Raw genomic sequence first — 40,885 nt, 5'->3', positions numbered from 1 at the left:
TGAAGTGGAAGTTCCGCGCCGTCACGGGCCGACTGGGCGGCGGCGGCCCGGGCGAGTTCCCCTACACGCACGGCGCCCAGTACAACCTGCCGTTCGCGAAGTCCAAGACCGCGGACTGGAAGAACGGTGCCGGCCCGTGGTTCGGCTCGTGGGGCGAGGTGGCGCGGGCCCTGGAACTGCCCACCGGGGCGCATCCCGGCGATCCGCTGGCCACGGGCTACCCCGAATCGCCCACGGGCTACTGGGGCAACCTCATGCCGGCGCTGTCCTACGCCGTGGACCAGGGCGCCGAGGGCGCCGCCGAGGCCTGGCGGCGCGTGAGCGCGGCGCGCAACTTCCCGGCGCTGGCGCGCCGCTTCGACGACCAGCCGGTGTGGGGCGTGGCGCCGCGCTGAGCGCCGCTCAGCCCTGCTTGGAGGCGGAAGCGACCCCTGTCGGCGGCACGGGCACCGCGGCCGGGGCGCGCGGCGCGGCGCGGGCAATGCGGCCGCCCGTCACCCATCCCAGGGCGCGCGGGCAGAGCCGGCTCAGCCCGCTGAACAGGAGATGGCAGAGCCCGACCGTCAGCGCGGGCGCCAGGAACCAGGCCAGTTCGAAAGGCACGAACGGCACCTTGCCCAGGACGGTGGCGATGGCCTTCAGCGGGAAGGCATGGAACAGGAAGATGAAGAAACTGGCCGCGGCCAGTTTCGGCGCCCAACGCTTCACGAAGGCGGAATTGGCCACCAGGCTGGTCGCGGGCCAAATCAGGAAGGGCGTGAATATCGTGAACCATTTCCGGTCCGCCACCCGGTTCACCAGCATGATGGCGCACAACAAGAACAGCAGAACCAGGCAAGGGCGGGCAAAACGGTCCAGGCGTTTGAGGTCCCATTGGCGCACGGCCGCCAGCGCGCCCAGCGCATAAGTCACCGGCATGTCGGGCCGGCCGACCAGGGGGCCATCAAAATCGAAAAAGAATATGACAAACCACAGCGCGAATCCCAAATAGGACGCGCGCGACAGCAGCAGCCGCAATACCGGCGTGAGCAGCAGCAGCACCAGGAGGTCGCGCAGGAAGTTCAGCGGATAGTCCCAGGGCGCACGTGTCAGCCCGAGCATGCCGTCCAGCGCCGTCCCCAGGTGGAACGGGTACACCTCGGACGGTGTGTGTGTAGCCACGGCGGCCACATACAAAAGGGCAAACGCGAAGGCGTTCCAGAACAGCATCGGAACGAAGATCGTCTTGCCCTTTTTGTTCAATATCTCGGTGTAGCTCCTGGTTTTTCCGGAAAACAACAGGTAGGCGGAAATGCAGGACAGGATGGGTACCGAGAGCCGGAACAGGACGCTCTGGAAAAACGTCCTGGTCCATTCGAAAGTGGTCGGGTGCGCTGCCAGCTCGGTGATGGGCACATAAGGCGGCGAGTGCAGCAGCACGATGCCGACGATCAGCACGTAGCGCAGCAGGTCGATGCGCAGCGATAAATCGTTGCCGGAAGACGTCGGGTATTTCATGGGCAGAGCATGCGGCTTGCTGAGGCGGTAAGTATTTTGGTCAGGCAAATGAAATAGGGCCGTATTTCATGATTTCTTCGCGCTGAGGCCTTTCCACAGGCCGAACAGCCGGCGCAGCTCGTCGAACAGCGGATGGCCGAACTGCGCGATGCCGGCCAGGAAGCCGGCGGCGGCACCGGCGCCGCCCAGCAGCAGCACTGTCCAGGTGTGCTCGGGGGCCCAGCCGTAGACCAGCACGGCCAGCAGCGGGCCGATGGACGCCGCCAGCGCCACCGCGGCGCTGCGGCGCAGCACCGCCGCCAGCTCCTTCCAGGCGAAGCCGACGACCTGCCGCGCCGAGCGCAGCCACCAGGCCGTGCCCAGGGCGGCGGACAGCAGCGCCGTGACCGCCACCGCCTGCAGCCCGAGGTACGCGCCCGCCAGCGCCAGCAGCATGGCGGCGGCGGCGCTGAGCATGCCCGCGCGCAGCACCTGGGCCGCCGCGCCCAGCCCGGTGAGCGCGGCCAGGCACAACGCCACGGGCGCGCTCACCGCCAGCGCCGCCGAGAGCCAGCTCACCAGCGGCGCCGAGGTGGTCCACTGCGCGCCGTACAGCACCCGGATCAGCGGCCCGGCCATGAGCGCCAGGAAGGCCGAGAAGGCCCAGCACAGCACCGTGATGTGGGCCATGCTCAGCAGGAAGGGCGCGCGCGCGTCCTGCGCCTCGCGCGAGCGCTTGGCGAAGTCGGTGGTGGCCACCTGGCTGGCCACGTCGAAGACCAGCCGGTGGAACAGCGACACCAGCCCGGCGGCGCGCGAGTAGAAGCCCGCGGCGGCGAGGCTTTGCAGGTTGCCCAGGAAGAACTCCGGCGCGCCCTTGCTCAGCGTGTCGGCCAGCGCCGACGTGGACACGCGCGCGCCGAAGGACAGCACGCGCGGCACCTCGCGCAGGCCCGGCATCCAGGGATGGCCCTTGGGGCGGAAGCACATCGCCACCAGCGCGTTGGCCACGGTGGCGGCGAGGTTGCCCCAGGCCAGGCTGATGGCGCCCCAGCCCTTCCAGGCCAGCCAGATCGCCACCACCGCGTTGGTGACGGTGTAGGCGAACTGCATCAGCGCCAGGGGCACGAAGCGCATCTCGCGCATCAGCCACACGTAGGTCACCGAGCCGAAGGGCGTGATCAGGAAGTTGCCCGCCAGCACGAACAGGATGTCGCGCACGCGCTCGTCCTTGTAGAAGTGCGCGGCCGGCACGGCCATGCCCGCCACCACCAGGCCCATCAGCACGCCCAGGCCCAGCTGCACCGCCCAGACCGCGCGCATGCGGTCCTCGGTCACTTCCTTTTCCTGCACCAGGTACTGGCCGGCGCCCATGCCGCGCATCATCGACATGACCGAGATCAGCACCATCGCCACCGAGAAGGCGCCGACCTCGCTGGGCGTGAGCAGCCGGGCCAGCACCATGGTCGAGACGATGGTGATGGACAGGCTCACGTAGCGGTCGATGCTGGTGATCAACAGCGATTTGCGGATCGACATGGGAATGGCGGGGAGGGCTGAAAGGACGGGAGGCGCGGCCGCGGCGGTACGGGCCTAGGGCTGCGGCACGGCCAGCGCGCGCGGCGGCGCCGGCGCGGCAGCGTCGGGCCCGGCCTGCGGCGCGGCCAGCGCGCTCACCCAGGACAAGGTGCGCTGCAGCAGCCACTGGCTGGCTTCGGTACCGGAGAAGGTGTGGTCGGCCGCGGGGCATTGCGCCTGTTCCAGCCCCGGATGCGCCAGGGCCTCGCGCCAGGCCGCGTCTTTGGCGGCGTGGTCCAGGAATTCCTTGGCGGTGTAGTCGTTGCCGCTGAGCAGCAGCAGCAGGGCGCCGTCGAAGCCCTGCCAGGCCTGGGCCATGCGCTGCTGGAACGACAGCGCCGCGCCGCGCGCCGCGCGCGGGCGGCCCAGCGCGCCGCGCAGGTTGCCCGCCAGGCCGCGCAGCGCCGCGGCACCGACGCCGCCGCGCAGCAGCTTGCGCCAGAACTCGCCCTGCAGCAGCCGCTGCGTGTAGTAGTGCTTGACGTGGGTGCGCGCCAGGCTCTGCGCCGAGCGCACCCAGGGATTGAGCAGGCACAGCCCGCGCACGCGCGCATCGCGCGTGGCGTGCAGGTACAGCAGCGCGGCGCTGGCGCCGTCGCACAGCCCCCACAGCAGCACGCGGCGCAGCTGCGGGCAGCGGGCCTGCAGCGCGTCGATGGCGGCGCCGATGTCGGGCGTGAGCTGCTCGAAGCCGGGAAAGTCGCCCTCGCTGTCGCCCATGCCGCGCAGGTCGAAGCGCAGCGCGGCGTGGCCGGCGCCGGCCAGCGCGCGCGACAGGCGCACGAACAGCCGGTGGCTGCCCGCGCGGTACTGCGGGCCGCCGGTGACGATCACCACGCCGGTGTCGACGGCGCCGACCTCGGGCAGGGCCAGCACGCCGATCAGCTGCCGGCCTTGGCAGTCGAACGCCAGGGCCTGCTCCTGCCAGGCGCCGTTCATTGGGGTACCTCGTCCAGCAGCGCCTGCAGCGAGGCCTGCAACAGCGCCGGCGCGGTTTCGGTTTCGGCCGTGACCCAGAACGCGGGGCCGGGCACGCGCTGCGCGAGCACGTTCCAGCCCGCGGCGCGCCAGGCGGTCAGCGTGGGGTGCGCCGCGGGCGCCACCTCGCCGGGCTCGGTGCCGCCGACCTCCAGCCACACCAGCCGCCCGGCCGGCGCAGGCGGCGCCAGCGTCGCGGCGTCCAGCCCGCGCGCCAGGGCCGGCGAGAGCACGTAGCCGGCGGCCTCCACCGGCGTGCCGGCGTCGAGCTGCGCGCGCAGCGACTTCATCAGGGTGGCGGCCTCGCCCTTGATGCACAGGGCCTGGGCCAGGCGCAGCCGCAGGAACTGCTGCAGCACGATGCGGCCGCTGGCCGGCGCTTGCCACAGCAGCAGCTGGGCGGGCGAGGGCAGCGCGCGCGCCACCTCGGCGGCCAGCAGCGCGCCGGCGCGCAGGCCCCACAGCCACAGCGGCGCCGCGCCGGGGCGCTGCTGCAGCCAGCGGCAGCCCTCCAGCGCGTCCTCGATCCAGCCCTGCCAGGAGGCCTCGGCGAACTCGCCGGCGCTGTCGCCGCAGCCGCGCAGGTCCGGCTGCAGCACCTCGCAACCCGCGGCGGCCAGCGCGCGCGCCTGCAGCGCGGCCATGCGCCGGCTGCGGTTCATCTCCTCGGCCAGCGGGTGCAGGTACAGCACCCGTGCCCGCGCCGCGCCGCCTTGGGGCGGGTGGTGCAGCCAGAAGCGCCGCTCCGGGCCGTGGCCCATGAAGCAGGGCCGTGCAGGCTCTGGGGGGAAGGAGGTCAAGGCGGCAGGGTGGGCCGGGTGGCGCAAGGGCAAGCGCGGCTCAGGCCGCGACGCTGCCCAGGCGCGCGGCGACGAAATCCGTCAGCGTGCCCACGGTGGCGAAGGTGGCGCCCTCGATGTCGTCGTCGGCCACCACCAGCCCGAAGCGCTCCTCCAGCCCGCCCAGCAGCGCCACCACGCCCATGGAATCGAGCTCGGGCAGGGCGCCCAGCAGCGGCGTGTCGCGGGTGAAGCCGGCGCTGCGCCCGTTCAGGCCGAGCAGCTCGTCGAGCAAGCCGAGCACTTGTTGTTCGGTGTCCATGCAAATGTCCTTCGACGCACGGCCCCGGGCGCCCGCGACGGGGGCCGAGGCCTGGAGTGGGAGTGGATCGCGCTCGGATTGGGCCGCCGCGGCAGGTGACTGCGGGCTGCGCAAGCGTTCCGTGGCGGCGCGGGCGCGGCACGGAAGCATTCGACATTCTATTTTGCATTGAGTCGGGCATATGAAAATCGGCCCGGCCGTTGGATACTTTCAAGTTTTTTTCTCGAAATGCTGGTGCCGCCGGCGCGTGAACGGGAGCCCGGCCGCGAGGCGCTGCGCGGAGCCCGGCACGCAGGCCCGGCACGGGCCGTCCCCTGCTGAAACGCGAAGTCTTGCGCATGCCCGATGCTGTCCTGTTGCCCGAATTGATCACCCGCGCCGCGCAGCGCGCGCCCGCCGCGCCGGCCCTGAGCTGCGGCGGCCAGGTGCTGGACTACGCCACGCTGCACGCCCAGGTGCAGGGCTTTGCCGCCGGGGTGCTGGCACTGGGCCTGCGGCGCGGCGAGCGCGTGGGCATCTGGCTGGAAAAGCGCTTCGAGACCGTGGTGGCGAGCTTCGGCGCGCCGGCGGCCGGCGGCGTGTTCGTGCCGCTGAACCCGCTGCTCAAGCCCGCGCAGGTGAGCTTCATCCTGGCCGACTGCAACGTGCGCGTGCTGGTGACCTCGCCGCAGCGGCTGCCGCTGCTGCTGCAGGCGCTGGCGGACTGCCCGGACCTGCGCCACGTCGTGCTCACCGGCGCCGTGCCGCCCGGCCTGGCGCTGCCGCCAGGCCTGACGCTCACCTCCTGGGACGCGCTGCTGCAGGCGAGTGCGCGCGCCGGCCACCGCGTCATCGACGCCGACATGGCCGCCATCCTCTACACCTCCGGCAGCACCGGCCGGCCCAAGGGCGTGGTGCTGTCGCACCGCAACCTGGTTGCCGGCGCGGCCAGCGTGGCCTCCTACCTGGACAACGGCCCGCACGACACGCTGCTGGCGGCGCTGCCGCTGTCCTTCGACGCCGGCTTCAGCCAGCTCACCACCGCCTTCCATGCCGGCGCGCGCGTGGAGCTGCTGAACTGGCTGCTGCCGCGCGACGTGCTCAAGTGCATGGCGCGCGAGCGCGTGACGGGCCTGACCGCCGTGCCGCCCCTCTACATCCAGCTCGCGGCGCTGGAGTGGCCCCAAGCCCTCGGCGCGCACCTGCGCTACTTCGCCAACACCGGCGGGCGCATGCCGCGCGAGACGCTGGCGCTGCTGCGCCAGCGGGTGCCGCATGCGAAGCCGTTCCTGATGTACGGGCTGACCGAGGCCTTCCGCTCCACCTACCTGCCGCCGGAGGAGGTGGAGCGCCGCCCCGACTCCATCGGCAAGGCCATTCCCAATGCCGAGATCCTGGTGCTGCGCGAGGACGGCAGCGAGTGCGCGCCGGGCGAGCCGGGCGAGCTGGTGCACCGCGGCGCGCTGGTCGGCCTGGGCTACTGGAACGACCCGGCCAAGACCGCCGAGCGCTACCGGCCGCTGCCCGCGGGCGTGGCGGGGCGCGAGGGCGGGCTGCCGCTGCCCGAAGTCGCCGTGTTCTCCGGCGACACGGTCACGCGCGACGCCGAGGGCTTCCTGTACTTCGTGGGCCGGCGCGACGAGATGATCAAGACCTCCGGCTACCGCGTCAGCCCGACCGAGGTGGAGGAGCTGCTCTACGCCACGCGCCGCGTGGGCGAGTGCGCCGCCTTCGGCGTGCCGCACCCGGTGCTGGGGCAGGCCATCCGCGTCATCGCCACCGCGGCGCCGGGCGCCGAGGGCGTGGACGTGGCGGCGCTGCTGGCCGAATGCCGGCAGCGCATGCCGGCGTACATGGTGCCCGCGGGCATCGACATCGTCCCCGCGCCGCTGCCGCGCAACGCCAACGGCAAGATCGACCGCAAGGCGCTGGCCACGGGCTGGGCGCAGCGGCAGGAGCAAGAGGGCTGATCCGCCGGGCCAGCCGATACGCACCACAAACCGTTCGCCCTGAGGTATCGAAGGGCGAATCCGACAGGCTGCAGCGCCCGCTCGTACTTCGATACCTCAGCACGAACGGGCTTTCGAGGTTCGAGAGCCTCATAAGAACCATGAAAACCCCCGTCCACGCCCCCATGTCGCAGTTCGCCCACCGTGACGGCGAGCTGCTGGTCAACGGCTGGCCGCTGCGCCGGCTGGCCGAGCGGGTGGGCCGCACCCCGTTCTATGCCTACGACCGCGGCCTGCTGCGCGCGCGCGCGGCCGAGCTGCGCGCGGCGCTGCCCGCGGCGGTGAAGCTGCACTACGCCATGAAGGCCAACCCCATGCCGGCGCTGGTGGCGCTGATGGCGCAGCTGGTGGACGGGATCGACGTGGCCTCCGCCGGCGAGCTGCAGGTGGCGCTGGACGCCGGCGCCGACCCGCGCGAGATCAGCTTCGCCGGCCCCGGCAAGCGCGAGGCCGAGCTGCGCCAGGCCGTGGCCGCGGGCGTGCTGGTCAACGTGGAGTCCGCGCGCGAGCTTCGACAGCTGGCCGGCATCACTCAGGCCCTGGGCCTGCCCGCGCGCGTGGCCGTGCGCGTCAACCCCGACTTCGAGTTGAAGGGCTCGGGGATGCGCATGGGCGGCGGTGCGAAACCCTTCGGCATCGACGCCGAGGTGGTGCCGGCGCTGCTGCGCGAGCTGCGCCCCGAGGGCTTGGCCTTCGAAGGTTTCCACCTCTTCGCCGGCTCGCAGAACCTCAAGGCCGAGGCCATCTGCGAGGCGCAGCGCCTGTCGTACGAGCTGGCGCTGCGGCTGGCGGAGCATGCGCCCGCGCCGGTGCGCAGCCTGAACCTGGGCGGCGGCTTCGGCATCCCGTACTTCCCCGGCGAGCAGCGGCTGGACATCGGCCCCATCGCCGACAACCTGCGGGCGCTGGCCGAGCGCGCGGCGCGCGAGCTGCCGCAGGCGGCGCTGGTGCTGGAGCTGGGCCGCTACCTGGTGGGCGAGGCCGGCATCTACGTGGCGCGGGTGCTGGAGCGCAAGGTCTCGCGCGGGCAGGTGTTCCTGGTCACCGACGGCGGGCTGCACCACCACCTGTCGGCCTCGGGCAACTTCGGTCAGGTGCTGCGCAAGAACTACCCGGTGGCCATCGGCACGCGCATGGACGCCCCGGCCACGGACAGCGTCTCGGTGGTGGGCCCGCTGTGCACGCCGCTGGACCTGCTGGCCGAGCGCATGGCGCTGCCCGAGGCGGGCGAAGGCGACCTGGTGGTGGTGTTCCAGTCCGGCGCCTACGGCGCCACGGCCAGCCCGCAGGGCTTCCTGGGGCATCCGGAATGCGTGGAGGTGCTGGTCTGAGGCGGCACGCGGGATTGTCAACATGGGGGCAACGATTTCCTCAATGTAGGGCCGAGATGCGGGTTCATGGCGAGCCTTCAGGAAACAATTCGGACGCAGCCTTCACCGTCGGTGGCTTGAGGCGTTCCCCGGCCCTCAGCGTCCTCATTCCGGCATGACGCCACCTTCGTCCTTGGCCGCCGGGCGCCATGACGGGCCGGCCGCCGGCCGGCCCGCGACGGCGCGCGCCCTTGCCGCCGCGCTGTCCCTCGCCAGCGCCGGCGCGGGCCTGTTCATCGCTGCCCACCATCCGTTGAGCCCCTGGGCCGCCTGCGTCCTGTTCGGGGCCTGGGCGGCGCTGAGCTGGCGCTTTCCGACCGCCTGGCTGGCGCTGCTGCCGGCGCTGCTGCCGGTGGCGAGCCTGGCGCCCTGGACCGGCTGGGTCGCGCTGGACGAGTTCGACCTGCTGGTGCTGGCCACGGCTGCCGGGGTGCATGCGCGGCGCGCGCGGATGGCCCCGGCCGGGGCCGCGCCGCTGCCGGCCGGCGTGCGCCGGGCCGCCTGGGCGCTGGCGGCGTGGACGCTGCTGGGCCTGCTGCGCGGCGCCTGGGATGCGGGCGGCCTGCCGGGCTGGTTCGATGCCTACCTGCAGCCGCTCAATGCGTGGCGCCTGGCCAAGCCGGCACTGTGGGCGCTGCTGCTGCTGCCCGCGCTGCACGAGGCGCTGCAGGCCGAGCCGCAGGGCGCGCTGCGACGGCTGCGGCTGGGCGTGCTGGGCGGGGTGGCGCTGTTCGTGGGCGCGGTGCTGTGGGAGCGCGCCAGCCACGCCGGCCTGATGGAGTTCAGCAGCAGCTACCGCACCACGGCGCTGTTCTGGGAGATGCACGTGGGCGGCGCGGCCATCGACGCCTACGTGGCGCTGGTCATGCCCTTCTGTGCCTGGGCGCTGTGGCGGCTGCGCCGGCCGGCGCCGTGGGGCATCGCGGCGCTGCTGGCCGCGGGCACCATCTACGCGGCGCTCACCACCTTCTCGCGCGGCGTGTACGGCGCCGTGGCCCTGCCGCTGCTGCTGCCGCTGGCCTGGCTGAGCCTGTGGCGCGCCGAGCCCGGCCGGCGCCGCGGCCTGCTGCAGGCGGGCGTGCTCATGGCGGGGGCGGTGCTGGGGCTGGTCTGGGCGGTGGAGGCTCTCGACGTCACGGGCGTGGCGCTGCTGCTGGGGCTGTGGATGCTGATGGCGCTGGCGGTGTGGCGCTTCACGCGCATCCGCTGGCGTGCCGCCGCGGGCCTGACGCTGGCCGTGGTGCTGCTGGCCGAGGTGGTGATGGTGCTGGGCGGCGGCAGCTTCATGCGCGAGCGCATGAATGCCAGCGGCATGGACCTGAAGGCGCGCATCGCCCACTGGGAGCGCGGGCTGGCGCTGCTGCGCACCCCCGCCGACACGCTGCTGGGCCTGGGGTTGGGCCGCCTGCCCGCGCACTACGTGCGCCCGCCGCAGCATCCGGCCTTCTCCGGCGGCGTGGCGCTGACGGACGAGGGCGTGCGGCTGGAGGCGCGCAGTCCGGGGCGGCGCAGCGACGGCGCCTACGGGCTGACGCAGCGCGTGGCCTCGCATCCCGGGCCGCACCGCATCGAGCTGCGCGTGCGCGCCATCAACGACCGGCCGGCCTGGCTGCTGGTGAAGCTGTGCGAGTCGCACCTGCTCTACGACAACCGCTGCCAGTGGGGGCAGCTGCGGGTGCGGCCGTCGGAGGAAGCGGTGTGGATGGAGCTGCCCCTGGGCGGGCCGCTGCTGCAGGAGCGCCCCCTGCCGCGCGCCCATGTGCTGATGCTGTCGGCGCGCAGCGGCACGGTGCAGGTCGAGGCGGTGCGGCTGTACGCGGGCGGCGCGCAGCTGCTGCGCAACGGCGACTTCACGGCCGGCCTGGCGCGCTGGTGGCCCGTGGCGCAGGGCTACTACCTGCCCTGGCACATCGACAACCTGTACCTGGAGCTGCTGATCGAGCGCGGCGTGCCGGGACTGGCGCTGTTCCTGGGGCTGGCCGCTGCGGCGCTGTGGCGGCTGGGGCGCCGCGTGCGCGGCCGTGGCCTGGACGCCGAGGCCGCCGTGTTCCTGGCGGCCTCGCTGTGCGGCGCGCTGCTGGTGGGCCTGATCAGCGGCGTGATGGACATGCCGCGCGTGGCCTGGCTGCTGTGGTCGCTGCTGTGGACGACGCTGTTGCTGCCGCGAGCCGCAGTCCCGGATGGGCCGACGCCGCGGGCTTGAGCCTCCGTCAGGCCGGTGGCCCGGGATTGTCCAGAAAAGCTGAAAAATCTCCCCACTCGGTGGGAGTTTTGTCCAGCTTTTCTGACCAATCCGGACCAGCGAGCAAGAAAGAGGGCGGCAGCCGGAGCTGCGCGGGACGGGAATAGCGGCAAAGGGGAGGAGGAGTAGTCACCCGGCCCGCGAGTCGCCCTGAAAGGGGTTCAAGCGCTGGCGCCATCCTCGGCGAGCGCCTTTGCCGGCATGTTGCTGGCGGAAGGTTAGGCGAGGCTTAGGGCGGCGCGGTGGGCCCGGATCTTCGCTGGCTCAGCCTCGGGGCACCGTGCCGCCGCGCCGGGCGCCGCTGCCGGCATGGGGCGGGGCGCCGCCGCGGTCGTCGCTCCAGGGCTCCCGCGCCTCGGGCTCCTCCGGCTCGTCGGCACCGGCGCGGCGGGACACCGCGGCCAGGGCGCCCAGCGCCAGGCCCAACGCGCCGCCGATCCAGAACGCCAGCAGCAACCACCACCACGACACCATGGCCCGCCTCCCGGGTGCGCCGTACTGCCGCAACGCCGGCCGGATGCCGCCACCCGAGCCGGGCTGCGCAGGCGCCCGCCGCATTCGGCGCACAACCCTGATGTTCGGGGGCAGCCGGAAGGCCCCGGTTACCGGATGTGCCCCGGCGCCGGCCCGGGCCGTGGGGCAGATGTGCCGGGGGACGGAGCGTGCCCGGGACGGCGCCGGAACCGCTAGCGCCCGGCTGCTGCCGGCCGCTCCCGCCACAGCAGCCGGGTCTTGGTCCAGGCATGGCGCAGCAGCATTCCCGGGGGCATGCGCAGGGCGTGGGCGCGCAGGTAGAGCAGGAAGAGGGCGGCGCCGGTGAGAGGCAGCCGGGTGTCGGGATGCGGGCAGCGCAGCGCACGCGCCCACAGCGCATCCATCAGCGGCTGCAGCGCCGGGCCCGGGGCGGCCTGCGCGGCGCCGCGCAGCGTCGCCTCCGGCACCGGCGTGTCCAGCAGGCGCCGGGCGGCGCGCAGGCCGTAGTGCAGCTCGCGGGCCAGGTCCAGCTCGCGCGCGCGCGCCAGCAGCGCCGGCCAGAAATCCCCTTCGGCGCCGAAGTGGCGCAGCAGGCTGTCGATGTCCGAGAGGTCACGCAGCCCGTGGCTGAACTCCTCGTTGCGTAGCAGGTGCGTCATGGCGTGCAGCACCATGTCGGCCGGAGCCAGCACCCGCACGCCCGCCAGCGCGGTGGGCCGCGCAGCGGCCAGCAGCTTGGCGGTGTCGGGATGCCGGCGCGCGGTGCGCGGCAGCAGGGCGTGGTGCACGTCCACCGTGGTGAAGCGGCGCTGGTGCGTCATGGGCGGCAGCTCGTGCATCCAGGCGCGGTAGTAGTGCTGGTCGTAGGCGCTGATGTCGGGGTCCAGCCGCCAGCCGTGCGCCTGGAGCTGGAACTCGACCTCGGCCAGCCGCGCCAGCGGCACCAGCACGTCGGTGTCCGAGAACAGCCGCCCTTGCGCCGCCGGCAATTCGGCCAGCACGTAGGCCGCGCCCTTGAGCAGCACCAGCGGCAGCGACAGCGGCGCCAGCGCGCGACGCAGGTGCCGGGCCTCGCGGCGGATCTCCTCGTGCTGGGCCCGCGCCAGCAGCAGCGCGGCTTCCAGGTGCGCGCGCGGCGCCTCGGGCACCGCTTCCAGCAGCCCCCGCGCCTGCAGCCGCTGCGCCAGGCGCCCGTGCAGCCCGGCACTGCGGGCCTGGCGCAGCAGCAGCTCCCAGCGCGGCAGCGGCAGTGCCGGCAGGGCCCCGGGCTGCGCCAGCGCCCAGGGCAACAGCCCGGCGTCGGGCACGAAGCGAGGCACCTCGTTCATGCCGCGCGCGCCTCGGCAGCCAGGGCATCGAACACCGCCACGGCCTCCTCCAGCCGGGCATAGCTGAAGCGGTGGCAGCCGCTGCGGTCCACCAGCTCCGACAGCGCGTCGAAACCGGCCAAGCCGTGGACGTTGTAGTTGAAGGCGTTCTCGATGAGCTGCATCAGCGCCTGCGCCTTGGGCAGCGGCTGCAGCTGCGCCGGCTGCCCGGCCGCGTAGCGCGGCAGCACGATCCAGCCCGGGCGCGCGGGCTCGCCGGCGCGCGCCACGCCCTCGGCCGGCGGCGCCATGTGCACCACGGTGCCCTTGCTGGTCTCGTGCACCGGCGGGCCGAAGCGGGCCGCGGGCGCGAAGCGGCGGATGACGTCGATGGAGGCGTTCTTGAGGCTCACCGGGCGCGGCAGCGGGTGGATCAGCCCGGTGGCGGGGTCGATGAGCGCGAGCTCGTCCGACAGCAGCCGCCAGCCGCTCAGGGCCAGCGCCGCGCACAGCGTGCTCTTGCCCGAGCCCGACGGCGCGGGCAGCACCAGCGCGCGGCCCCCGCGTTCCAGCACTGCCGCGTGCAGCGTGAGGAAGCGGTGGTACAGCCCGGTGATGCACCAGTTCAGGCCCCATTCCAAGATCGGGAAGCCCTGGTCGCCGGGCAGCGGCGTGAAGGGCGACTCGCCGTCGAGCTTGAACACCACCTGCGGCCGCCACCAGCGCCGCGGGCCGGCGGGGCGCTCGACGCTGACGTGGAAGTCGGCGAAAGCCTTGTCCTCCACCGCGTGCGCGGCGTAGTGCAGCTCGATGCCGCGCGCCACCGCCTCCAGCGGCGAGCGGATGCAGTTGAGCACCGGCCCGGTACGCAGCCGCAGGCCCGGGCCGCGCAGCCGCCGGCGCAGCGCGCGCGCGTCCAGCGCATCGACTCTCATGGGGCTGAAGGGGGTACTTCGTTCACCAGGTCCAGCTTGGCCAGGCCCTGCAGCACGGCGCGCAGCGCGCGCACGTCATCGTCCAGGGGCGGGGCGCCGTCCTCGCCCGGCAGGAGCTGCCGGGCCAGCGCCGCGGCATCCTGGGGCTCGGGGCTGTCCAGCAGCGCCAGCAGCACCTCGGCGGCGGCGGGAGAGAGCAGGTGCGTATTGCCCGAGGCGGTGTCGTAGACCGCCATCTCCTCGTCCCAGCGGCGCCAGTGCAGCGTGCCCGCGGGCACGGCATAGCGCGTGTGCATCGTGGGGGAAAAGGGCCGGATTACTGCTTCCAGGTGGTGGCCAGCCAGTCCAGCGTGCCGCTTTCGGTCAGGGGCGGGAGCTGCAGGTCCATGGGCCGGTAGAAGCCGCCGTTGTTGCGGATGTTGACCCAGACCTCCTTGACGGCGTCGCCGTCCTCGAAGGGCCGGGGCATGCCGCCGCGGTAGGCGCTGAGCCACACCGCCGCCACATGCGCTTCCAGCGAGGCGGGCTGCTGCAGGATCTCCAGCAGCGTGGCCTCGGCGGGGAAGCCCGAAAGCGGCTCGCTGCCGAGCTTCTCGGCGAAGGTGGCGGTCTGGCGGTCCACGCCCATGGGCCAGCTGGTGTTGTAGGCCCAGTCGGTGGGCGACAGCCCGCTGCACAGCGACGAGTCCATGCCCTTGGGCTGCCGGCTGGCGAAGGTGGCGGCGGAGACGAAGCTCGACGCCGTGACGCACATGCCCGCCGACACCGGCGCACTGGTGAGGGTCAGCACCACCGGGGCGGCCACGCCCAGGCTCCGGCGCAGCATGCGACGCCGCGATTCCAGGCTGCGGACGGCGTCCGAGCCTCCCGGCAGCGTCTCAGGCGCACTCCTGTGCTGGTCCATAACCTTCCCTTTGTCTGGCATTGTTCGCAACAAAAAGTGTAAATGCAGAAACGACCGATGCGCCGCCGGCCTTCTTGCGGCGCATCAGCTCCATGAGATTGACAGGCCCGTCCGGCCCCTTGCCCCGGCCCGGCAGCGGGTGCGGCGCGGCCGTGTGGCGGCCGCGCGGTGGTTGCGGAAGTGGAGGCCGGAAGCCGGAAGCCGGAGTATCTACGGCTTCCAGGTCAGGGCCAGCCAGTCGAGTGTGCCTTCCGGGGTCATGGCGGCCTGCTGAGCGTAGAGATAGCCGCTGCGGTAGTAGCCGCCGTTGGCGCGGATGTTGGCCCACAGGCCCAGCACGTTGGTGGGCGAGTCGAACGGTGCGGTCATGCCGCCGCGGTGGGCATTGAGCAGCGCGGCCGTGACATGGGCCTCCACCGAGTCGGACACCTCCAGCACTTCCAGCAGCGTGGTGTTCTCGTCGAAGCCGGGCGTCAGGGGCCTGCTGCCGAATTCCTGCTGGAAGGGGGTCTCGCTCTTGACGCCGCCGGGCCAGTACGCGGGGTTGCTGCCCCACTCGTCGGGCGAGGCGCCGGTGCAGCTGGCCGAGCCGGTCGGCGAGACCGGCTGGCGGCTGGCGAAGGTGGCGGCGGAGATGAAGGCGGAAGCGCTCAGGCACTGGCCGGCCGCCACCGGCACGCTGGTGAGCGTCAGCACCACCGGGGCCGACATGCCCAGGCTGCGGCGCAGCATGCGGCGGCGTGATTCGACGCTGCCGCGAATGGCGTCCGGGCCATGCTGAACCGTGTTTTTTCTTGCGCTTCCTTGGTCCATGCCAACCCTGCTGTTGCTCGAGAGTGCAGGGAAAAGTCTACGGGGCGGGTCCTGGTGGACATGCCGACCCAGGGTCGGGAAGCGTGATTTCCGGACGGCGCGCGGTGCTTTCTCAACCACCGGCGGCGCGCTGGGGGGCGCGGCGCCGCGCCGGCGCGGCGTAGCCCGGGCGCTCCGGTGTCCAGCCCTCGGCCGTGGGCTCCTCGGCCTGCGCCAGCCAGCCCTGCGGCGCCAGGCCGCGCGCCACCATGCGCCCGATCAGCGTCTGGCTGGCGTCGGCGTCCAGCCGCAGCACCAGGCGCTGCCAGCGGCGGTTGAGCGCCTCGTGCGACCAGGCGTCCTCCAGCGCCCAGCGGGTGCGCAGCGGGTCGTCGCGCACCTGCGCCGCCAGCAGGCGCGGAATGAGGGTGTGGATAAACAGGTTGTAGTCCTGGCGCAGCCCCAGCGCCTGGAACAGCGCCTCGATGCGCGACAGCCGCGGCGACCACTGCGGATGCGCCAGCTGCAGCGTCAGCAGCGCCTGCAGCCCCTGCACCGGGTTGGCCAGGCGCAGCCGCGGCGGCGGCAGCAGGTGCAGCGGCAGGCGCGCCGCCTCCTCGTGCGGCAGCGGCGTGACGAAGGACAGCAGCGTGGCCAGGCGCGCCCACTGCGCGGCGGTGAGCCCGTCCAGGCTGGCCAGGCCGCCGCGCGCCAGGCGCTGCTGCTGCGCCTGCACCTGCGGCAGGTCACGCGCGGCAGCCCGGGCCTGGCTGGCGGCGGCGCTCAGCATCACCAGGTTGCCGGCAGTGCAGCCCGCGGTGTCGAGCAGCTGGGCCACGCTCGCGTCGGTGGGGCGCTCCAGGCCCTGGGTCAGCGGCTCGCGGGTGACGGGGCAGTGGCCGACCTCGATCTGGCGCAGGAACTGCGGCGTGACCTGGCGCAGCTCGAAGTCGCTGCCGCGCTCCCAGGCCTGCAGGCGCAGCCGCAGCCAGTCGCGCACCGAGGGCGTGGCCGCGCGCGTGCGCCGGCCGAAGCGCGCCTGCCCCGCCTCCCAGCCCTGGCGCAGGGCGCTGCCGGGGCCCAGCCAGGCCGGCGGCGGTGCCAGGGCGTGGCGCGCGTGCTCCCAGCCGATGTCGAAGCCCACCGGGTCCTGCACCGGCGTGTCGAATTCAAGCCTCCCCTGGGTCATGTCGCGGCTCCTGGATAACTGTGTTCAGTTCCTGTGGATTCATACAGTATGCGCCTGATCTGGCTCACCCGGTGAGCCTGTGGACAATCCCTTGGGGATAATCCGCAAGCCCCCGTCCCGGCGGGAGCGGCGGTGGGGCGTTGTTACGATCGCCCGCGCCAGTGAGCCCCAGGGAGGGAGCCCGTGGACCGTACCGAACGCTTCTACAAGATCGAGATGCTCATCCGCAGCCGGGGCGGTGGCGGGAGCGTGAGCTTCGCGGAGCTGATGGCCGAGCTGGGCGTCTCGCGCGCCACGCTCAAGCGCGACCTGGAGTACCTGCGCTCGCGCATGAACGCACCCATCGTCTACGACCGCCCCAGCAACGGCTACCGTTTCGCGGCGCCGGCGGAGGCGCCCCGCAGCGCCAGCCCCGCCCATGAGCTGCCGGGGCTGTGGTTCAGCGAAGGCGAGATCCACGCGCTGCTGACCATGCACCAGCTCATCCAGGGCCTGGACGAGGGCGGCGTGCTGGCGCGCCACCTGCAGCCGCTGCTGGAGCGGCTGCACGGCATGCTGGGCACCAGCGAGAGCGAGTCGCGCGAGCTGATGCGGCGCGTGAAGATCGCCAGCCCCGCGCGGCGCCCGGTGACGCCGCGGCATTTCGAGCTCATCGGCAGCGCGCTGACGCGGCGCCAGCGCGTGCACATGAACTACTTCGTGCGCAGCCGCCAGGAGGACACCGAGCGCGTGGTCTCGCCGCAGCGCCTGGTGCACTACCGCAGCACCTGGTACCTGGACGCCTGGTGCCACCACAGCGAGCGCCTGCGCCGCTTCGCGCTGGACGCCGTGCGCCAGGTGCGGCTGCTGGAGCAGCGCGCGCGCGACGTGGGCCTGCGCACCGTGGAATCCGAGCTGGACGCGGGCTACGGCATCTTCGGCGGCGCCGGCAACGGCAAGCCGCAGTGGGCCACGCTGCGCTTCACGCCCGAGGCGGCGCAGTGGGTGCGGCACGAGCAGTGGCACCCGGCGCAGGAGGCCGTCCTGGAGCCCGACGGCGCGCTGACCCTGAAGCTGCCCTATGCCGAGGCCACCGAGCTCGTCATGGACGTGCTGCGCCATGGCGAGCAGGTGCGCGTGCTCAGGCCCGCCAGCCTGGCCGCGCTGGTGGCGCAGCGGCTCAAGGAGGCCGCCAGCCAGTATTCCGCCGCCTGATCGGACTCACCCGCCCGCGCGGCGGCCCGGCAGGCGGCTCATCCGAACCCTGAAGTCCCATTCCCGTTTCCCATGACCCGATTCCTGCACACCGCTGACTGGCAGATCGGCCGCCAGTACGGCCGCTTTGCGCCGGATGACGCCATCCCGCTGGCCGAAGCCCGTTTCCTGACCGTGGAGCGCATCGCCGCGCTGGCGCGCGAGCGCGGCGTGGACGCCGTGCTGGTGGCCGGCGACGTGTTCGATGCCCAGACCGTGTCCGAGCGCACGCTGCGCCGGCTCTTCAACGCGCTGGCCGCCTTCGCCGGTCCCTGGGTGCTCATCCCCGGCAACCACGACGCCGCGCTGGCCGAGAGCGTGTGGACGCGCGCGCGGCGTTTCAACTGCATCCCGCCCAACGTGCACCTGATCGACCGGCCCGGCGTGCAGGCCTTTCCCGACATCGGCCTGGCCGTGCTGGGCGCGCCGCTGACGCAGCGCCACACCCACAGCGACCTCACCGAGCCCTTCGACACCCTGGAGACGCCCCCGGGCCTGCTGCGCGTGGGCCTGGCGCACGGCAGCGTGCAGGGGCTGTTGGCGGAGGAGGTGGATTCGGCCAACCCCATCGCCCCGGACCGCGCCCGCCGCGCGCGGCTGGACTACCTGGCGCTGGGCGACTGGCACGGCCTGAAACAGATCGACGAGCGCACCTGGTACAGCGGCACGCCCGAGCCCGACCGTTTTAAAAGCAACGCGCCGGGGCATGTGCTCGAAGTCGAGATCACGGCGCCAGGAGCTTTGCCCATCGTCACGTCCCATGCCGTGGCCCGTTTCCGCTGGCACGAGCAGGCTGAAATGCTGTCGCTGCCCGGCGATGTGGATCGGCTGGGCGAGGCGCTGGCGGCGCTGGGCGCGCAGGACGTGCTGTCGCTGACGCTGTCGGGCCGGCTTGACCTGGCGGCGCACCAGCGGCTGCAGGCGCTGCTGGGCGAGGCCGCGGGGCGGCTGCGCAGCCTGCAGCTGGACGCCGAGGCGCTGCGGCTCGCGCCCACCGAGGAGGACGTGGAGGCACTGCGCGCCGACGGCTACCTGGGCGAGGTGCTGGGCGAGCTGCGCCGGCGCCAGGAGGGCGAGGACGAGGTGGCGCGCGAGGCACTGACGGTGCTGGCCGCGCTGCTGCGCGAGCGCCAGCAGGAGGTGAACGCATGAAGCTGCAGCGCCTGCGCATCGAGCAGTTCAAGCAGTTCCGCCAGCCGCTGGAACTGGTCAACCTGGAGCCGGGGCTCAACCTCTTCACCGGGCCCAACGAGTCGGGCAAGAGCACCATCGTGCGCGCCATCCGCGCCGCCTTCTTCGAGCGCTACCGCTCCAGCAGCGTCAAGGAGCTGCAGCCCTGGGGCGACGGCGGCGCCAGCCCCTGCGTGGAGCTGGACTTCGAGACCGGCGGCAGCCGCTACCGGCTGCACAAGCAGTTCCTGCAGCGCAAGCGCTGCCGGCTGCAGGTGGACGCCCTGGCGCTGGAGAACGACGACGCCGAGCAGCGCCTGTGCGAGCTGCTGGGTTTTCAATTGGCGCAGCGCGGCGAGAGCAAGCCGGAGCACTGGGGCATCCCGGGGCTGCTGTGGATCGAGCAGGGCGGCAGCCACCAGATCCGCGACGAAGTGCAGCACGCCACCGACCACCTGCGCACCGCGCTGCAGGGTTCCCTCGGCGAGGTCGCCAGCACCGCGGGCGACGACGTGCTCTCGCGCGTGCGCGAGCAGCGCAACGAGCTGCTGACCGAGAAGAAGGGCGAGCCGCGCGGCCCCTACCTGGACGCGCTCAGGCAGCGCGACGAGCTGCAGGCCGCGCTGCAGGACACGCAGCAGCGCCTGGCGCAGTACCGCGAGCAGGTGGACCGGCTGGGGCAGGTGCAGGCCGAGATCGCGCTGGACGAGGCCGAGCGACCCTGGGAGCCGTTTCAACGGCAGCGCCAGGAGGCGCAGCAGCAGCTGGACGCCTTGCAGCTGGCGGCCGAGCAGCTGCAGCGCCAGCGCGAGCAGCTGGCGCCGCTGGACCGCCAGATCGCGCTGCTGCAGCAGCAGATCGACGCCCACGCGCAGCAGCAGCGGGCGCTGGCCCAGCGCGAGCAGGCCCTGGGCGCGGCGCTGCAGGCGCAGGAGCTGGCGGCGCAGCGCCTGGAGCCGGCGCGCCGGCGCGCGCAGGACGCACGCCAGGCGCAGCTGGACGCGCAGGCGCTGCTGGAACGGGTGCGCGCGCAGCAGTGGCGCGCCTCGCTGCGGCGCGAACAGGACGCGGCGGCGCAGCGCGTGCGCACGCTCGATACCGCGCTGGCCGAGGCCCAGGCCCACGGCACGGAGCTGGCGCGGCTGCGCGAAGAGCTGCAGCGCCAGGCGCTGGACGCGGCGCAATTGAAGGAGCTGCGCGCGCTGGAGCAGCGCTGGCGCGAGCTGGAGCTGCGGCGCGAGGCAGCGGCCACGCAGCTGCGCTGGCATTTCAACCATGCCGGCGCCGCGCCGCGTCTGGACGGCGAGCCGCTGGAAGGCAAAGGCGGGCGCCTGCTGCTGCAGCCGGCGGTGCTGGAGCTGCCGGGATTCGGACAAGTCACCGTCACGCCCGGCGGCGCCGACCTGGAGAAGCTGGCGGCGCAGCTGGCGGACGCCATGGCCACGCTGGAGGCGCTGCGCCGGCGCCTGGGCGTCGAAACGCTCGCCGAGGCCGAGGCGCGCCACGAGCGGCAGCGGGTGCTGGCGGGCCGCATCGAGACGCTGCAGGCGCTGCTGGCGCAGCTCGCGCCGCGCGGCGTGCCGGCGCTACAGGCCGAGCGCGACGAATTGCAGGGGCGCATTGCCGCGCTGGAGGCGCAGATCGCGGCGCTGCCGGCCGCCGATGCCGACGCCAACCTGCCGCCCCTGGCGCAGGCCGAGCAGTCGCTCAAGGACGCGGCCCGGCAATGGGAGCAGGCCCAGGCGGCGGCGCAGCAGGCGCAGTCCGCGCTGGCGCAGGCCCAGGGCGCCGTGGAGCACGCGCAGCGCGAGCGCGAGGCGCTGCGCCTGGCGCTGGAGTCGGAAGAAGCGCGCCAGGCGCTGGAGCGGGCCCAGGCCGAGCGCCTGGCGCTGCTGCGCCAGCGCGAGGACCTGGAGAGCCTGCTGCGCGCCAAGCAGGCCGACATCGAGGCGGCACGGCCGGAGCTGCTCAAGCAGGACGTGCTGCGCCTGTCGCGCAGCGCCGAGGTGGCGTACCAGCAGTACCAGGAGCGCCGGCGCGAGCGCGAGGCGCTGCAGATCCGGCTGGACGAGGCCGGCGCCCAGGGGCTGGAGGACGCGCTGGCCACGCAGCGCGCCGCGCTGGAGCGCTCGCAGCGCCATTGCGGCGAACTGCAGCGCCGCGCCCAGGCGCTGGACCTGCTGCTGAACCTGCTGAACGAGAAGCGCCGGGCGCTGACGCAGCGGCTGCAGGCGCCGCTTCAAAAACACCTGAACCGCTACCTGGCGCTGCTGTTTCCGCGGGCGCGGGTCGAGCTGGACGAGACGCTGATGCCCGGGCCGCTGCGGCGCGAGGGCAACGGCTCACTCGACGGCGAGGGCGGCAGCTTCGAGCAGCTGAGCTTCGGCGCGCGCGAGCAGATGGGCCTGATCAGCCGCCTGGCCTACGCCGACCTGCTGAAGGAAGCCGGCCGGCCGACGCTGATCCTGCTCGACGACGCGCTGGTGCACAGCGACGCGGGGCGGCTGGCGGCCATGAAGCGCATCCTGTTCGACGCGGCCACCCGGCACCAGATCCTGGTTTTCAGCTGCCACCCGGAGGCTTGGCGGGACCTGGGCGTGGCGGCGCGGAGCATCGAGGCGCTGCGGCGGGGGAGCTGAAGATTGTCAATAAGCAGGTGACAGTGATGTCACTGAGCGGCCCTGAAGTGAGGAAGTCAACGCTTGGGAGGAAACGATCAACGCCGATGCCAGTACGGCTGCAGCAGCTTCGGCTGCGGCGAGCTGCTGCAAAGGCTGTGGCCCGAGGGGGAGTGAGAGGCCGGCCACCGCAAGAATCCGGAAGCCGTCAGCAAGCGTCAGGCCGCAGCCGGTGGATGCTTGACGCCGCACAAGCCGACACGCAGCGGCATCCTCCAGCATGGCGCCCCTTTGCAATGGGGCGGTGGACATGCCAGGTGGTGCGGTGGAGCAGGGAGTTTTCGCGGGGCGGTTGCCGTGGCAACCGCCTGGGCGGCGCCCAGGCCGCCGGCCCCGCGTCGCCTCACTTGGAGGTCGGCATCACGAACTCGGCGCCCTTGCCGATGCTGGCGGGCCAGCGCTGCATGATCGATTTCTGGCGCGTGTAGAAGCGCACGCCTTCCTCGCCGTAGGCGTGCATGTCGCCGAACAGGCTCTTCTTCCAGCCGCCGAAGCCCTGCCAGGCCATGGGCACGGGAATGGGCACGTTGATGCCCACCATGCCCACTTCCACGCGGCGGCCGAACTCGCGCGCCACGTGGCCGTCGCTGGTGAAGCAGGCCACGCCGTTGCCGAATTCGTGGGCGTTGACCAGCGCCACCGCCTCGGCGAAATCCTTGACCCGCACGCAGGCCAGCACGGGGCCGAAGATCTCTTCCTTGTAGATGCGCATGTCCGGCGTGACCTGGTCGAACAGCGTGCCGCCGGTGAAGAAGCCCGCCTCGTGCTCCGGCACGCTGAAGTTGCGCCCGTCAACCACCAGCGTGGCGCCTTCCTCCACGCCGGTGGCGATGTAGCCCTCGATGCGCTCCAGCGCCTGGCGCGTGACGATGGGGCCCATCTCGGCGTCGGGCTCCATGCCGTTCTTCACCTTCAGCGCCTTCGCGCGCTCGGCCAGCTTCGGGATGATCCGGTCGGCCACCTCGCCGACCAGCACCGCCACCGAGATCGCCATGCAGCGCTCGCCCGCGGAGCCGTAGGCCGCGCCGATGAGCGCGTCCACGGCCTGCTCGATGTCGGCGTCGGGCATCACCACCAGGTGGTTCTTGGCCCCGCCCAGCGCCTGCACGCGCTTGCCGTGGCGGGCGCCGGTCTCGTAGATGTACTGCGCGATGGGCGTGCTGCCCACGAAGCTCACGGCCTTGACGTCCGGGTGCTCCAGCAGCGCGTCCACCGCCGCCTTGCCGCCCTGCACGACGTTGAACACGCCGTCAGGCAAGCCCGCCTGGCGCAGCAGGTCCGCGATGAACAGCGACGCGGAAGGGTCGCGCTCGCTGGGCTTGAGGATGAACGGGTTGCCGCAGGCCAGCGCCACCGGGAACATCCAGCACGGGACCATGCAGGGGAAGTTGAAGGGCGTGATGCCGGCGACCACGCCCAGCGGCTGGCGCAGCGTCCAGTTGTCGATGCCGGTGGAGGCCTGGTCGCTGAAGTCGCCCTTGAGCAGCTGCGGGATGCCGCAGGAGAACTCCACGATCTCGATGCCGCGCGTGACCTCGCCCTGCGCGTCGCTGAACACCTTGCCGTGCTCGGCCGTGATCAGCGCCGCCAGCGTGTCGCGGTGCTCGTTCATCAGCGCCAGGAACTTGTTGAGCACGCGCGCGCGGCGCAGCGGGGGCGTGTCGGCCCAGGCCGGCGCGGCGGCCTTCGCGGCCGCCACGGCAGCCGCCACCTCGTCGGTGCCGCCCAGCAGCACCTGGCGCGCCACCGCGCCGGTGGCGGGGTTGAACACGTCCTGCGACGCGCCGCCCTCGTTCACGGCCCGGCCGTTGATCCAGTGGCCCACGGTGGCAGTGGTGACGTTCTTCAGCAGTTCGGAGGCACCCATGGCTGTGGTCTCGGTGTGTGTGTCGTTGAAGGGAATCAGCCTTCGAGTCTAGGAAGCGCCCGCCCTTGCCACAATCCCAGCTTGCTGACCACATCGTTCAGCAACTTGAACGATGGCGCCGTATCCGCAGCGCATGAAGGCATGAATGAGTGAACGACTGATCTCCCCCGTCCTGGCCGACCTGCACCTGCTCACCGTGCTGGCGGCCACGCGCAGCTACACCCAGGCCGCGCGGCGGCTGGGCATTTCCAAGGCCTCGGCCAGCATGCGCATCACCGAGCTGGAGCGCGCCGCGGGCGTGCCGCTGGTGCGGCGCAGCTCGCGCTCGGTGGCGCTGACCGAGGCCGGGCAGCAGCTGGTGGAGGACGTGGCGGACGCGTTCCTGCGCATCGAGCAGGGTTTCAACGGCGTGCGCGACGCGGTGGGCCAGCCGCGCGGGCTGGTGCGGGTGAGCGCGCCGGTGGCGCTGGGGCGGCAGGTGATCGCGCCGCTGCTCACCGGCTTTCTGGCGCAGTACCCGGACATCCGCCTGGAGCTAGAGCTCAACGACCGGCTGGTGAACCTGGCGCAGGAGGGTTTCGACCTGGCCATCCGCCACACCGAGACGCCGCCGGAGACGCACGTGGCCTGGGTGCTGTGCGAGACGCGCTCCTGGCTGGTGGCCACGGCGGCGTACCTGGAGCGGCATGGCACGCCCGCGCACCCGTCGGAGCTGGCCGGGCACCGCTGCCTGGCCTACCTGCGCGGCGGCAGCGCGCAGCGCTGGGACTTCGAGCGCACCCTGCCGCGCAAGCGCGGCGAGCGTGGCGAGCGCGTCAGCGTGCCCGTGGCCGGCCCCTTCAAGGCCAACAACAGCGAGCTGCTGCGCGAGGCGGTGCTCGGTGGCCTGGGCATCGGGCTGCTGCCGGATTTCAGTTGCGCCGCGGCGCTGCGCGCGGGCGAGCTCATCGCGCTGCTGCCCGACTGGAAGCCGGTGGGTTTCTTCGGCGAGCGCATCTATGCGTTGCGGCCCTTCGCCGCGGCGCAGGTGCCGCGCGCGGTGCAGTGCTTCGTCGATCACCTGCGCCAGCGGCTGGCCGGTGGCATGCCGGCGTGAGCCGCACACGCCGGGAAGGGTGTTCGAAGCTGCGACACTGGCGGGTTTCTCCCCGAGCCCTTGAAAAGATCATGTTCGACAGCAACGAAACCCTGGAGGCGGCGCTGGCGCGCAACGTGCGCGACGCGCTGATGGAAGACATCGGCCGGTGCGACTGGACCGCGCAGCTCGTGCCCGAGGGGCGCTGCGTGCAGGCGCAGGTGGTGGCCAAGGAGCCGGCGGTGATTGCCGGGCGGCCCTGGTTCGATGCCTGCTTCCACGCCCTGGACCCCGACGCGCGCCTGGCCTGGGCGGTGCAGGAGGGCGACCGCGTCGAGGCCGGCACGGTGCTGGTGCGCATCGAGGCCGATGCGCGCGCGCAGCTCTCGGCCGAGCGCCCGGCGCTGAACTTCCTGCAGACGCTCTGCGCCGTGGCCACCGTCACGCGCCAGTACGTGGACGCGATCCAGGGCGTCTCGCCCAACCCGCGCGGCTGCAAGGTGCTGGACACGCGCAAGACGCTGCCCGGGCTGCGCCAGGCGCAGAAGTACGCCGTGCGCGTGGGCGGCGGCACGAACCACCGCATGGCGCTGTGGGACGGCATCCTGATCAAGGAGAACCACATCGCCGCGGCCGGCGGCATCCGGCCGGCGCTGGAGGCGGCCTTCGCCCTGAACGCCGGCGTGGACGTGCAGATCGAGGTCGAGAGCCTGGACGAGCTGCAGCAGGCGCTGGATGCCGGCGCGCGCAACGTGCTGCTGGACGACTTCAGCTTCGAGGACATGGAGCGTGCCTGCGTGCTCAACGCCGGGCGCGCGGTGCTGGAGGTCTCCGGCGGCGTGGACCTGGACTCCATCCGCCGCATCGCCGCCACCGGCGTGGACCGCATCTCCAGCGGCAAGCTCACCAAGGACGTGCGCGCCATCGATTTGTCGATGCGGGTCGTGGGCTGAGCCGCGCGCCGATGCTTGCGCGCCGCCGCGCAAGCCAAAGCGCCTGCCTCAAGACGTTCACCGAGGGCGGACAGCCCTGCGCCGCGGCGCTGTCCGCGGCGGTTCATTGCCCTGGCGCAAGCCGCAAGCACGCAGGTCGGGTGATAATGAGAACAGCTCTCATTTGCGTAACTGCGCCGCGTGACCATGCTGCTCTCCGATCTGCCCAATGGTGTCAGCGCCACCGTGCAGCGCGTGCTGCCCGAAGCCCCGCCCCTGGACGCCGCAGCATTGCGCCGGCTGGGTGAGCTGGGCTTCCTGCCGGGCGAGCCGGTGCAGGTGCTGCGCCGCGGCCCGGGCGGGCGCGAGCCCATCGCGGTGACGGTGGGGCAGACCATGTTCGCGCTGCGGCTGGCCGAGGCGCGCGGCATCGAAGTCGTCCCCGACTGACCCGGAGCGCGCCGATGTCCGCCGCCGACCTGCCGTCCCCCGTCGCGCTGCCCAGCGTGGCGCTGGTGGGCAATCCCAACTGCGGCAAGACCGCGCTGTTCAACCTGCTCACCGGCGCGCGCCAGAAGGTCGCCAACTACGCCGGCGTCACCGTGGAGCGCAAGCTCGGCACCGCGAAGCTGCCCGGCGGCCACAGCGTGCAGGTGATCGACCTGCCCGGCGCCTACAGCCTGTGCCCGGCCACGCCCGACGAGGAGGTGACGCTGCAGGTGCTGCAAGGGCAGCGCGTGGGCGAGGCGGTGCCCGACTACATCGTGGCCGTGGCCGACGCCACCAACCTGCGCATGAACCTGCGCCTGGTGCTGGAGCTCAGGAGCCTGGGCCGGCCGATGATGCTGGCGCTCAACATGGCCGACGTGGCCCGCGCCCGCGGCATCCACATCGACACGCGGCGCCTGGCGGCCGAGCTGGGCTGTCCGGTGGTGGAAACCGTCGCGGTCAAGGGCAACGGCCACCAGGCGCTGGCCGAGCAGCTGGTGAAGCACCTGCGCTCGGACCCGCCCGACCCGCGGCTCAACGCACCGCACACCCTGTCGCTGCCCGACAGCGCCGCGCTGCAGCAGGAGGTGCGCCGCATCCTGGAAGCCGCGGCCCCCAGCGCGCTGCGCGTGAAACGCTTCCAGTACCGGCTCGATGCCTGGGTGATGCACCCGGTGTGGGGCCTGGCGATCCTGGCGGCGCTGCTGTTCGTGGTGTTCCAGGCCGTGTTCTCCTGGGCCAGCGTGCCCATGGACGCGATCGAGGCCGGCTTCGCGGCGCTGGGGGAGTGGACCACCGCGCACATGGCCGAGGGGCCGCTGCGCAGCCTGCTGGTGGACGGCGCCATCGCCGGCGCCGGCGGCGTGCTGGTGTTCCTGCCGCAGATCCTGATCCTGTTCTTCTTCATCCTGGTGCTGGAGGACTCGGGCTACCTGCCGCGCGCGGCCTTCCTGCTGGACAACGTGATGGGCCGCGTCGGCCTGTCCGGGCGCGCCTTCATTCCGCTGCTGTCGAGCTTCGCCTGCGCCGTGCCGGGCGTGATGGCCACGCGCACCATCACCCACTGGCGCGACCGCCTCGCCACCATCATGGTCGCGCCGCTGATGACCTGCTCGGCGCGGCTGCCGGTGTACGCGCTGCTCATCGGCGCCTTCATCCCGGAGCGCTCGGTGGGCCCCTTCAACCTCAAGGGCCTGACGCTGTTCGCGCTGTACGTGGCCGGCGTGGTGTCGGCCATGGCGGTGGCCTGGGTGTTCAAGCGCGTGTGGCACCGCAGCCGCTACCAGCCGCTGATGCTGGAGCTGCCGCCCTACCGCGTTCCGGGCCTGCGCAACCTGGGCCTGGGGCTGTGGGAGCGTGCCCGCATCTTCCTGCGCCGGGTGGGCACGATCATCTTCGCGCTGACGGTGCTGCTGTGGTTCCTCTCCAGCTTCCCGGCGCCGCCGGCCGGCTGGAGCGGCACGGCCATCGAGTACAGCTTCGCCGGCCGCCTGGGCCGGGTGCTGGAAGTGCTGTTCGCGCCGCTGGGCTTCAACTGGCAGATCTCGATCGCGCTGGTGCCGGGCCTGGCCGCGCGCGAGGTGGTGGTGAGCGCGCTGGGCACCGTCTATGCGCTCTCGGGCGAGGGCGTGGACCAGGCGCTGGCGCCGCTGATCGCGCACCAGTGGCCGCTGGCCACCTGCTTCTCGCTGCTGGCGTGGTTCGTGTTCGCGCCGCAGTGCATCTCGACGCTGGCCGCGGTCAAGCGCGAGACCAACGCCTGGCGCTATCCGATCGCCATGGCGGCCTACCTGTTCGTGCTGGCCTACCTGGCCGCGTTCGTGACCTACCGCGTGGCGGTGTTCCTGGGAGCGGGCTGATGCAGACGCTGATCGTGGCCGTGCTGGTGCTGTGGGCCAGCCTTTATGCCGCCTGGACCCTGATGCCCGCGCCCTGGCGCCGCGCGCTGCTGCGGCGGGCGCAGCACCACTTTCCGGGGCTGGCGCGCCGCGTGCCCGCGGCCGAAGGGGGCTGTGGCGGCTGCGGCGGCAGTTGCGGCCCGGGGCCGGGCAAGAAGCCGGCGGGCGTGGCCCAGCCGATCCAGTTGCACCTGCCGCGGCGGCGCTAATTGTCAACTTAGAGGCAAAAGAACCCTCCACAAGGGCTCTAAAGTGGGTTGGCTGTAAATCTGTGGTCAACAGTCCAGGCGGCGGCCGTGCCGCCCGGTGTTCTTGTTCCAGTTCTTTCTTCTTGTGAAATGGCCCGTTCGTCCTGAGGTATCGAAGGACGAATCCGTCAGGCTGGTACGGCGCCCACAAGACAGCTGGCTCGCCAAGACGTTCGCACTGAGGTATCGAGGTGCGAATCCGTGAGGCTCTCGCGGCCTGCCTCACAGCGAGGGCCGTTCACCCTTCGATACCTCAGGGCGAACGGAATACGTCACTGGCAGGAGCGAGCAGGAATCACTTGCTCGCCGCGCGCGCCTTCTCCAGCTCGGCCTGGAACTCCTTGACCAGCGGCTCGCCCACCTGCGCGGCGTACTTGGCCACCACCGGCTGCACCTTGTCGCGCATGCGCTGGAGTTCGGCCGGGGCCAGGTCGTTGATCTGCATGCCGTTCTTGATCAGCGCTTGGCGCGACTTCTCGCTCATCTCGCGCGCCACCTTGCGCTGGTAGTCGCGCGTCTCGACAGCCGCGTCCTGGATCACCTTCTTCTCGTCGGCGGAGAGGCCGTCCCAGAACTTCTTGCTCACCAGCAGCATCTGCGGGTTGTAGATGTGCCGCGTGTTGCTCATGTACTTCTGCACCTCGTAGAACTTGGAGGCCTCGGCGGTGGAGTAGGGGTTCTCCTGGCCGTCCACGGCCTTGGACTCCATGGCCGTGTACAGCTCGGGGAAGGGCATGGGCACGGCGTTGGCGCCCAGCGCGTTGAGCATGTCGATGTAGAGCGGGTTGAGGATGGTGCGGATCTTCAGCCCCTGGATGTCCTCCACCTTCTGGATCGGCCGCTTGCTGTTGGTGATGCTGCGGTAGCCCTGCTCCATGTAGGCCAGGCCCACCAGGCCCTTCTCGGGCATCTTGTCCATCAACTTCCTGCCCACCGGGCCGTCGAGCACGAAGTCGGCCTCGCGCTCGTTGGCGAAGGCGAAGGGGAAGTCCAGCAGCACGAACTCCTTGATCATGCCCACCAGCTGCGCCGGCGACATCATCGAGGCCTCCACCGTGCCGCCCTGCATCGCCGAGGCCACCTGCTGCTCCCCGCCCAGCGTCCCGCCCGGGAACACCTTGACTTTCATCTTCCCGCCGCTTTTCGCGCTCACCAGGTCGGCGAACTTCTTGGCGCCCAGCCCTTGCGGGTGGTCCAGCTGGTTGACGATGGGCAACTTGATGTTGCGGTCCTTGATGTCCGCCGCCAGCGCGGCCGTGCCGGTGCAGGCGAGGACGGCCGCAGCGACCGTGCCGATCAGCGAGCGCTTGAAGTGGTTGATGCTCATGGTTGTCTCCTGGGGTGCGGGCCGGCGCATCGCGGCCGGCACAAGGGAAAAAGAAAGCGGGATGCCTGGACAAGCGGCGGGCCAGGGTGAGGGCGGGCTCAGCCCACGCGCTCGATCTCGGCCAGCAGCGCGGCGCTCATGGCCTCCAGCGGCGCCTCGCGGCCGCCGGTGTAGAGCTCGACCTGGCCGCGGAACTGGTGCAGCAGCATGCGCGTGCCGTCCGAGGTGCGGCAGCCCAGCGCGTCGGCGTCGCGGATGAGGCGGCTGCGCACGGGAATGAAGGCCGCGTCCATCACGAACAGGTGCGGTGCGAGCTTGCCGGCGATGGGGTTCACGTCCGGCGCGCGGAAGCCCGCCGCGGTGGCGTTGACCACGCCGTCGAAGCGTTCGGCGTCGAAAGCCTCCAGCGTGCCGCCGCAGTCCAGTCCGAAATCCCGGGCCAGCGCCTCGCCGCGCGCCGCCGTGCGGTTGAACACCGTCACGCGTGCCCCGGCCTCGCGCAGCCCGTAGGCGATGGCGCGCGCCGCGCCGCCGGCGCCCAGCAGCGCGACGCGCTGGCCAGGCAGCGGGGTGATCTCCTGCAGCGCCCGCACCGCGCCGATGCAGTCGGTGTTGTAGCCGGTGAGCTTGCCGTCCACATGGTTGATGGTGTTGACGGCGCCGATGGCGCGCGCCGTCTCGTCCAGCGCATCCAGGTGCGGAATGACGGCCTGCTTGTGCGGCATCGACACGTTCATGCCGCGGATGCCCAGCGTGCGGATGGCCTGGACCGCGCCGGGCACGTCTTCCACGCCGAAGCAGACGAAGGTGTAGTCCAGGCCCAGCGCGGCATAGGCAGCGTTGTGCACCTTGACGTTGAAGCTGAAGGGCGAGCCCATGATCGAGCCGCACAGCGTCGGAATGGAACGGGGCATGGCAGCTCCTCTCAGCGGCGCCACAGGTAGGCGCTGGGCGGGTCCTCGCCGGCCAGCGCGGCCAGCAGGTTCTCGGTGGCGCGCTCGGCCATGGCGCGGCGCGTCTCGTGCGTGGCCGAGCCGATGTGCGGCAGCGGCGTCACGCGCGGGTGCGTGCGCAGCGGCGACTCCAGCGGCAGCGGCTCCTTGCCGAACACGTCCAGCGCTGCGGCGCGCAGCGTGCCCTGGTCCAGCGCCGCCAGCAGCGCGTCCTCCTGCACCAGCGCGCCGCGCGCGCCGTTGACGAAGATGGCGCCGGGCTTCATCAGGCCGAACTCGCGCGCGCCCATCAGGCCGCGCGTGGTCTCGGTGAGCGGCAGCGTCAGCGCCACGATGTCGGCCTGGCGCAGCACCTCGTCCATGGGCAGCCGCGTCACCAGCCCGGCCAGCGCCGGCACCTGCACCTCGAAGGGGTCGTGGTAGACGATCGGCATCTCGAAGCCCAGCGCCGCGCGCCGCGCCAGCGCCTGGCCGATGCGCCCGAACCCCAGGATGCCCAGCGTCTTGCCGTGCACGTCCCAGCCGAAGAGCTCCTCGCCGATGTTGCGGGTCCAGCGCCCCTCGCGCACCAGCGTGGACAGCTCCACCAGCCGGCGGCTGGCGCACAGGATCAGCGCAAAGAGGGTGTCGGCCGTGGTCTCGGTCAGCACGCCGGGCGTGTGGCACAGCCCGATGCCGCGGCGTCTCAGGTCCTCGACGTCGTAGTTGTCCACGCCCACCGAGATGCTGGAGATCACCTCCAGCGCCGGCGCGCGCTCCAGCAGCTCGGCCGTGAGCGGGAAGCTGGAGCCGATCAGCCCCTGCGCCCGCGGCAGCGCTTCCAGGAAGCGCGGCAGCTCCTCCTCGCGGCGCGGGTCGGCCACGGTCACCTCGTGGCGCGCGGCGATGCGCTCCAGCAGGTCCGGCGGCAGGGCGCGAAACACCAGTACGTTCTTGCGGCTCACAGTCCGGCCTCCTGCAGTTGGGCCCGGGTGGGCAGTCCTTCGGTGTCGCCCGTGACCTGCACGGCGCGCGCGCCGATCCAGGCGCCGCGGCGCGCGGCCTCGGCCACGGAGCGGCCTTCGAGCAGGGCACTGATCACGCCCACGGCAAAGCCGTCGCCGGCGCCCACGGTGTCCACCACTTTCGAGACCGGGAAGGCCGGGGCCTGGCCGCAGCCTTCGCGCTCGTCGTCGTAGTACGCGCCTTCCGGCCCCAGCTTCACGACCACGGTGCGCACGCCCTGTGAGCGATAGAAGCGGGCGATGCCCTGCGGGTCGCGGGTGCCGGTCAAGGTAAAACCTTCCTCGATGCCGGGCAGCACCAGCTCGCACTGCACGGCCAGCGCGTTGAGCGTGTCGCGCATCAGCGCCTGCGAGGCCCAGAGGGTGGGGCGCAGGTTGGGGTCGAAGGACAGGCGCCGGCCGGCCTCGCGCATCACCTGGATGGCGCGTCGCGTGGCCTCCAGCGTGCTGGGCGACAGGGCCGGGAACACGCCGGTGACGTGCAACTGGCGCGCGCCGCGCAGCCAGGCCTCGTCCAGGTGCCGCAGGCCCAGGCGGCTGGCGGCGGAGCCGGCGCGGTGGTACTCCACCGGCGGGTCGCTGCCGTCGTCCACGCGGCCCTTGAACTGGAAGCCGCTGCGCTCGCCGGCGGCCACTTCCACGTGCGAGCAGTCGATGCCCTCGCGCCGCATCTGGTCCAGCAGGTAGCGGCCCATGGAGTCCGCGCCCAGCCGGCTTTGCCAACCCACGCGCAGGCCCAGGCGGGCGAGGCCGATGGCGACATTGGTCTCGGCCCCGGCGGTGCGCTTGTGAAAATGCTGCACCTGCTCCAGCGGGCCGGGCTCGTCGGCCACCAGCATCAGCATGGCCTCGCCCAGGGTGACGACGTCGAGTTGGTCCTTCATCGCTGGGTCTCCAGTCGGCGCAGCAGGGCGACCTCGGCGCGCGTGACGGCCACCAGGTCGTCGCCCTGCAGCGGGTATTCGATGGCGCGTGGCACCGCAGCAGGCAGCGTGCGCAGCACGGCGCGCCAGGGCGCGGCGGACTCCATGAGCGGCACCGCCACCCACTTGGCCGGCAGGCGCTGCACGCCCTTGCAATGCACGTAGCCCACGCCGGTGCTGAAAGCCTGGGCGGCCTGCAGCGGGTCCTCGCCCTGCCAGTGCCAGTTGCCCATGTCGAAGGTCATGGGCAGGCGCAGCCCAGCGGCCTGCGCATCGGCGAAGAAGCGCCGCAGTGCGGGCAGCGTGCCGGCGCTCTCGGTCTGGTCGTTCTCGATCAACAACTCCACCCGCGTTTCCGCCAGCCGCCGCGTCAGCAGCGTCAGGCCCTCGGGGCCGGCGTAGCCGCCGATGGACATCTTCAGCCTCGGCGCGCCCAGCAGCGCGGTGTGCTGCAGCGCGCGCTCCAGCGCCTCCAGCGCCAGCGTGCCGTCCATATGCCACAGCCCTTCAGGGCTGGAATAGACCCGCGCCGCGCCGCGCGTCTGGGCCAGCGAGGCCAGCGCCGGCAGCTCGGCCGCCGGGTTCGACAGCAGCTCGCCGCGCACCTCGAAGCCGTCGGCCCCGGCCTCCAGCGCCAGCTCGGCATAGCGGCGCTGGCCGTCGCGGCGCACTTCGTCCGCGCCGAAGGCGGACAGGGAAATAAGAACGAGTGGGATCGACATGCGTGGGCAACCTTGAAACCGGTTTCTCAGAAGTTTAAGAAACCGGTTTCTGAAAGGTATGCGGACAAACCCGGAAGGGCGATGAAGCGGCGTGTCAGCCCGGCTGCGAGGACCCGCGCACCACCAGCCGCGCCGGCAGGCGGAAGCGGCGCGGCTCGCCGGGCTGGCCTTCCAGGCGCTCGACCAGGCAGCGCGCGGCCTGGCGGCCGATCTCGTCGGTCGGTTGCGCCAGGGTGGTGATGCCGGGGCCGACCAGCGGCGCCCAGTCGGTCTCGTCGAAGCTCACCAGCCCCAGCTCCAGGCCCAGCGTGAGCCCCAGGCGCCGTGCCGCGGCGGCCACGCGCAGGCCCACCGGGGCATTGACGGCCAGCACGGCCGGGCGGCGCGTGCCGGCCTCGGCCCGCAGCGCGCGCAGCGCCTGGTCCAGCGCCGCGTCGTCGTGGACGGCGCATTCCGCCGTGCGCCCGCGGCACTGGCCCGCATGCGTCTGCACGAAGGCATTGAAGGCGGCATGGCGCTCCTCGCGCGAGCTGGCGCCCTGCATCGGCTCGGTGACGAAGAGCAGGTCGTTCCAGCCCTGTTGCAGCAGGTGGTCGAGGGCCAGCGGCACGGCCTGGGCGTTGTCCAGGCCGACCAGGTCCAGCGGCGCGTCCAGCGCGCGGTCCACCAGCACGATGGGTTTGCCCCGCTCCAGCGCGTCATGCAGCACCTGCCGGTCGCGCCCCAGGGTGTGCAAGATAAAACCTTCGACCTGGTAGGAGGCCAGCGCCGCGATGGCCTCGCGCTCACGCGCCTCGTCGCCGCCGAGGTTGAAGAGCATGAGCATGTAGCCGGCCTCGCGACAGGCCTTCTCCGCGCCCTGCAGCACCGCCACCGAGAAGGGGTTGGCCACGTCGGCCACCACCAGCCCGATGAGGCGCGAACGGCCGCGCTTGAGCGCCTGCGCCATGGGGCTGGGCGCGTAGCCCAGGCGGTCGATGGCCTCCCGCACCCGCGCCGCCAGTTCCGGGCTCATCAGCGCGCCGCGCCCGTTGAGCACCCGCGACACCGTCGCCTTGGACACGCCGGCCTCGCGGGCGACGTCGTCGATGGTGAGGCGAGGGCGGGTGGTGGAGGTGGGCGGCGTGGACATGGGCGCGACTGTAGGGCCAGAGGAGGGAACCGGTTTCAGAGTCCCGGGCCGGCACTGAGGAACATCAGCGCGGCGCGAGCCCCGGACAGCAATGCGCCTCTCCGCTGCTCCCGGACGGCACAGCTCTGATTGTCCACTCGCCGGCAACATATCAGCCAATGAGTGGGCCTGATCGGGACAGCCGTCAACTGTCAGTAAACAATCCACCCAGGCTTGCGTGCCCCGGCTCCCGCCTTCAGTCCTGCACCGGCAACGCCTTCGGATTGCTCTCCGCCAGCCGCTGCAGCGCGACCATCTCCAGGTGGTGGCGCAGCCCCGGGTGCAGCGGCCGGCCCGGATCGGCCTCGCCGGCGCGGATGCGCTGCACCAGCAGGCGGTTGAGGCGGATCAGCTCCTCGTCCAGGCCGGCGGCGGGCACGCGGTTGATCGCCTCGTCCGCCGTTTCGCCTTCCAGCAGCCGGTGCAGCGACTGCCATTCCGCCGCGGCCGGCGCGTCGCCGGCGCGCAGCTGGCGCTCGGCGATGCCCATGGCGTTGGCGATCATCAGCGCCGCGTGCCGGTGCTCGGCCGGCAGCGCCGGCAGCAGCGTGTCGCGCAGCAGGGCACGCGCGGCGGCCAGCAGCTCGGCGCCGTCGGGGTGGTCGCGCATCAGTCCTCCTCCGTCATGCTCAGGATTTCCCACTCCAGCTCGGGCGTGATGTGGGCCGTCAGCGCCAGCAGCAGCGAGCTTTCCTCGCCCGACACGTGCCGCTGCGCCTGCTGGATCGAGATCAGCGCCCAGTTCATGTGCGCCATCACCTCCCAGTAGCGCACCTGCTCGCGAGCGATGGCACGGCCGGACTCGGCCTCGTAGCCGCGATAGAAATCCTCGCGCGCCCCGATGCCGCCGGCCTCCCGCTCATTGCGGCCGAAGCGCCAGCACTTGGCGCAGAACCAGCCGATGTCCTCCAGCGGGTCGCTCCAGCCGGCGAACTCCCAGTCCAGGATGCCGGTGAGACCCTGCCCATCGACCATGTAGTTGCCGCTGCGGTAGTCGCGGTGGCACAGGTTCAGCTCGCCCGGCGCCGGCGCGTGGCGCTCCAGCCAGCGCAGGCCCCATTCCATGACCGGGTGCGGCAGCTCATGGCCGTCCAGCCAGCGCCGCGCGCGATCGATGAGCCAGGCCGCCGGCGGCAGCTCGGGCACGGGCAGGAAGGCCAGGTCCGGCCGCGGCGGGCGGATGGAGTGGATGCGCGCCAGCTCGCGGCCCAGCTGCTCGGCCAGCCGCACGCGGTCGCCGCCCAGCGCCGGGTCCTTGACGATGCGGTGCGCCGCCGCCGTGCCTTCCACCCGCCGCATCACGAAGAAGGGCCGCCCGAACACCGCGCGGTCCTGGCACAGCCACAGCGGCTCGGGCACGGTCACGCCCGCGACGTGCGCGGCCTTGAGCAGCGCGAACTCCTGCGCCCGGCCATGGCTGGTGGCGACGCCGGCCGAGGCCGAGTCGCAGCGCAGCACCGCCGCGAGCGGGCCGTCGTGCGCGCCGCCGTCGATGTGAATGTCCAGCCGCCAGTTCTCCTGGATCGCGCCGCCCGACAGCAGCTGCGCCTGGGTGATGGCCGCGGCACGCGCCCCGGCCGCCTGCGCGATGAAGCGCTCCAGCGCGGCGCGCTGCCCCTCATGCAGCGCGCTGCTCATAGGGAGCTCACCGAATGGGCGCTGTCCACCGTCAGCGTGGCGCCGGAAATGGCGCGGCCGGCGTCGCTGGCCAGCAGCAGCAGCGGACCGTCCAGGTCTTCCATCTCGCCGAAGCGGCGGCTCGGGATGCGCGCGCGCAGCTTGTCGCCGGCCTCGGACCGCAAGAACTCGCGGTTCAGGTCCGTGACGATGTAGCCCGGCAGCAGCGCGTTGACGCGGATGCCGTGGCGCGCCAGCTCCAGTGCCATCGCCTTGGTGGCCTGCACCAGCCCGGCCTTGGAGATGGCATAGGGCGCCACGCCGCCGGCCACGCGCTCGGCCAGGATGGAGGCGATGTTGATCAGGCTCCCGGGCCGGCCGCTGTCCACCAGCCGCCGTGCCGCCTCGGTGGCGACCAGCCAGGCGCCCTTGAGGTTCGTGTCCATCACGTGATCCCAGTCGGCCTCGGTCTGGTGCAGCAGCGGTTTCGTCACGGTGATGCCGGCGTTGTTGACCAGGATGTCGGCCACGCCGGCCTCGGCGCCGAGCCGGTCAAAGCACGCGCGCACGCGGGCGGCGTCGGCCACGTCCAGCGGCAGGGCCAGCGCCCGGCCGCCCGCAGCCTCGATTTCCTGCACCAGCGCCTGCAGTGCCTCCTCGCGCCGCGCCGCCACGGCGACCCGGGCGCCGGCACGGGCCAGCGTCAGCGCGAAATGCCGCCCCAGGCCGCTGGAGGCGCCGGTGACCAGCGCCAGGCGGCCATCCAGCCGGAACATGCTCTCGATGCCGCCGCTCATGCCCGCCCCGCCACGATCTTCCTGCCCATGCTGTGGCGGTGCACTTCGCTGGGGCCGTCGTAGATGCGGAAGGAGCGCATGTCGCTGAAGATGCGCGCCACGATGCGCTCGCCGGTGACGCCCTGGCCGCCCAGGATCTGCACGCAGCGGTCCACCACGCGCCACTCGGCCTCCGAGCACACCACCTTGGCGCGGCTCGATTCGAAGTTGCACTTCTGGCCCTGGTCCAGCAGCCAGGCGGTGTGCCAGATGTGCAGCCGTGCGGTGTGCAGATCCATGTCGTTGTCGGCGAGCATGAAGCTCACGCCCTGGTGCTCGCCCAGCGTCTTGCCGAAGGCCTGGCGCTCGCGGGCGTAGGCCAGCGCCTCGTCGTGCGCGCGCCGCGCCTGGCCCAGCCAGCGCATGCAGTGCGTCAGCCGCGCCGGCGCCAGCCGCACCTGCGCGTACTTGAAACCTTTACCGAGTTCGCCCAGCACGTCGGTGGCGGGTACGCGCAGGTTCTCGAAGCTCATGACGGCGTGGCCGCCGGTGAAGCAGTGGTCCAGCGTGTCCATCAGCCGCTCGATGCGGATGCCGGGGCGGTCCATGTCGGTGAGGAACATGCTGGCCGAGCCGTCCTCCATGCGCGCCATGACGATGGCGAAGGCCGCGCCCTCCGCGCCGGTGATGAACCACTTGCGGCCGTTGATCACGTACTCGTCGCCGTCGCGCACCGCGGTGGTGGCCAGCATGGACGGGTCCGCGCCCGCGCCCGGGGCGGGTTCCGTCATCGCGAAGCAGGAGCGCGTGAAGCCCTGCACCAGCGGGCGCAGCCAGCGCTCCTGCTGCGCCGGCGTGGCGACCTGCTCCAGCAGGTGGATGTTTCCTTCGTCGGGGGCGTGGATGTTGAGCGCCGTGGGGCCCAGCGTGGAGTAGCCGGCCTCCTCGAAGACGATGGCCTTTTCCACGTGCGACAGGCCCAGGCCGCCGAGCTCGCGCGAGGCATGCGGCGTGAGCAGCCCGGCAGCGCGCGCGCGGGCGACCAGGTCGCCGCGCAGCGCCTCGGAGGGCCCGTGCACCGTCTGGCGCGGGTCGCGCTCCAGCGGCATCACCTCTTCAGCGATGAAGCGGCGGGTGCGCTGCTGCAGTTCCAGCAGCGCGGGGGAGAGGGAAAAGTCCATGGGGAGAAAGGCGTGGAGTTCCGAGGTGCCGGTGTCATGCACCAAAGTGCGGTCGGGCGGCGAGGCAGTATGGGCACCGCATGCAGGCCGGTGCCTCAGGGTTGGCCCGCAGACGCCGGCCGGGGGTCGCGCGTGGGTGCCGGAGAGCGCCCAGGGCAATGGCGGCCCGCCGCAAGGTCGGCCCCTTGCCGGACGCGGCGTCCGCGATGGGCGGGAGGAGCCGGGGCCGCTGCACGGCGGCCCGGCTGGGGAGCATCAGGCGATGCGGCCGGAGACGGGGATGTCTTCCCGGTTGGGCTGGTTCTCCACGGCCGGCTCGTCGGTGGCGCCGAACACCGGGGCGGACAGGGCGCGGCCCAGGCCTTCGAGCGCGCTGTCCTTGTGCTCGGGGCCCGCCGGCGCCGTGGTGCGCCAGGGGGCATGCGCGCCGTGGCGGCTGCTCTGCTTGCGCCAGTTGCGGTACTTCTCGTCGAGCTGGCGCGCGTACTCCTCGCGGTAGCGTTCGAAATGAGCGTCGCTGGAACGATGGTCAGCCATGTGAAACCTCCATGAAAGCCGTTTTCCAAACGGATCGTCAGCGTGCCGCAAGCGGCGTGCCCGACACAATGGCGCGGCGCTTGCCCACAAGGGGCATCGCGGGAATTCACACAAGAGGAACGACATGGCAACAGGCAGCCTGCTGGCGCTGGTGGACGACATCAGCACCGTGCTCGATGACGTGGCAGTGCTTTCCAAGGTCGCGGCCAAGAAGACGGCCGGCGTGCTGGGCGACGACTTGGCGCTCAACGCGCAGCAGGTCACCGGCGTGCGCGCCGAGCGCGAGCTGCCGGTGGTGTGGGCGGTGGCCAAGGGCTCGCTGCTCAACAAGGCGATCCTGGTGCCGCTGGCGCTGCTGATCAGCGCTTTCGCGCCCTGGGCCGTGACGCCGCTGCTGATGGTCGGCGGCCTGTTCCTGTGCTTCGAGGGCGTGGAGAAGCTGGCGCACCGCTTCCTGCACAGCCAGGCCGAGGACGACGCCGCGCACGCGCAGCTGGTGCGCGCGCTGGAGGACCCGAAGGTGGACCTGGTGGCTTTCGAGAAGGAAAAGATCAAGGGCGCGGTGCGCACCGACTTCATCCTCTCGGCCGAGATCATCGCCATCACGCTGGGCGCGGTGGCCGGGCAGCCGCTGACGACGCAGGTGGCGGTGCTGGTGGCCATCGCGCTGGCGATGACGGTGGGCGTCTACGGCGTCGTCGCCGGCATCGTCAAGCTCGACGATCTGGGCCTGTACCTGCAGCGCAAGGCCTCGGCGGCGATGCGCACGCTGGGCAGCGGCATCGTCAGCGCCACGCCGTGGCTGATGAAGGCGCTGTCCGTGGCCGGCACGGCGGCGATGTTTTTGGTGGGCGGCGGCATCCTGGTGCACGGTATCGGCGCGCTGCACCACTGGATCGAAGAGGCCACCGACGAGCACGGCGGCGCCATGGAACTGCTGCTCACCAGCCTGTTCGACGCCGCCGTCGGCATCGCGGCGGGCGCCGTCGTGCTGCTGGTGGTGACCCTGGTGCAGCGCATGCGCGGGCGGCGCATGGCTCACTGAGGAAGCAGGCTTGCCTGTTTTTGAGGCAGCACAAGCTCCTTCCCAGGAAAATCAAGCACTTGGCGACACTGTGGGCAGGCGGCCCACAGTGTTGTCCACAGAGACCGGGGAAAACCCTAGCTCCCTGAACAGACGAATCTACCGCTCTGAGGTCTTCACGGCCTCCAAATGGAGCAACCCGCCAGCGGTATCACACCGGGGGCGGGTTGCCTGTCTCCCTCAAGCAGAAATCGGCGGCGGTACTTGGTAAGCCCTTGCGGCGTTCCGTTCTGGCCTTCCGCAGTGCCATCGGTTGACGGCTTCATAGTACGCCCGCGTCCACGGGATTCAAGTGTGATTGCGTTGCTGCTAGGGGCTTGCAGCACGACGCTGTCAAGAGCCGCGGACGGGTGCATGCTGATAGGTTGCCTCATTTGAAGGCAGCACCAATGAGTTCTTTACGAATCAAGCACTTGGGCCTACTTTAGGCAGCGGGCTCACAGAGTTGTCCACAGCGGCTGGGGAGAAATCCAAACCGTTGCAACGTACGAGGTAGATTCAGAAGCCTCGGCCAAGGACGTGACGGTCCGCCGGCGCAAGCGGGGCAGCACAGGTCAGGACGCGGAGCCTGGATCGGAAGTCATGTGTGGAGGCAGCCGTTCCGATAGGGCGCTGCGGGATGCTCCTGCCTCGGAGGCGCGATGGCGGTTGAGCGCGCAAAGAAAAAGGGCCTTGCATCCGCAAGGCCCTTTTGAATCTGTGGTGGAGACGAGGAGGACTTCCACCGGAACGATGTAAGTGCCTAAGTGCGCATAAACATTGAGGTTTGGTCGGTACACTGTACCCACCGACTGTACCCATGAGGCCCCGGCAGCATGCCCCTTCCGTCCATCCCTTACACCCGCTGGCGCGGCTCCAAGCTGTACCTGAATTTCCCCATCCCGGCCGACCTGAGGCCCCGGTTCAAGACCGGCAAGGGCAGTGAGCGGACTCATATCGTTGAAGCGCTGGGCACTGGAGACCCTGCTGATGGCCGCCGGCTCGCCAGGGAGCGGGCCGCGTGGTGGGAGCTGGAGTTCGCCAAGCTGCGCCGGGGCCACCGGGCCGAGCTGCCGAGCACTATCCGCAAAGCCCGGGAGCTGCGCGAGTCCATGGCCTATGCCGTTGCCAAGGGGTGTGAGGACTCCACCGAAGCGGCCTTCAGCATGGCTGAAGCCGAGGCGCAGCGAATTGAGGAGGAGGCTGGAGCAGATGCCGCCCAGCAGTTCTATGACCTCGCCACGAAGCCTGAGCGGCTGACGTTGTTGGAGGCACTGGGCAAGCTGTGCGAGTCTCCAGACCTGACCGAGGGCACGAAGGACAAGCGGCGCCAGCAGGTGGCCGAGCTACTGCAGTTCCTCAAGGTCTCCGACTGCCTGCCCGAGCACGTCACCGAGGAGCGTGCGGCTGCTTATGTGGACTGGCTCAATGCCGGGCCGCTGGGCTACTCCACCAAGCAGGACCGTCTGTCCGGTCTGCACACGGTCTGGAAGTTCCTGCAGCGCCGCCGGCAGGTGCCCCATGGGGTGAGCCCCTGGGTCAATCATGAGCTGACGGGCCGTAAGAAGGCCGGGGCAGGGGCCGGGGAGGCCAAACGGGGGTGGACCTCGGCCGAGGTGCTGAAGCTGTTCCGTGCCCCGGATGGGGACCGCGTGACCCACTACAGCCGGCCGCTGTTCCGTGAGCT

37 protein-coding genes and 1 pseudogene (1 of these 38 cut by a window edge) are annotated in these 40,885 nt (G+C 71.9%); 14 read left to right on the top strand and 24 right to left on the bottom strand.

The window, feature by feature from the left end; genetic code table 11:
• Window positions 1–395: pseudogene (locus HHL10_RS11705) on the top strand (hypothetical protein); the annotation flags it as partial.
• Window positions 396–402: 7 nt separating this feature from the next.
• Here HHL10_RS11705 and HHL10_RS11700 read toward each other — a convergent pair.
• From HHL10_RS11700 to HHL10_RS11680, 5 genes are all read right to left on the bottom strand, one after another.
• Window positions 403–1,497, bottom strand: a complete 1,095-nt coding sequence (locus HHL10_RS11700; RefSeq protein WP_169160523.1) for an acyltransferase family protein — start codon at window positions 1,495–1,497, stop codon at window positions 403–405.
• Window positions 1,498–1,563: 66 nt separating this feature from the next.
• A complete protein-coding gene (locus tag HHL10_RS11695; protein WP_169160522.1) occupies window positions 1,564–3,015 on the bottom strand; it encodes an oligosaccharide flippase family protein in 1,452 nt (483 codons plus the stop codon).
• Between the two features lie 54 nt (window positions 3,016–3,069).
• Window positions 3,070–3,993: a hydrolase 1, exosortase A system-associated gene (locus HHL10_RS11690; protein ID WP_169160521.1), complete on the bottom strand. Its 924-nt coding sequence runs from the start codon at window positions 3,991–3,993 to the stop codon at window positions 3,070–3,072.
• On the bottom strand, window positions 3,990–4,793 hold the full coding sequence (locus HHL10_RS11685; RefSeq protein WP_169160520.1) for a hydrolase 2, exosortase A system-associated: 804 nt from the start codon (window positions 4,791–4,793) through the stop codon (window positions 3,990–3,992). The genes HHL10_RS11690 and HHL10_RS11685 overlap by 4 nt, the downstream gene beginning before the upstream one ends.
• A 79-nt stretch (window positions 4,794–4,872) precedes the next feature.
• The gene (locus HHL10_RS11680) at window positions 4,873–5,133 is read right to left on the bottom strand and encodes an acyl carrier protein (RefSeq protein ID WP_169160519.1); all 261 of its coding nucleotides are present in this window, start codon (window positions 5,131–5,133) and stop codon (window positions 4,873–4,875) included.
• Between the two features lie 338 nt (window positions 5,134–5,471).
• Between HHL10_RS11680 and HHL10_RS11675 the strand changes: the two genes are divergently transcribed.
• From HHL10_RS11675 to HHL10_RS11665, 3 genes are all read left to right on the top strand, one after another.
• Window positions 5,472–7,082 (top strand): acyl-CoA ligase (AMP-forming), exosortase A system-associated, encoded by a 1,611-nt coding sequence (locus tag HHL10_RS11675; protein WP_169160518.1) that lies wholly within the window; start codon window positions 5,472–5,474, stop codon window positions 7,080–7,082.
• Between the two features lie 140 nt (window positions 7,083–7,222).
• Window positions 7,223–8,452, top strand: coding sequence for a pyridoxal-dependent decarboxylase, exosortase A system-associated (locus tag HHL10_RS11670; RefSeq protein ID WP_205832994.1), 1,230 nt, complete (start codon window positions 7,223–7,225; stop codon window positions 8,450–8,452).
• A 154-nt stretch (window positions 8,453–8,606) separates the two neighbouring features.
• The gene (locus HHL10_RS11665; protein WP_169160517.1) at window positions 8,607–10,694 is read left to right on the top strand and encodes a hypothetical protein; all 2,088 of its coding nucleotides are present in this window, start codon (window positions 8,607–8,609) and stop codon (window positions 10,692–10,694) included.
• A gap of 303 nt (window positions 10,695–10,997) precedes the next feature.
• Here HHL10_RS11665 and HHL10_RS11660 read toward each other — a convergent pair whose 3' ends face one another.
• The 7 genes from HHL10_RS11660 to HHL10_RS11630 all read right to left on the bottom strand — a co-directional run bounded on the left by HHL10_RS11660 (window position 10,998) and on the right by HHL10_RS11630 (window position 16,334).
• Entirely contained in the window at window positions 10,998–11,207 is a 210-nt protein-coding gene (locus HHL10_RS11660) for a hypothetical protein (RefSeq protein ID WP_169160516.1), read from the bottom strand.
• 212 nt (window positions 11,208–11,419) lie between these two features.
• Entirely contained in the window at window positions 11,420–12,535 is a 1,116-nt protein-coding gene (locus HHL10_RS11655) for a nucleotidyltransferase domain-containing protein (RefSeq protein WP_169160515.1), read from the bottom strand.
• Complete coding sequence (locus tag HHL10_RS11650) at window positions 12,532–13,449, bottom strand: HprK-related kinase A (RefSeq protein ID WP_169160514.1); 918 nt, start codon at window positions 13,447–13,449, stop codon at window positions 12,532–12,534. The genes HHL10_RS11655 and HHL10_RS11650 overlap by 4 nt, the downstream gene beginning before the upstream one ends.
• A complete protein-coding gene (locus HHL10_RS11645; protein WP_169160513.1) occupies window positions 13,446–13,745 on the bottom strand; it encodes an HPr-rel-A system PqqD family peptide chaperone in 300 nt (99 codons plus the stop codon). Before HHL10_RS11645 ends, HHL10_RS11650 begins: the two co-directional genes overlap by 4 nt.
• 20 nt (window positions 13,746–13,765) lie before the next feature.
• Complete coding sequence (locus HHL10_RS11640) at window positions 13,766–14,275, bottom strand: hypothetical protein (protein WP_169160512.1); 510 nt, start codon at window positions 14,273–14,275, stop codon at window positions 13,766–13,768.
• 288 nt (window positions 14,276–14,563) lie between these two features.
• Window positions 14,564–15,085 (bottom strand): hypothetical protein, encoded by a 522-nt coding sequence (locus tag HHL10_RS11635; RefSeq protein ID WP_169160511.1) that lies wholly within the window; start codon window positions 15,083–15,085, stop codon window positions 14,564–14,566.
• Between the two features lie 193 nt (window positions 15,086–15,278).
• A complete protein-coding gene (locus HHL10_RS11630; RefSeq protein ID WP_169160510.1) occupies window positions 15,279–16,334 on the bottom strand; it encodes a hypothetical protein in 1,056 nt (351 codons plus the stop codon).
• A gap of 183 nt (window positions 16,335–16,517) precedes the next feature.
• Here HHL10_RS11630 and HHL10_RS11625 point away from each other — a divergent pair, with 183 nt between their 5' ends.
• The 3 genes from HHL10_RS11625 to HHL10_RS11615 all read left to right on the top strand — a co-directional run bounded on the left by HHL10_RS11625 (window position 16,518) and on the right by HHL10_RS11615 (window position 21,376).
• Window positions 16,518–17,528, top strand: coding sequence for a helix-turn-helix transcriptional regulator (locus HHL10_RS11625; protein ID WP_169160509.1), 1,011 nt, complete (start codon window positions 16,518–16,520; stop codon window positions 17,526–17,528).
• 72 nt (window positions 17,529–17,600) lie between these two features.
• A complete protein-coding gene (locus tag HHL10_RS11620; RefSeq protein WP_169160508.1) occupies window positions 17,601–18,719 on the top strand; it encodes a metallophosphoesterase family protein in 1,119 nt (372 codons plus the stop codon).
• Window positions 18,716–21,376 carry an AAA family ATPase gene (locus tag HHL10_RS11615; RefSeq protein ID WP_169160507.1) on the top strand — a complete coding sequence of 887 codons (2,661 nt, stop codon included), beginning with the start codon at window positions 18,716–18,718 and terminating at the stop codon, window positions 21,374–21,376. The genes HHL10_RS11620 and HHL10_RS11615 overlap by 4 nt, the downstream gene beginning before the upstream one ends.
• Before the next feature lie 382 nt (window positions 21,377–21,758).
• Here the strand turns inward: HHL10_RS11615 and HHL10_RS11610 are convergent, their stop codons facing one another.
• Window positions 21,759–23,282, bottom strand: a complete 1,524-nt coding sequence (locus HHL10_RS11610) for a CoA-acylating methylmalonate-semialdehyde dehydrogenase (RefSeq protein ID WP_169160506.1) — start codon at window positions 23,280–23,282, stop codon at window positions 21,759–21,761.
• Between the two features lie 145 nt (window positions 23,283–23,427).
• Here HHL10_RS11610 and HHL10_RS11605 point away from each other — a divergent pair, with 145 nt between their 5' ends.
• The 5 genes from HHL10_RS11605 to HHL10_RS11585 all read left to right on the top strand — a co-directional run bounded on the left by HHL10_RS11605 (window position 23,428) and on the right by HHL10_RS11585 (window position 27,885).
• On the top strand, window positions 23,428–24,378 hold the full coding sequence (locus tag HHL10_RS11605; protein WP_169160505.1) for a LysR family transcriptional regulator: 951 nt from the start codon (window positions 23,428–23,430) through the stop codon (window positions 24,376–24,378).
• Window positions 24,379–24,449: 71 nt separating this feature from the next.
• Window positions 24,450–25,310: a carboxylating nicotinate-nucleotide diphosphorylase gene (gene nadC / locus HHL10_RS11600; protein ID WP_169160504.1), complete on the top strand. Its 861-nt coding sequence runs from the start codon at window positions 24,450–24,452 to the stop codon at window positions 25,308–25,310.
• A gap of 186 nt (window positions 25,311–25,496) precedes the next feature.
• A complete protein-coding gene (locus tag HHL10_RS11595; protein ID WP_169160503.1) occupies window positions 25,497–25,739 on the top strand; it encodes a FeoA family protein in 243 nt (80 codons plus the stop codon).
• Window positions 25,740–25,753: 14 nt separating this feature from the next.
• Window positions 25,754–27,637, top strand: coding sequence for a ferrous iron transporter B (gene feoB / locus HHL10_RS11590; protein ID WP_169160502.1), 1,884 nt, complete (start codon window positions 25,754–25,756; stop codon window positions 27,635–27,637).
• Entirely contained in the window at window positions 27,637–27,885 is a 249-nt protein-coding gene (locus HHL10_RS11585) for a hypothetical protein (RefSeq protein WP_169160501.1), read from the top strand. The genes feoB and HHL10_RS11585 overlap by 1 nt, the downstream gene beginning before the upstream one ends.
• 334 nt (window positions 27,886–28,219) lie before the next feature.
• Here HHL10_RS11585 and HHL10_RS11580 read toward each other — a convergent pair whose 3' ends face one another.
• The 11 genes from HHL10_RS11580 to HHL10_RS11530 all read right to left on the bottom strand — a co-directional run bounded on the left by HHL10_RS11580 (window position 28,220) and on the right by HHL10_RS11530 (window position 38,135).
• The gene (locus HHL10_RS11580; protein ID WP_169160500.1) at window positions 28,220–29,251 is read right to left on the bottom strand and encodes a TRAP transporter substrate-binding protein; all 1,032 of its coding nucleotides are present in this window, start codon (window positions 29,249–29,251) and stop codon (window positions 28,220–28,222) included.
• Window positions 29,252–29,349: 98 nt separating this feature from the next.
• Complete coding sequence (locus HHL10_RS11575) at window positions 29,350–30,165, bottom strand: shikimate dehydrogenase family protein (RefSeq protein WP_169160499.1); 816 nt, start codon at window positions 30,163–30,165, stop codon at window positions 29,350–29,352.
• A gap of 11 nt (window positions 30,166–30,176) precedes the next feature.
• On the bottom strand, window positions 30,177–31,148 hold the full coding sequence (locus tag HHL10_RS11570; protein WP_169160498.1) for a 2-hydroxyacid dehydrogenase: 972 nt from the start codon (window positions 31,146–31,148) through the stop codon (window positions 30,177–30,179).
• Entirely contained in the window at window positions 31,145–32,092 is a 948-nt protein-coding gene (locus tag HHL10_RS11565) for a sugar kinase (protein WP_169160497.1), read from the bottom strand. The genes HHL10_RS11570 and HHL10_RS11565 overlap by 4 nt, the downstream gene beginning before the upstream one ends.
• A complete protein-coding gene (locus HHL10_RS11560; RefSeq protein ID WP_169160496.1) occupies window positions 32,089–32,853 on the bottom strand; it encodes a sugar phosphate isomerase/epimerase family protein in 765 nt (254 codons plus the stop codon). Before HHL10_RS11560 ends, HHL10_RS11565 begins: the two co-directional genes overlap by 4 nt.
• Window positions 32,854–32,947: 94 nt before the next feature.
• Complete coding sequence (locus tag HHL10_RS11555; protein ID WP_169160495.1) at window positions 32,948–33,985, bottom strand: LacI family DNA-binding transcriptional regulator; 1,038 nt, start codon at window positions 33,983–33,985, stop codon at window positions 32,948–32,950.
• A 235-nt stretch (window positions 33,986–34,220) separates the two neighbouring features.
• Window positions 34,221–34,634 (bottom strand): DUF6285 domain-containing protein, encoded by a 414-nt coding sequence (locus HHL10_RS11550; protein ID WP_169160494.1) that lies wholly within the window; start codon window positions 34,632–34,634, stop codon window positions 34,221–34,223.
• Complete coding sequence (locus HHL10_RS11545; RefSeq protein ID WP_235971339.1) at window positions 34,634–35,662, bottom strand: phosphotransferase family protein; 1,029 nt, start codon at window positions 35,660–35,662, stop codon at window positions 34,634–34,636. Before HHL10_RS11545 ends, HHL10_RS11550 begins: the two co-directional genes overlap by 1 nt.
• Window positions 35,659–36,438 (bottom strand): SDR family NAD(P)-dependent oxidoreductase, encoded by a 780-nt coding sequence (locus HHL10_RS11540; protein WP_169160493.1) that lies wholly within the window; start codon window positions 36,436–36,438, stop codon window positions 35,659–35,661. The genes HHL10_RS11545 and HHL10_RS11540 overlap by 4 nt, the downstream gene beginning before the upstream one ends.
• Entirely contained in the window at window positions 36,435–37,598 is a 1,164-nt protein-coding gene (locus HHL10_RS11535) for an acyl-CoA dehydrogenase family protein (protein ID WP_169160492.1), read from the bottom strand. The genes HHL10_RS11540 and HHL10_RS11535 overlap by 4 nt, the downstream gene beginning before the upstream one ends.
• Window positions 37,599–37,853: 255 nt before the next feature.
• Window positions 37,854–38,135: a hypothetical protein gene (locus HHL10_RS11530; protein ID WP_169160491.1), complete on the bottom strand. Its 282-nt coding sequence runs from the start codon at window positions 38,133–38,135 to the stop codon at window positions 37,854–37,856.
• 124 nt (window positions 38,136–38,259) lie between these two features.
• Here HHL10_RS11530 and HHL10_RS11525 point away from each other — a divergent pair, with 124 nt between their 5' ends.
• Together HHL10_RS11525 and HHL10_RS11520 are read left to right on the top strand one after the other, a co-directional pair.
• Window positions 38,260–39,180, top strand: coding sequence for a DUF808 domain-containing protein (locus tag HHL10_RS11525; RefSeq protein ID WP_169160490.1), 921 nt, complete (start codon window positions 38,260–38,262; stop codon window positions 39,178–39,180).
• An 854-nt stretch (window positions 39,181–40,034) separates the two neighbouring features.
• Window positions 40,035–40,885 carry the 5' portion of a DUF6538 domain-containing protein gene (locus HHL10_RS11520; RefSeq protein WP_169160489.1) on the top strand. It continues 553 nt past the right edge of the window, so 851 of the gene's 1,404 nt are visible here — the first part of the coding sequence; its start codon is at window positions 40,035–40,037; its stop codon lies off the right edge, out of view.

Source organism: Azohydromonas caseinilytica, assembly GCF_012927045.1.
GTDB lineage: Bacteria > Pseudomonadota > Gammaproteobacteria > Burkholderiales > Burkholderiaceae_C > Azohydromonas > Azohydromonas caseinilytica.
This window is presented reverse-complemented; position numbering and strand designations above follow the sequence as displayed.

Coding starts and splice junctions, on each gene's coding strand:
- HHL10_RS11610 (WP_169160506.1), bottom strand. CDS start 23,282: ATGGGTGCCTCCGAACTGCTGAAGAACGTCACCACTGCCACCGTGGGC.
- HHL10_RS11660 (WP_169160516.1), bottom strand. CDS start 11,207: ATGGTGTCGTGGTGGTGGTTGCTGCTGGCGTTCTGGATCGGCGGCGCG.
- HHL10_RS11700 (WP_169160523.1), bottom strand. CDS start 1,497: ATGAAATACCCGACGTCTTCCGGCAACGATTTATCGCTGCGCATCGAC.
- HHL10_RS11580 (WP_169160500.1), bottom strand. CDS start 29,251: ATGAGCATCAACCACTTCAAGCGCTCGCTGATCGGCACGGTCGCTGCG.
- HHL10_RS11565 (WP_169160497.1), bottom strand. CDS start 32,092: ATGAAGGACCAACTCGACGTCGTCACCCTGGGCGAGGCCATGCTGATG.
- HHL10_RS11555 (WP_169160495.1), bottom strand. CDS start 33,985: ATGTCCACGCCGCCCACCTCCACCACCCGCCCTCGCCTCACCATCGAC.
- HHL10_RS11680 (WP_169160519.1), bottom strand. CDS start 5,133: ATGGACACCGAACAACAAGTGCTCGGCTTGCTCGACGAGCTGCTCGGC.
- HHL10_RS11640 (WP_169160512.1), bottom strand. CDS start 14,275: ATGCTGCGCCGGAGCCTGGGCGTGGCCGCCCCGGTGGTGCTGACCCTC.
- HHL10_RS11690 (WP_169160521.1), bottom strand. CDS start 3,993: ATGAACGGCGCCTGGCAGGAGCAGGCCCTGGCGTTCGACTGCCAAGGC.
- HHL10_RS11645 (WP_169160513.1), bottom strand. CDS start 13,745: ATGCACACGCGCTATGCCGTGCCCGCGGGCACGCTGCACTGGCGCCGC.
- HHL10_RS11540 (WP_169160493.1), bottom strand. CDS start 36,438: ATGAGCGGCGGCATCGAGAGCATGTTCCGGCTGGATGGCCGCCTGGCG.
- HHL10_RS11525 (WP_169160490.1), top strand. CDS start 38,260: ATGGCAACAGGCAGCCTGCTGGCGCTGGTGGACGACATCAGCACCGTG.
- HHL10_RS11595 (WP_169160503.1), top strand. CDS start 25,497: ATGCTGCTCTCCGATCTGCCCAATGGTGTCAGCGCCACCGTGCAGCGC.
- HHL10_RS11605 (WP_169160505.1), top strand. CDS start 23,428: ATGAGTGAACGACTGATCTCCCCCGTCCTGGCCGACCTGCACCTGCTC.
- HHL10_RS11530 (WP_169160491.1), bottom strand. CDS start 38,135: ATGGCTGACCATCGTTCCAGCGACGCTCATTTCGAACGCTACCGCGAG.
- HHL10_RS11675 (WP_169160518.1), top strand. CDS start 5,472: ATGCCCGATGCTGTCCTGTTGCCCGAATTGATCACCCGCGCCGCGCAG.
- HHL10_RS11630 (WP_169160510.1), bottom strand. CDS start 16,334: ATGACCCAGGGGAGGCTTGAATTCGACACGCCGGTGCAGGACCCGGTG.
- HHL10_RS11620 (WP_169160508.1), top strand. CDS start 17,601: ATGACCCGATTCCTGCACACCGCTGACTGGCAGATCGGCCGCCAGTAC.
- HHL10_RS11550 (WP_169160494.1), bottom strand. CDS start 34,634: ATGCGCGACCACCCCGACGGCGCCGAGCTGCTGGCCGCCGCGCGTGCC.
- nadC (WP_169160504.1), top strand. CDS start 24,450: ATGTTCGACAGCAACGAAACCCTGGAGGCGGCGCTGGCGCGCAACGTG.
- HHL10_RS11665 (WP_169160517.1), top strand. CDS start 8,607: ATGACGCCACCTTCGTCCTTGGCCGCCGGGCGCCATGACGGGCCGGCC.
- HHL10_RS11545 (WP_235971339.1), bottom strand. CDS start 35,662: ATGAGCAGCGCGCTGCATGAGGGGCAGCGCGCCGCGCTGGAGCGCTTC.
- HHL10_RS11695 (WP_169160522.1), bottom strand. CDS start 3,015: ATGTCGATCCGCAAATCGCTGTTGATCACCAGCATCGACCGCTACGTG.
- HHL10_RS11670 (WP_205832994.1), top strand. CDS start 7,223: ATGAAAACCCCCGTCCACGCCCCCATGTCGCAGTTCGCCCACCGTGAC.
- HHL10_RS11685 (WP_169160520.1), bottom strand. CDS start 4,793: ATGGGCCACGGCCCGGAGCGGCGCTTCTGGCTGCACCACCCGCCCCAA.
- HHL10_RS11655 (WP_169160515.1), bottom strand. CDS start 12,535: ATGAACGAGGTGCCTCGCTTCGTGCCCGACGCCGGGCTGTTGCCCTGG.
- HHL10_RS11585 (WP_169160501.1), top strand. CDS start 27,637: ATGCAGACGCTGATCGTGGCCGTGCTGGTGCTGTGGGCCAGCCTTTAT.
- HHL10_RS11575 (WP_169160499.1), bottom strand. CDS start 30,165: ATGCCCCGTTCCATTCCGACGCTGTGCGGCTCGATCATGGGCTCGCCC.
- HHL10_RS11650 (WP_169160514.1), bottom strand. CDS start 13,449: ATGAGAGTCGATGCGCTGGACGCGCGCGCGCTGCGCCGGCGGCTGCGC.
- HHL10_RS11535 (WP_169160492.1), bottom strand. CDS start 37,598: ATGGACTTTTCCCTCTCCCCCGCGCTGCTGGAACTGCAGCAGCGCACC.
- HHL10_RS11560 (WP_169160496.1), bottom strand. CDS start 32,853: ATGTCGATCCCACTCGTTCTTATTTCCCTGTCCGCCTTCGGCGCGGAC.
- feoB (WP_169160502.1), top strand. CDS start 25,754: ATGTCCGCCGCCGACCTGCCGTCCCCCGTCGCGCTGCCCAGCGTGGCG.
- HHL10_RS11635 (WP_169160511.1), bottom strand. CDS start 15,085: ATGCTGCGCCGCAGCCTGGGCATGTCGGCCCCGGTGGTGCTGACGCTC.
- HHL10_RS11615 (WP_169160507.1), top strand. CDS start 18,716: ATGAAGCTGCAGCGCCTGCGCATCGAGCAGTTCAAGCAGTTCCGCCAG.